The sequence below is a fragment of the Mycobacterium sp. P4_H6 genome (genome assembly GCF_056400845.1).
On the sequence record NZ_JBFUKN010000008.1, the window covers coordinates 55,471 to 110,663 of the forward strand.

At 66.9% G+C, this 55,193-nt stretch carries 56 protein-coding genes, 4 tRNA genes and 1 riboswitch (1 of these 61 running past the window's edge); of the genes, 29 read left to right on the plus strand and 31 right to left on the minus strand.

Features of this window, described 5'->3' with window-relative positions:
• On the plus strand, window positions 1–724 hold the 3' portion of the coding sequence (locus AC1DTF_RS05310; RefSeq protein ID WP_477473309.1) for an AEC family transporter. 200 nt of this gene lie to the left of the window's left edge; only the last 724 of its 924 coding nucleotides appear in the window; its start codon lies beyond the left edge, outside the window; the stop codon is at window positions 722–724.
• Here AC1DTF_RS05310 and AC1DTF_RS05315 read toward each other — a convergent pair.
• Window positions 706–1,266 (minus strand): DUF1697 domain-containing protein, encoded by a 561-nt coding sequence (locus AC1DTF_RS05315; RefSeq protein ID WP_477473310.1) that lies wholly within the window; start codon window positions 1,264–1,266, stop codon window positions 706–708. The two genes, AC1DTF_RS05310 and AC1DTF_RS05315, sit on opposite strands and share 19 nt — an antisense overlap.
• Entirely contained in the window at window positions 1,266–2,096 is an 831-nt protein-coding gene (locus tag AC1DTF_RS05320; protein WP_057168910.1) for a class I SAM-dependent methyltransferase, read from the minus strand. Before AC1DTF_RS05320 ends, AC1DTF_RS05315 begins: the two co-directional genes overlap by 1 nt.
• Window positions 2,097–2,123: 27 nt before the next feature.
• On the opposite strand from AC1DTF_RS05320, the gene AC1DTF_RS05325 reads away from it, so the two are divergent.
• Genes AC1DTF_RS05325 through AC1DTF_RS05340 form a run of 4 tightly spaced genes read left to right on the plus strand, consistent with a single transcriptional unit; the run spans window position 2,124 to window position 4,578 of the window.
• On the plus strand, window positions 2,124–2,555 hold the full coding sequence (locus AC1DTF_RS05325; protein WP_057168911.1) for a type II toxin-antitoxin system Rv0910 family toxin: 432 nt from the start codon (window positions 2,124–2,126) through the stop codon (window positions 2,553–2,555).
• Window positions 2,556–2,574: 19 nt separating this feature from the next.
• Entirely contained in the window at window positions 2,575–3,474 is a 900-nt protein-coding gene (locus AC1DTF_RS05330; RefSeq protein WP_057168912.1) for an extracellular catalytic domain type 1 short-chain-length polyhydroxyalkanoate depolymerase, read from the plus strand.
• Between the two features lie 57 nt (window positions 3,475–3,531).
• On the plus strand, window positions 3,532–3,831 hold the full coding sequence (locus tag AC1DTF_RS05335) for a hypothetical protein (RefSeq protein WP_442928741.1): 300 nt from the start codon (window positions 3,532–3,534) through the stop codon (window positions 3,829–3,831).
• 18 nt (window positions 3,832–3,849) lie between these two features.
• Window positions 3,850–4,578, plus strand: coding sequence for an Rv2253/PknI dimerization domain-containing protein (locus AC1DTF_RS05340; RefSeq protein ID WP_057168914.1), 729 nt, complete (start codon window positions 3,850–3,852; stop codon window positions 4,576–4,578).
• 221 nt (window positions 4,579–4,799) lie between these two features.
• On the opposite strand, the gene AC1DTF_RS05345 is transcribed toward AC1DTF_RS05340, so the two are convergent.
• The 5 genes from AC1DTF_RS05345 to AC1DTF_RS05365 form a co-directional block, all read right to left on the minus strand.
• Window positions 4,800–4,874: transfer RNA gene (locus tag AC1DTF_RS05345), tRNA-Val, on the minus strand.
• Between the two features lie 13 nt (window positions 4,875–4,887).
• Window positions 4,888–4,961 (minus strand) — tRNA-Cys (locus tag AC1DTF_RS05350).
• A 27-nt stretch (window positions 4,962–4,988) separates the two neighbouring features.
• Window positions 4,989–5,061: transfer RNA gene (locus AC1DTF_RS05355), tRNA-Gly, on the minus strand.
• Between the two features lie 95 nt (window positions 5,062–5,156).
• A complete protein-coding gene (locus tag AC1DTF_RS05360) occupies window positions 5,157–5,567 on the minus strand; it encodes a DUF6636 domain-containing protein (RefSeq protein ID WP_057168915.1) in 411 nt (136 codons plus the stop codon).
• Window positions 5,568–5,611: 44 nt separating this feature from the next.
• Window positions 5,612–6,625, minus strand: a complete 1,014-nt coding sequence (locus AC1DTF_RS05365; protein ID WP_057168916.1) for an alcohol dehydrogenase catalytic domain-containing protein — start codon at window positions 6,623–6,625, stop codon at window positions 5,612–5,614.
• A 146-nt stretch (window positions 6,626–6,771) separates the two neighbouring features.
• Here AC1DTF_RS05365 and AC1DTF_RS05370 point away from each other — a divergent pair.
• Window positions 6,772–6,843: transfer RNA gene (locus AC1DTF_RS05370), tRNA-Val, on the plus strand.
• Between the two features lie 61 nt (window positions 6,844–6,904).
• A complete protein-coding gene (locus tag AC1DTF_RS05375) occupies window positions 6,905–7,528 on the plus strand; it encodes a flavin reductase family protein (RefSeq protein ID WP_477473311.1) in 624 nt (207 codons plus the stop codon).
• On the opposite strand, the gene AC1DTF_RS05380 is transcribed toward AC1DTF_RS05375, so the two are convergent.
• Window positions 7,509–8,750, minus strand: coding sequence for a cytochrome P450 (locus tag AC1DTF_RS05380; RefSeq protein ID WP_477473312.1), 1,242 nt, complete (start codon window positions 8,748–8,750; stop codon window positions 7,509–7,511). The genes AC1DTF_RS05375 and AC1DTF_RS05380 overlap by 20 nt on opposite strands.
• Window positions 8,751–8,872: 122 nt before the next feature.
• Here AC1DTF_RS05380 and AC1DTF_RS05385 point away from each other — a divergent pair, with 122 nt between their 5' ends.
• Window positions 8,873–9,472: a TetR/AcrR family transcriptional regulator gene (locus tag AC1DTF_RS05385; RefSeq protein ID WP_477473313.1), complete on the plus strand. Its 600-nt coding sequence runs from the start codon at window positions 8,873–8,875 to the stop codon at window positions 9,470–9,472.
• A gap of 24 nt (window positions 9,473–9,496) precedes the next feature.
• On the opposite strand, the gene AC1DTF_RS05390 is transcribed toward AC1DTF_RS05385, so the two are convergent.
• Window positions 9,497–9,865, minus strand: a complete 369-nt coding sequence (locus AC1DTF_RS05390; RefSeq protein WP_477473314.1) for a SpoIIAA family protein — start codon at window positions 9,863–9,865, stop codon at window positions 9,497–9,499.
• A 52-nt stretch (window positions 9,866–9,917) separates the two neighbouring features.
• On the opposite strand from AC1DTF_RS05390, the gene AC1DTF_RS05395 reads away from it, so the two are divergent.
• The 5 genes from AC1DTF_RS05395 (at window position 9,918) to AC1DTF_RS05415 (ending at window position 14,777) form a co-directional block, all read left to right on the plus strand.
• Window positions 9,918–10,868 carry an LLM class flavin-dependent oxidoreductase gene (locus AC1DTF_RS05395; protein ID WP_477473315.1) on the plus strand — a complete coding sequence of 317 codons (951 nt, stop codon included), beginning with the start codon at window positions 9,918–9,920 and terminating at the stop codon, window positions 10,866–10,868.
• Between the two features lie 13 nt (window positions 10,869–10,881).
• Window positions 10,882–11,559 carry a GAP family protein gene (locus AC1DTF_RS05400; RefSeq protein WP_477473316.1) on the plus strand — a complete coding sequence of 226 codons (678 nt, stop codon included), beginning with the start codon at window positions 10,882–10,884 and terminating at the stop codon, window positions 11,557–11,559.
• 55 nt (window positions 11,560–11,614) lie between these two features.
• A complete protein-coding gene (locus tag AC1DTF_RS05405) occupies window positions 11,615–12,232 on the plus strand; it encodes a GntR family transcriptional regulator (RefSeq protein ID WP_477473317.1) in 618 nt (205 codons plus the stop codon).
• 136 nt (window positions 12,233–12,368) lie between these two features.
• Window positions 12,369–13,823, plus strand: coding sequence for an MFS transporter (locus AC1DTF_RS05410; protein ID WP_200962217.1), 1,455 nt, complete (start codon window positions 12,369–12,371; stop codon window positions 13,821–13,823).
• A gap of 33 nt (window positions 13,824–13,856) precedes the next feature.
• The gene (locus AC1DTF_RS05415; protein WP_057168925.1) at window positions 13,857–14,777 is read left to right on the plus strand and encodes an ABC transporter substrate-binding protein; all 921 of its coding nucleotides are present in this window, start codon (window positions 13,857–13,859) and stop codon (window positions 14,775–14,777) included.
• On the opposite strand, the gene AC1DTF_RS05420 is transcribed toward AC1DTF_RS05415, so the two are convergent.
• Window positions 14,749–15,435: a GntR family transcriptional regulator gene (locus tag AC1DTF_RS05420; RefSeq protein WP_477473318.1), complete on the minus strand. Its 687-nt coding sequence runs from the start codon at window positions 15,433–15,435 to the stop codon at window positions 14,749–14,751. The two genes, AC1DTF_RS05415 and AC1DTF_RS05420, sit on opposite strands and share 29 nt — an antisense overlap.
• Before the next feature lie 22 nt (window positions 15,436–15,457).
• Between AC1DTF_RS05420 and AC1DTF_RS05425 the strand changes: the two genes are divergently transcribed.
• Window positions 15,458–15,889: a VOC family protein gene (locus tag AC1DTF_RS05425; RefSeq protein ID WP_057168926.1), complete on the plus strand. Its 432-nt coding sequence runs from the start codon at window positions 15,458–15,460 to the stop codon at window positions 15,887–15,889.
• On the opposite strand, the gene fdxA is transcribed toward AC1DTF_RS05425, so the two are convergent.
• Both fdxA and AC1DTF_RS05435 read right to left on the minus strand, forming a co-directional pair.
• A complete protein-coding gene (gene fdxA, locus AC1DTF_RS05430; RefSeq protein WP_057168927.1) occupies window positions 15,871–16,236 on the minus strand; it encodes a ferredoxin in 366 nt (121 codons plus the stop codon). The two genes, AC1DTF_RS05425 and fdxA, sit on opposite strands and share 19 nt — an antisense overlap.
• A gap of 76 nt (window positions 16,237–16,312) precedes the next feature.
• Window positions 16,313–17,557, minus strand: coding sequence for a sulfotransferase family protein (locus AC1DTF_RS05435; protein WP_057168928.1), 1,245 nt, complete (start codon window positions 17,555–17,557; stop codon window positions 16,313–16,315).
• Window positions 17,558–17,585: 28 nt separating this feature from the next.
• On the opposite strand from AC1DTF_RS05435, the gene AC1DTF_RS05440 reads away from it, so the two are divergent.
• Together AC1DTF_RS05440 and AC1DTF_RS05445 are read left to right on the plus strand one after the other, a co-directional pair.
• On the plus strand, window positions 17,586–18,161 hold the full coding sequence (locus AC1DTF_RS05440) for a TetR/AcrR family transcriptional regulator (RefSeq protein ID WP_477473319.1): 576 nt from the start codon (window positions 17,586–17,588) through the stop codon (window positions 18,159–18,161).
• Window positions 18,158–19,261, plus strand: a complete 1,104-nt coding sequence (locus AC1DTF_RS05445; RefSeq protein ID WP_477473320.1) for a DUF1214 domain-containing protein — start codon at window positions 18,158–18,160, stop codon at window positions 19,259–19,261. Before AC1DTF_RS05440 ends, AC1DTF_RS05445 begins: the two co-directional genes overlap by 4 nt.
• On the opposite strand, the gene AC1DTF_RS05450 is transcribed toward AC1DTF_RS05445, so the two are convergent.
• The 3 genes from AC1DTF_RS05450 to AC1DTF_RS05460 all read right to left on the minus strand — a co-directional run bounded on the left by AC1DTF_RS05450 (window position 19,233) and on the right by AC1DTF_RS05460 (window position 22,239).
• On the minus strand, window positions 19,233–20,609 hold the full coding sequence (locus AC1DTF_RS05450) for an NtaA/DmoA family FMN-dependent monooxygenase (RefSeq protein WP_477473321.1): 1,377 nt from the start codon (window positions 20,607–20,609) through the stop codon (window positions 19,233–19,235). The genes AC1DTF_RS05445 and AC1DTF_RS05450 overlap by 29 nt on opposite strands.
• A gap of 9 nt (window positions 20,610–20,618) precedes the next feature.
• A complete protein-coding gene (locus tag AC1DTF_RS05455) occupies window positions 20,619–21,752 on the minus strand; it encodes an LLM class flavin-dependent oxidoreductase (RefSeq protein WP_477473322.1) in 1,134 nt (377 codons plus the stop codon).
• 106 nt (window positions 21,753–21,858) lie between these two features.
• Window positions 21,859–22,239: a MerR family transcriptional regulator gene (locus AC1DTF_RS05460; RefSeq protein ID WP_477473323.1), complete on the minus strand. Its 381-nt coding sequence runs from the start codon at window positions 22,237–22,239 to the stop codon at window positions 21,859–21,861.
• A gap of 59 nt (window positions 22,240–22,298) precedes the next feature.
• Here AC1DTF_RS05460 and AC1DTF_RS05465 point away from each other — a divergent pair, with 59 nt between their 5' ends.
• A complete protein-coding gene (locus AC1DTF_RS05465) occupies window positions 22,299–23,165 on the plus strand; it encodes a polysaccharide deacetylase family protein (RefSeq protein ID WP_477473324.1) in 867 nt (288 codons plus the stop codon).
• Window positions 23,159–23,238: riboswitch (ZMP/ZTP riboswitch) on the plus strand. It overlaps the preceding gene by 7 nt.
• A gap of 20 nt (window positions 23,239–23,258) precedes the next feature.
• A complete protein-coding gene (locus AC1DTF_RS05470; RefSeq protein ID WP_477473325.1) occupies window positions 23,259–24,113 on the plus strand; it encodes a bifunctional 5,10-methylenetetrahydrofolate dehydrogenase/5,10-methenyltetrahydrofolate cyclohydrolase in 855 nt (284 codons plus the stop codon).
• Here the strand turns inward: AC1DTF_RS05470 and AC1DTF_RS05475 are convergent.
• The 5 genes from AC1DTF_RS05475 to AC1DTF_RS05495 form a co-directional block, all read right to left on the minus strand.
• A complete protein-coding gene (locus AC1DTF_RS05475) occupies window positions 24,085–25,476 on the minus strand; it encodes an NtaA/DmoA family FMN-dependent monooxygenase (RefSeq protein ID WP_477473326.1) in 1,392 nt (463 codons plus the stop codon). The two genes, AC1DTF_RS05470 and AC1DTF_RS05475, sit on opposite strands and share 29 nt — an antisense overlap.
• The gene (locus AC1DTF_RS05480; protein ID WP_477473327.1) at window positions 25,476–26,225 is read right to left on the minus strand and encodes an SDR family NAD(P)-dependent oxidoreductase; all 750 of its coding nucleotides are present in this window, start codon (window positions 26,223–26,225) and stop codon (window positions 25,476–25,478) included. Before AC1DTF_RS05480 ends, AC1DTF_RS05475 begins: the two co-directional genes overlap by 1 nt.
• Window positions 26,210–27,304 carry an LLM class flavin-dependent oxidoreductase gene (locus AC1DTF_RS05485; RefSeq protein ID WP_477473328.1) on the minus strand — a complete coding sequence of 365 codons (1,095 nt, stop codon included), beginning with the start codon at window positions 27,302–27,304 and terminating at the stop codon, window positions 26,210–26,212. Before AC1DTF_RS05485 ends, AC1DTF_RS05480 begins: the two co-directional genes overlap by 16 nt.
• Window positions 27,301–28,638: an LLM class flavin-dependent oxidoreductase gene (locus AC1DTF_RS05490; RefSeq protein WP_477473329.1), complete on the minus strand. Its 1,338-nt coding sequence runs from the start codon at window positions 28,636–28,638 to the stop codon at window positions 27,301–27,303. The genes AC1DTF_RS05485 and AC1DTF_RS05490 overlap by 4 nt, the downstream gene beginning before the upstream one ends.
• A gap of 118 nt (window positions 28,639–28,756) precedes the next feature.
• On the minus strand, window positions 28,757–29,680 hold the full coding sequence (locus tag AC1DTF_RS05495; protein ID WP_477473330.1) for a LysR family transcriptional regulator: 924 nt from the start codon (window positions 29,678–29,680) through the stop codon (window positions 28,757–28,759).
• A 277-nt stretch (window positions 29,681–29,957) separates the two neighbouring features.
• On the opposite strand from AC1DTF_RS05495, the gene AC1DTF_RS05500 reads away from it, so the two are divergent.
• Genes AC1DTF_RS05500 through AC1DTF_RS05510 form a run of 3 tightly spaced genes read left to right on the plus strand, consistent with a single transcriptional unit; the run spans window position 29,958 to window position 32,732 of the window.
• Window positions 29,958–30,899: a TauD/TfdA dioxygenase family protein gene (locus AC1DTF_RS05500; RefSeq protein WP_477473331.1), complete on the plus strand. Its 942-nt coding sequence runs from the start codon at window positions 29,958–29,960 to the stop codon at window positions 30,897–30,899.
• A 25-nt stretch (window positions 30,900–30,924) separates the two neighbouring features.
• Window positions 30,925–31,938: an aldo/keto reductase gene (locus tag AC1DTF_RS05505; protein WP_477473332.1), complete on the plus strand. Its 1,014-nt coding sequence runs from the start codon at window positions 30,925–30,927 to the stop codon at window positions 31,936–31,938.
• Window positions 31,935–32,732 (plus strand): NADPH-dependent oxidoreductase, encoded by a 798-nt coding sequence (locus tag AC1DTF_RS05510; RefSeq protein ID WP_477473333.1) that lies wholly within the window; start codon window positions 31,935–31,937, stop codon window positions 32,730–32,732. Before AC1DTF_RS05505 ends, AC1DTF_RS05510 begins: the two co-directional genes overlap by 4 nt.
• 4 nt (window positions 32,733–32,736) lie before the next feature.
• Here the strand turns inward: AC1DTF_RS05510 and AC1DTF_RS05515 are convergent, their stop codons facing one another.
• From AC1DTF_RS05515 to AC1DTF_RS05535, 5 genes are read right to left on the minus strand one after another with little or no spacing between them, the layout of a single operon-like run.
• Window positions 32,737–33,951, minus strand: a complete 1,215-nt coding sequence (locus tag AC1DTF_RS05515; protein ID WP_477473334.1) for an acyl-CoA dehydrogenase family protein — start codon at window positions 33,949–33,951, stop codon at window positions 32,737–32,739.
• 4 nt (window positions 33,952–33,955) lie between these two features.
• On the minus strand, window positions 33,956–35,587 hold the full coding sequence (locus AC1DTF_RS05520; RefSeq protein WP_477473335.1) for an ABC transporter substrate-binding protein: 1,632 nt from the start codon (window positions 35,585–35,587) through the stop codon (window positions 33,956–33,958).
• Window positions 35,584–37,188: a dipeptide ABC transporter ATP-binding protein gene (locus AC1DTF_RS05525; RefSeq protein WP_477473336.1), complete on the minus strand. Its 1,605-nt coding sequence runs from the start codon at window positions 37,186–37,188 to the stop codon at window positions 35,584–35,586. Before AC1DTF_RS05525 ends, AC1DTF_RS05520 begins: the two co-directional genes overlap by 4 nt.
• Before the next feature lies 1 nt (window position 37,189).
• Entirely contained in the window at window positions 37,190–38,038 is an 849-nt protein-coding gene (locus AC1DTF_RS05530) for an ABC transporter permease (RefSeq protein WP_057168945.1), read from the minus strand.
• Complete coding sequence (locus AC1DTF_RS05535) at window positions 38,035–38,988, minus strand: ABC transporter permease (protein WP_235571371.1); 954 nt, start codon at window positions 38,986–38,988, stop codon at window positions 38,035–38,037. Before AC1DTF_RS05535 ends, AC1DTF_RS05530 begins: the two co-directional genes overlap by 4 nt.
• 177 nt (window positions 38,989–39,165) lie before the next feature.
• Here AC1DTF_RS05535 and AC1DTF_RS05540 point away from each other — a divergent pair, with 177 nt between their 5' ends.
• Both AC1DTF_RS05540 and AC1DTF_RS05545 read left to right on the plus strand, forming a co-directional pair.
• Entirely contained in the window at window positions 39,166–40,137 is a 972-nt protein-coding gene (locus AC1DTF_RS05540; protein ID WP_477473337.1) for an LLM class oxidoreductase, read from the plus strand.
• Window positions 40,137–41,462: an NtaA/DmoA family FMN-dependent monooxygenase gene (locus tag AC1DTF_RS05545; protein WP_477473338.1), complete on the plus strand. Its 1,326-nt coding sequence runs from the start codon at window positions 40,137–40,139 to the stop codon at window positions 41,460–41,462. Before AC1DTF_RS05540 ends, AC1DTF_RS05545 begins: the two co-directional genes overlap by 1 nt.
• A gap of 6 nt (window positions 41,463–41,468) precedes the next feature.
• Here the strand turns inward: AC1DTF_RS05545 and AC1DTF_RS05550 are convergent, their stop codons facing one another.
• From AC1DTF_RS05550 to AC1DTF_RS05570, 5 genes are all read right to left on the minus strand, one after another.
• Window positions 41,469–42,704 carry a DUF445 domain-containing protein gene (locus AC1DTF_RS05550; protein WP_057168947.1) on the minus strand — a complete coding sequence of 412 codons (1,236 nt, stop codon included), beginning with the start codon at window positions 42,702–42,704 and terminating at the stop codon, window positions 41,469–41,471.
• Window positions 42,701–43,363: an Abi-alpha family protein gene (locus AC1DTF_RS05555; protein WP_477473339.1), complete on the minus strand. Its 663-nt coding sequence runs from the start codon at window positions 43,361–43,363 to the stop codon at window positions 42,701–42,703. The genes AC1DTF_RS05550 and AC1DTF_RS05555 overlap by 4 nt, the downstream gene beginning before the upstream one ends.
• 141 nt (window positions 43,364–43,504) lie before the next feature.
• A complete protein-coding gene (locus AC1DTF_RS05560) occupies window positions 43,505–43,822 on the minus strand; it encodes a hypothetical protein (RefSeq protein WP_477473340.1) in 318 nt (105 codons plus the stop codon).
• Window positions 43,823–43,853: 31 nt separating this feature from the next.
• A complete protein-coding gene (locus AC1DTF_RS05565) occupies window positions 43,854–46,232 on the minus strand; it encodes a phosphoketolase family protein (protein ID WP_477473341.1) in 2,379 nt (792 codons plus the stop codon).
• 10 nt (window positions 46,233–46,242) lie between these two features.
• Window positions 46,243–48,741, minus strand: coding sequence for a glycogen/starch/alpha-glucan phosphorylase (locus tag AC1DTF_RS05570; RefSeq protein WP_477473342.1), 2,499 nt, complete (start codon window positions 48,739–48,741; stop codon window positions 46,243–46,245).
• Window positions 48,742–48,823: 82 nt separating this feature from the next.
• Here AC1DTF_RS05570 and AC1DTF_RS05575 point away from each other — a divergent pair, with 82 nt between their 5' ends.
• The 6 genes from AC1DTF_RS05575 (at window position 48,824) to AC1DTF_RS05600 (ending at window position 54,821) form a co-directional block, all read left to right on the plus strand.
• Window positions 48,824–49,876 carry a phosphotransferase family protein gene (locus AC1DTF_RS05575; RefSeq protein WP_477473343.1) on the plus strand — a complete coding sequence of 351 codons (1,053 nt, stop codon included), beginning with the start codon at window positions 48,824–48,826 and terminating at the stop codon, window positions 49,874–49,876.
• Between the two features lie 71 nt (window positions 49,877–49,947).
• Window positions 49,948–50,835, plus strand: coding sequence for an acyl-CoA dehydrogenase family protein (locus AC1DTF_RS05580; protein WP_477473344.1), 888 nt, complete (start codon window positions 49,948–49,950; stop codon window positions 50,833–50,835).
• On the plus strand, window positions 50,822–51,910 hold the full coding sequence (locus AC1DTF_RS05585) for an acyl-CoA dehydrogenase family protein (RefSeq protein WP_477473345.1): 1,089 nt from the start codon (window positions 50,822–50,824) through the stop codon (window positions 51,908–51,910). The genes AC1DTF_RS05580 and AC1DTF_RS05585 overlap by 14 nt, the downstream gene beginning before the upstream one ends.
• A gap of 1 nt (window position 51,911) precedes the next feature.
• The gene (locus AC1DTF_RS05590) at window positions 51,912–52,679 is read left to right on the plus strand and encodes an enoyl-CoA hydratase/isomerase family protein (protein ID WP_057168955.1); all 768 of its coding nucleotides are present in this window, start codon (window positions 51,912–51,914) and stop codon (window positions 52,677–52,679) included.
• A 185-nt stretch (window positions 52,680–52,864) separates the two neighbouring features.
• Complete coding sequence (locus tag AC1DTF_RS05595; protein WP_477473346.1) at window positions 52,865–53,311, plus strand: hypothetical protein; 447 nt, start codon at window positions 52,865–52,867, stop codon at window positions 53,309–53,311.
• Window positions 53,304–54,821, plus strand: a complete 1,518-nt coding sequence (locus tag AC1DTF_RS05600) for a sensor domain-containing protein (RefSeq protein ID WP_477473347.1) — start codon at window positions 53,304–53,306, stop codon at window positions 54,819–54,821. Before AC1DTF_RS05595 ends, AC1DTF_RS05600 begins: the two co-directional genes overlap by 8 nt.
• Before the next feature lie 21 nt (window positions 54,822–54,842).
• Here AC1DTF_RS05600 and AC1DTF_RS05605 read toward each other — a convergent pair.
• Window positions 54,843–55,193, minus strand: a 351-nt coding sequence (locus AC1DTF_RS05605; RefSeq protein WP_477473348.1) for a DUF1990 domain-containing protein, incomplete at its 5' end; no start/stop codon positions are given.

Below are 55,193 nucleotides of genomic sequence, written 5' to 3' on the forward strand. Positions count from 1 at the left end.
CTCGGCGCTCACCACGATGATCATGTTCGGTATCTACTTCGCGATCGCGGTGATGGTGCGGCGCAGCGACCGCGCCGATGCCACCATCGGCGCGTGGGCCGCATCGTGGGTCAACTCCGGCAATCTCGGTATTCCGCTGAGCGCCTACGTCCTGGGCAGCACCACAGAGGTGTCCGCACTGATCGTGTTCCAGACGGTCTTCCTGGTGCCGTTCGGTGTGGCGATCATCAATTCCGCGGGCCGCAACGCGGGTTCGGTGAAGTCTCAGATCAAGGACCTGGTGACGAATCCCATCATCGTCGCCAGCGCCATCGGCACGGTACTCGCGTTCACCGGGATAGAACTGCCGCGGGCCATCCACCAACCGCTGGAACTGCTGGCCGATCTCGCGATCCCGACCGTGTTGCTGGCCTTCGGTATCGCCCTGGTCACCCAGACCGGGGGCAAGGGCAAGGAGGGCCGGGTCGATCTCTGGCTGGCCATCGTGTTCAAGGTCCTGCTGATGCCGGCGCTGGCCTATGTGCTGGCCCGCTGGGCGTTCGGGCTCTCGCCGGAACAGACCGCCATTGCCACCGTGTTGGCCGCCCTGCCCGCCGCACAAAACCTCAACACCTACGCCTCGGTCTTCGAACGCGGCGAGAAGCTGGCGCGCGACGCCACGCTGATCACCACGATCGCGTCCGTGCCGGTGATCGCCTGCATTGCTTACCTGCTGGGGCTCTGAGCGTCCAGCAGCCCGAGCAGTTTCACGGTCGTGGTCCAGCTGCGGATCGTCATCTGCTTGTATTCCGGTGTGYCGACGATCTTGCTCATCTTGCTCTTGGTGCGCTGCGCCCCGAGCCGCGCGAAATAGACCACGCCGGTGCCCGGCCAGGCCTGGTCGACGCCGTCGCGCAGCGCCACGATGCCCATCACCTGCTTGGCGGTCAGCGGAGCCTTGAGGAACACGGCATCGGAGTAGTAAGTGTCCGGGTCGGTGCCGAACCCGTTGGGTGCCTTGTCGATCACGCTCTTGAGTTGGCGATGTGACCGCAGCACCACCACCAGCGGGACCTTGAACGCCTTCTCCAGCGCGGCCTCGATCTCGCTCTCCAGCGTCTTGGCGGGGCGGTCGGTCTCGAACAGCACATTGCCGGACTGGATGTAGGTGCTGACGTTCTCCAGGCCGTGCGCCTCCAGTGCCGCCCGCAGGTCCGTCATCGCGATGATGTTCTTGCCACCGACATTGATGCCGCGCAGCAGGGCGACGTAGCGGGTACGGGCCATCAGCCGAACTCCAGCAGGGTGTAGGCGCCCCGGTACTGCTTGCTCCAATTCCACTGCCAGTAGGCGGGAAACAGCTTGCCGAACAGGAATCCGCGGCCCTTGGGGATGGGCAGATCGTGTACGGCACGGATACCGGGAACCGTGTTGACCAGGTCGGCCAGCTCGGCGGGGGAGAGGCTGAACGGCATCGGCGGCACCCGGTACCGGCGCGAGGAGCGCATACCGTTTTTGCGGGTCAGTTTCTTCACGATCACCGGTGGCAGGTCGAAGATCATCTGGCCACCGGGAAAGCGTTTGGCGCACTCGGCGATCAGGGCCATCGCCTCCTCGGGCTGCAGGTACATCAGCAGTCCCTCGGCGGTGATGAACACACCCTTGTCAGTGTCCACCTGATCCATCCAGCTGTAATCCAGGGCCGACTGTGCCAGGTTGGTGATCCGCTCCGATGCCGGGAGCAGCCGCTGACGCAGCTCGACGATGGGTGCGAAATCAACGGTGATCCAACGGAAGTCGGCCTCGGGCAGGGCGGCGCTCAGACGCCAGAAACTGGTCTGCAGGCCCTCGGCGAGCGCGACGACGGTGGCCGAAGGGTGCGTCGACAGATACGCGGTGGCCGCCCGGTCGATGCCGACGGCGCGCAACGCCATCTCCTGGCCCTTGCGGCCGAACTTGTCGAAGTCGAACTCGATCGCATCAACCAGCTGGATCGCCATCGGATCCTCGATGACGGGCTTGGGGTGGCGGGCCTGGTGCGCGCGGGCGTTGAGCGTCAGCAGAGCGGTCTCGGACACTCCGGTGAGATTGCTGGCGTCGGCTTTGCTGCTGTCCACGACACCGAAGCTACTAGCATTCGGCGCATGGCAAAGCTCGAACTATCCCGCGAACTGTCGCTCGATCCACAGACGGCGTGGGATCACGCGTCGAATCTGAACGAGCTGGGGGACTGGCTGGTGATGCACGAAGGCTGGCGTAGCGAGATTCCCGACGAGCTCACCGTCGGCACCACCCTGATCGGCGTGGCCGGGGCGAAGGGCATGCGTAACCGCGTCACCTGGACGGTGCGCAAGCTGGATGCACCGCACCTGCTGGAGGTCGTGGGCAAGGGCGTCGGCGGCACCAAGTACGGGCTGAAGCTGAGTGTGAAGCCCACTTCGTCGGGAAGTAAGTTCGCGGTGACCCTCGAACTCGGCGGTCCGCCGCTGTTCGGCCCGATCGGATCCGTCGCCGCCCGCACGGTCAAGGGCGATATCGAGCGTTCCATCGAGAAGTTCGAGACGCTCTACACCTGACGCCTCTAAGCTCGCGTGGGTGAGGGGGAAATTCACAGCGACGTTGCTGGTGGTGCTGCTGTGCGTGCTGGGGCCGGTATCGGCGGCGCAGGCGGAACCACCGAACGCTCAGATCGACATCGGGGGCTTGCAGCGCACGTTCTACCTGCATCTGCCGCCGGGGCCACCGAAGGGCCTGGTGGTGAACATGCATGCCGCCGGTCAGAACGGCGGGCAGCACGCGGCGCTGACCCATTACGACTCCGTGGCCGACGCGCACGGCTACGCGGTGGTGTACCCGGACGGTATCGATTTCAGCTGGGCCGACGGACGAGGCGCATCGGTGCCGGACCGCACCGGGGTCGATGACGTGGGATTCATTGTCGCCCTTGTGGATCGGTTGACGGCCGAGTACGGGATCCCGGCCGGCCGGGTGTTCGCCACCGGGCTGTCGGCGGGCGGATTCATGGCCAATCGGCTGGCGTGTCAGCGGGCGGACATGTTCGCCGCGGTCGCTCCCATCGGCGCGACCCTCGGCGATCACGTCGCATGCAACCCGTCGCAGCCGGTGTCGGTGCTGACCTCGCAGGGCACCGTCGATCCGATCGTGCCGTTCAACGGTGGGCCGATGATCGGGCGTGGTGGGCCGAGCACCATCCTGGCGGCCTACGCCGTGGTGGATCGCTGGCGTGAACTCAACGGCTGCGCGCCGGACCCGGTGATCGCGCCGGTGCCCGGATCCGGTGACGGGACGAGCGCCGAACGCGTCAGCTACGAATGCGATGCCGGCACCGAGGTCGTGTTCCTGCGCGTCGACGGCGGTGGGCACACCTGGCCGGGTGCCCCGGAGATCCTGCCGGCGAACCAGGTGGGCCCTGCGACCCGCGCGTTCGATGCCTCGGAGGTTTCGGCGCAGTTCTTCGACGCACACGGCAGGTAGTTCGTCCCCGGTATTTCCGGCAGCCCCTTTCGAACATATGATCGAACAGTGGGTGAGATGCAGAGCATCGGGCACGGCGGCCAGCCTGCGCGGGACGTCTTCCGCCGGGTGGACCCGCCGCGTCCCGTGCTGGTCGATCTGGGCGCCCTTTTCCCACGGCAACCGCACTGCCAGTGGGGGCGCTATCACCCRCTCGGGTTGCAGATGCACAAGGTGGTCGAGGGGCAGTTGACCTGCTGGGGGCTGTGTGAACAGGGGGCCTGGTGGGGTTTGGTGACGTATTCGATCACCTTCGGCGCTTCGGAAAGGCCGGTGACGCATTGGGTTCCGGCCTGGATGCTGACGGTCAAGTCGTAGTTCGTTAGTGTCCGGGCTATGACGCAGCCGCCGGAGAGCGAGGAACCGACCGGCTATATGGCCGAGGCCGGTGCACCCACCGAGCTCTCCGGTGTCGCGGACGCGAACACCCAGGCGGCGCACGCGTGGGCGTTCGACGAGGACCCGGAGCCCGAGCCGCCACGCTTCACACCCGGGCGGATCACCGCATTCGCCGTCGCCGCGGCGGTCGTGGTGATCGCGGCCGCCTCGGGTGTCGTGGTGTGGTTCCTGAGTGATGACCCGGTCGCCGAGCCGGCCCCGCGACCCGATCTCCTCAACGGGATGTACCGCGTCGAATACCACTGGGATGAGGCCACTTACCGCGATGTCGGTGGTAACACCAACTGGGGTGAGGGCGCCGCTGCCGGGCCGGCCCAGGACTGGCTGTCGCTGACGTCGGCCTGCACGGACACCGACTGCATCGCCACCGGCGAGGTGCTGGGCCAGGACCGGGCGCGCATGCCCGGTGCCCGCACGCTGACGTTCAAACTGACCAATGGCACATGGGAGGACATCGCACCCGCGCGGGTGAAGTCCACCTGTACCTACGACGACGGCTCGGTCGCGGGGGAGTCCTGGACGACGGTGACGCTGGGCTTCACCCCGCGCCCGGACGGCTCGTTCACCGGTGCGCTCACCACCGTCGTCGATACCAACGAGTGCGGGGATCAGGGCAACACGGTGGTGACGCCGCTGACGGCCGGGCGGGTGGGGGAGGCGGTGTAAGCGATGTTGGGGCCATGGTGGTGTCTACTGCGGGGACACAAACTAGAGACCACGAAGACGCGCAGGGAACAGCAGTCGGCGCGTAAGTCAGCTACCTGTCTCGACTGTGGGCGTCAGTGGGACACCACGCCAGGGGAGGGTGGCCCCTCGGCAGGGCCGTGATCTGTGGCCCAAGCATGAAAAAGGCCCGGTCGAAACCGGGCCCTCATCTGTACGAACTGTGGTGCGCGATACTGGGATTGAACCAGTGACCTCTTCCGTGTCAGGGAAGCGCTCTCCCGCTGAGCTAATCGCGCCGGGTCGAAACTTTGGAGGTGGAGACGGGAATCGAACCCGTGTGCACGGCTTTGCAGGCCGTTGCCTCACCACTCGGCCACTCCACCATTGGGGTTGATGCCACTGCACCTTCGAGCGGACGACGGGATTCGAACCCGCGACCCCAACCTTGGCAAGGTTGTGCGCTACCAACTGCGCCACGTCCGCGTGCCTCGGATGAGATCGTCACCCGGTGCGGAAAGGAACATTAGTCCAACCATGCGAGTAACTACAAATCACTTGAAACGACACGGCAATCGGATCTAAAACAGCTGGTAAACCTGGCGTGCGATCGCGAATCCGTGACCAGTGTTGCGGTCGAGACAGGTGATACCGCTCTCCGCGCTGTCACATTTCAGGTCCCCGCGGACGATCGACTGGCCGTAGGCGAGCGGGGTGGAACCGCCCAGCGTGGTGTCCCCGGCGCAGACGAAGGTCGCTGGCTCGTTCGGACCCATCGCGATGCCCTGGCCGTAATCAAACTCACAGTCCGCGGGCCGCGGCGGGGGAGCCCAGTCCCGTTCGGCGATATCGCAGCGGACGTAGTCGACGTCGAGCACGCAGCCGACGTTGCCGCTCGGTGAGACAAAGTCGACGAAACCGTCTTCGGCGGCAGCCGGTGCCGCACACAGCGTCGCGACGGCACCGGCGACGACGAGCACCCGAAGGATCATGGTGCGACCCTAGCGGCGAAACGAGACCTGGTCAGGGCGAATTCTCAGACCGTCAGCACCATCCGGTAGCGGGCCTTGCCGGTGTCCATCGCCGCATACGCCTCGGCGGCCTGAGCCAGCGGCAGCTCCTGGATGCGGGCCCGCACCCCGGACTGCACGGCGAACTTCAAGGTGTCCTCGACGTCGCGCGCGGTGCCCGAGGGGTGACCGGTGATGCTCACGCCGGGCGTGATCAGCTGCAGCGGACTGATGGGCAGCGGATCCGGCGTCACACCGACCACGATCAACTCCCCGCGCGGCAACAACCCGCCCACGGTGTCCGCCATGGCCTGAGAGTTGGCTGCCGTCGCCAGCACCACCGACACCCCGCCGAGCGCCTGCAGCGCCTCACTCACATCGCCGGCCTTGGAGTCGACGTAGTGGTGCGCACCGAGGTCGAGGGCGTCCTGCTTCTTGTCCGCACCGCGGGCGATCGCGATGGTCTCGAAGCCCATCGCGCGGGCGAACTGCACACCGAGGTGTCCGAGACCGCCCACGCCGAGTACCGCGACCCGGTCGCCGGGCTTGGCCCTGGTCTCCCGCAGCCCGTGAAAGACCGTGACACCGGCGCATGCCATCGGGGCGGCCTCGGCGAAGGACAGCTCGTCGGGGATTCGGGCCAGCGCATTGGCCGGGACGGTCACCGACTCGGCGTAGCCGCCGGGGTAGTGCCAGCTCGGGATCTGACCGTTGGCGCAGTGGATGAAGTCACCCTGGTGACACGGCACGCAACGCCCGCAGTGTCCGCCGAACCAGCCGACGGCCACCCGGTCACCGATCGCGTAATCCTGAACACCGTCACCGATCTCGGCGATGGTGCCGGCGATCTCGTGCCCGGGCGTCAGCGGCCAGGTGAGCCCGGGGAAGGCGCCGTTGACGAACGCGTGGTCGGTGCCGCACACACCGCAGGCCTGTACCGCGATGCGGACGTGATCGCGGCCGGGCGAGGTGGTGTCCACCTCGGCGAGTTCCAGCGCTGCGCCGGCTGATGCGACATGAACCGCTTGATGACGTGCCATCTCAATCCTCACTGTCGGGTCGTGTGATTTATGTCTACCCGCGCATGGGTCTTTGGGCAGCCCGGTTTGGGTGAAAACTGGCGCCACCCTGACCAGCCAATTCCAGCTACCCGGTAGGCGCGTGCTAGTCTTCGTCCTCGTTCCCCGGTCTCGTAGCTCAGGGGGAGAGCGTCCGCCTCACACGCGGAAGGTCACTGGTTCGATCCCAGTCGGGACCACAAGCAAGAGCCGCCCTCGGGCGGTTCTTTTGCTTTTTCCAGGCGGACCGGAAGAGGTGTCATGGCAGGCGACGGAGCCCATTTCTATCGGCCGGCTGAGGGCACCGGGCTGCCGCATGATCCGTTCAACGCCATTGTCGGACCGCGGCCGATCGGCTGGATCTCCACCCGCGACGCCGACGGTGTGCGCAACCTGGCGCCCTACAGCTTCTTCAACGGCTTCAACTACCGTCCGCCGATCATCGGCTTCGCCTCGGTCGGCTGGAAGGACAGCGTGGCCAACATCGAGGCCACCGGAGAGTTCGTCTGGAACCTCGCGACCCGGGAACTCGCCACCGCCATGAACGAGACCTCCGCGCCGCTCCCGCCCGGTGAGGACGAATTCGACCGCAGCGGGCTGACCGCCGTCGACTCGACCACCGTCGCCGCGCCGCGCGTGCTGGAGAGCCCGGTCAACTTCGAATGCCAACTCACCCAACTCATTCAGCTCACCGATGTCGAAGGCAAGCCCGTCGACACCTGGATGGTGCTCGGTCAGGTGATGGCCGTGCACATCGATCAGCAGTGGTTGGTCGACGGCGTCTATGACACCGCCGGCCCACGGCCGATCCTGCGGGCCGGTGGGCCTGCCGGCTACTCGGAGATCGGGCCCGAGGCCACGTTCTTCATGAAACGGCCGAGTTGACCGCTGTGCTCACGCGTACTCCGGGAGCAAAGATCACCGGCACCGTGCGGTAACCGCGCGTCACAGAGTTGCCGTGGAACTTCGCCGCGGTGTCGAGGTCCAGCCTGTAGTCGGGCATGCGCTGCAGCACCTGTTCGAGGCCGATCCGGAATTCGAGACGGGCCAGATTCGAGCCGAGGCAGCGGTGCACGCCCGCACCGAATCCGAGATGACGGTTCTGCTTTCGGTCCAGGATGCACCGGTCAGGGTCGGGGAACTCGGCTTCGTCGCGGTTCGCCGAGGCGTAGTTGACCTGAACGGACTCGCCGGGACAGAAGGTCTGCCCTTCCAGTTCGACCTCGCGCGCAACGGTTCTCGGAATGCCGTGAATGGACCCCGTGAAGCGGATGAACTCCTCGACGGCGTAGGGCATGATCTCGGGCTCGCCGATCAACCGTTCACGCTCGTGCGGATGCTGCGCGAGAAAGTGGAATGCAGACGACATCGCGTTGGCCGTCGTCTCGAGGCCCGCTTGCACCAGCAACATCGCATTGCCGACAACGTCCTGAAATGCCAGCTTCTCGCCGTCGATCTCCGCATTGATGAGGACATCGATCATGTCATCGCTGTCGGGCCTTTCGCCGTGTGCGACGACTGCGTCCGAAATATGTTGGTACAGGCCACCCCAAGCGACGCCACGGATCTCCTCGGTGGCACCGTTGAGGGCGGTGTCGGTCAGTTCGATGCACAGTGGCACATCCTCGATGGGCATTCCCAGCACGTACTTGAAGAACACGACACCCGGTTGCCGCCAGGCCACCTCGGCAAGGTCTCCGGATCCCGTCTCGATGAATTCGTCTATCAGCCGGTCTGTCTCGGTACGTATCTCGGGCTGCAGACGTTGCATGCGCCCGGGAGAGAAGTACGGATTCAGTACCTTGCGAAGCTTCTGCTGCCGTGGCGGGTCCAGGGTGATCACGATGTCACCCGGAAGTTGTTCGGCGCCCTCCGGTGTCGGGTTGCTGGAGAAATGCTCCCAGTCCTTGAGGATCGCCGAGCACGACTCATAGCTCAACGCGACCCACGATCCTTCGCCGCTCGCGGTCAGGAACGGCGTGTCGGTATGGGCAAATGGAGATTTCGCGCGCATCACGCCGTAGACCTCGTACAGGAAGTCGGGATCGTTGAAGTCCTCGTGTCGCAGATCCCACTGCTCGGCGTGCTCTTCGGGTGACTTGGGCATTCGAGGCTTCCGTTCGCGGTGGTGAGACGAGTTTATCCGAACTCGTATATTTTATTCGTAGCCGTAGGTCGACACGGTGTCAAGGTCGCGATCGGCGTCGGGCATCTGAGACGATCTGACGCATGGTGGAGAAATGGACCCGCGAACGGCGACTCGAGCACACCCGCAATCTGCTGCTCGACGCGGCCGAACAGGCCTTTGCCGAGCAGGGGTTCGCCGGCGCGGCGCTCGACGATATCGCCGCCTCCGCCGGATACACGCGCGGCGCCATCACCTCGCACTTCGGCGCCAAGGAAGACCTTTTCCAGGCGGTCGCCGAGCGGCACCTACAACGGTTGGCAAGGGGCTTCGACGAGATCATCGGCTCGTTCGAAGCATTGGATGACGCGCTGGTGGACGAACTGGTCGAGCGTTGGCGCGGCGTCACGACCGCCGGCCTCAACGGTGCAGCACTGAACTACGAGTTCTCGCTGTATCTCTTCCGCAACCCGGAGGCCCGTGACCGGCTCGCACCGCAACGCGAACGAATGATCGCGTGGATCGCGAAGTATGTCGCCAACCATGTGGAGCGGCTCGGGGGAGAGCTTCGAATGCCCGCGGATACCGTGGCGCGAGTCCTTGTCGCGAGCACCGAAGGCATTCTGATGGGAAGCCACATCGACGGTGTGGATCTGTACGGACCGTATCTGCACTTCGTGATGGCGAACCTGGTGTCCCGCTGAGTACTCCTCAGAACGTGACTGCGATCAGCCGGCCACCCACTCCTTGGCCTTGTCCAGCTCATCCAGGCCGAACACCGCGAGCTCACCGGGCACCATCCAGCCCAGCGCGTGCATGGTGTGGCGAATCCAGTCCTTGTCGGACACCACCGCGATCCGCTTAAACGCCGAATGATGTTGCAGCAGTGTGCCGAACCCCATCTTCAGATCCTCGGCCAGGCCACCTGGCCCGAAGCCCTCGTAGTCCGGCGCGATCACCTCGACGATGCGGATCTCTTTCGCCGCGCCCAGTGCCTCCATGGTGGGCGCGAACGCGCGGAAATCCTCACCAGTGATCCGCCCCGACGCCCGGATGCCGGTCACCCCGTCGGGCATGTCCGTGAGCACCTCGATCATCAGTGTCCCCTTTCGACAAGGTCCAGGGTCCTCCTCCTGCTATGACATAGGGGTGGAAATGGTGGCCACCGCACCCGCGACCCTCGGCCCGGCCGAGATCGGCGCGTTCGCGGCACGCGCCGAACGCCTCGGCTTCGACACCATCCACGTCTCCGAGACCGTCCACGACCCGTTCATGGTGGCCGCCTTCGCGGTGCAGGCCACCACTGCCATCACCGTGCGCACCAGCATGGTGCTGGCGTTCCCGCGCAGCCCGATGATCACCGCCTACGCGGCCTGGGACCTGGCGCGCGTGTCCGGTGGCAGATTTCAGCTGGGCATCGCCTCCCAGGTGCGCGGCAATATCGTCGGCCGCTTCTCCACCACGTGGTCCGAACCGGTATCGCGCATGGCCGACTACATCCGCGCACTGCGGGCGATCTTCCATGCCTTCCACACCGGTGATCGCCTCAATTACGTTGGCACGCAGTACACATTCGACACGCTGCAGCCCTACTTCAACCCCGGGCCGATCGGTCATCCCGCGCCGCAGATCTGGACCGGTGGCGTCAACAAGCGCATGGTCGCCATGGCCGGCGAGATGGCCGACGGGTACGTCTGTCACCCCACCAACTCCCACCCGACGATCCTGCGCACCCAGACGCTGCCGGCGTTGGCCGGCGGGTCACCGCGGGTGATCGCCAATCCGCAACCGCTGATGGCCGCGACGCACGAGGAGATCCAGGCGCTGCAGGACGCCCGGCGTAGTGAGCTGGCGTTCCTGTACAGCACCCCCGCCTACCGCCGTCAGCTGGAGCGCATCGGCGTCACCGATCTCGGTGCACTCGAACAATTGGTCCCGCACGGCACCTACGAGGAGATTCCCGAGCTGCTCGGACAGTGGTACGCCGGACTCTGCGACGGGCTGACAATCGCGGTGCCGGCCGGGGATGACGCCGCACTGGCCGACCTGGTGCGGCAATGTCGGGTGATTCCAACCCTGTCCGGTTCGGGCAGTTCGTAGCACGATTGCCCGCGTGTCCGTGTCCCTGTTCGCCCAACTGGTGGCGCCCGCGCTCATCGTGGCGTGGTCGCCGTTCAAGGTCGTCCCGGCGCTGGCGTTGGTGTTCAACGCGCCGCGCCCACGGGCGACCGGGCTGGCCTTCCTGGCCGGCTCGGTGCTCGGGCAGATCGGCGTGACGGCGCTGTTCGTCCGGGCGCCGCGCCTGGTCGACCGCATCGAGACGACCCCCTCGGCGACGATCGGCTGGATCCAGATCGGGTTGGGACTGCTGACACTGCTGGCGGCGGCATATTCGTGGACCCGCCGGGACAAGGTGATCCGCGCCCCGCAATGGCTTATCGGGCTGACCCGGGTCACCCCGCTGGCGGCGGCAATCCTCGGCGCGGTGCTGGTGGTGACCAACCTGAAGGTGATGGCGGCGAACGCCGCCGCGGGCTTCCTCATCGGTTCGGCGGCACTGAGTATCGCTGCTCTCGCTGTGGTGCTGGTGCTCTACACCGCGGTGGCCACCTCGACGATCGCCATCCCGGTCGCGGGCTACCTGGTGGCGCCCGCACTCGTCGACCGCTGGCTGGCGACCGCGAAGCGCCACATCTCCAGGCACCAGTCGACGGCAACGACGTTGGCGCTCATCCTGATTGGCGCCGCACTGCTGATCGTGGGCATCGGCACCGTCATCGCGTATCGGTGACGCGCCCGGCGACGTCACGCACGACTGAATCGGCACACGCCATACTGGACCTCTTATGACAGAGCCGGTGTCCCGAGTGGAGTCGACGGGTGACTCGATCGCGCATGCGCTGCGTGAGGACATCTTGGCGGGGCGCTTGGCCGGGGGAGGGCGTCTGGTCGAGGAGGCGATCGCGAAGCAGTTCGGGGTATCGCGGGTGCCGGTGCGCGAGGCGCTGACCCGGCTGCAGTCCGAGGGATTCGTGACGATCGTCCGTTACCGAGGTGCGACGGTCTCGGAGACGCTCGTTCAAGACAGCCGGGAGCTCCTGCAGATCCGCCGAGGTCTGGAGATTCTGGCCGCCCAATTGGCGGCCGCCAACCGTGGCGGCGCGGTCGCCGAGGAACTGACCGCTGTCGCAGAAGAAAACCATCATGACGGCCAGCCACACGGGCGGTCGTTTCACGAACTGGTCGCGGCGGCTTCGGGCAACCGGCAGCTCGAAGAGATGCTCGCCAACGTGAACCGGCGTGTTCAGTGGGGTTTGGGACACAATCCCGACGCGTCGGTAGGCGACCACCGAGTGCTGGCCCTGGCGATCGTGAATGGCTCATCCGTGCAGGCGGGCTACCTGATGGACGAGCACCTGCAGCGCGACGAGCGGTACTTCGCGGAGAAGTTCGGCGACGCCTAACCTCCTGGATTGTATTTCAATCCAAGCCATGTTTTCATGGACGTAACAGAAAACCCCTGTTGGGAAATGGTTATGTAACAGCTTTCGTATACAACTGACTCCATCGTGTTTCTTCCTCTCACACCTGGAGTCCCCAATGTCCTTCCGTCGCACCGCCACCGTCCCCCCTGAGATCACGCACCCCAGCACTGATCCCGCAGTCTCCACCGGTCTCACCGCCGTCCTGGACCGCATCGGCTTCGGTCGAGTCCAGGCCGCACTGATCCTCTTGCTGATGGCCGGATTGTTCTTCGATTCGCTGGAGCAGAACTCCACCGGTGCGATGGGGCCCCTACTCAAGGAGTCGTTCGGCATCGGCAACGCAGAGCTGACCATGATCAACACCGCCACCGTGCTGGGCGGCCTTGCGGGCCGCATCATCGGCGGCTACATCGCCGACCGCTGGGGCCGGCGGATGGCGCTCAGCCTGAACCTTTTGGTCTACACCCTCGGTGGACTGATCAGCGCCGCCGCAGTCAATTACGAGATGCTGTTGGCCAGCCGCTTCATCGTCGGCATCGGTCTGGGCGGCGAATTCACCGTCGGCCTGGCGATTCTCGCCGAGATCGTCGCCACCCGGCACCGCGGCACGCTGCTGGCGACACTGAACATTTCCTCCGGCGGCATCGGCAACATCGCCTCCTTCGGCTTCTTCTGGCTGGTGCTCGGACCCCTCAACGGCGCCCTTGGCGGCAACGACAGCGCGTGGCGCTGGACCTACGTCATCCTGGCCGTCCCCGCCGTGCTGGTCGTGTTCTTCCGTCGCTACCTGCCCGAGTCGCCGCGGTTCCTGCTGAGCAAGGGCCGCGTCGAAGACGCCAACAAGAGCCTGACGCGGTTGGCCTCCGGCAGCATCAGGGGCCTGCGCAAGCCCGGCCCGACCCAGCAGTTCGTCACCATCTCCGACATCCCCGTCAAGGTGAAGTCGAGCTATGCCGAGGTGTTCAAGGGCGAAAACCTCAAGCGCACCATCGCCATCGGCTCGGCCTCCTGGATGTCCTTCGGAGCACAGGTCACCCTGCTGTTCCTGATGCCGATCCTGCTGGTCTCCCGCGGCTACTCGCTGTCGGACTCGCTGGCCTTCACCATGATCATGAACATCGGATCGCTGTTCGGCGCCTGCGCCGCGTCCTATCTGGCGGGTAAGGCGCCCCGGCGGCTGACGGTCAGTATCGCCGCCGTCCTGGGCTGCATCTCCGCGATCTGCTTCGCCTCCTTCGCCGACACCACCGCGCTGATCCTGGTGCTGGGCATGATCTTCCAGTTCTTCACCATGATGCTCAACACCATGCTCTCGGTGTGGTCACCGGAACTGTTCCCCACCTCGGTGCGCGCCATGGGCACCTCCGTGGTGAACGGCATCGGCAATGTGGCCGGAGCAGTCATGCCGTTCGCCGCACTGTTCTTCTTCGACCGCTGGGGCGTCGCCGGAGTGTTCGCCATGATCGCCATCATGTACGCCCTGCTGGTGGTCGCCGCCCGCTTCGGCCCGGAGACGTTCGGCAAATCCCTCGAGACCGTTACCGAGAAGCCGGTTCTGGTCAACGCCTGAACCCCCCTCAACCAACCAGTAAGGAATCCGAATATGTTGCAGCTCAATATCTCCGCTACCGCTCACGCTCCCAACTACCTGCCTCAGTACTACGCCGACACCCTCGGGTTGTTCAGCGAACGCGGTCTGCAGGTGAACGCGACGGCCAAGGACCCGTGGACCGGGGTGCTCGACGACCTGGACAGTGGAGCGGCCGACGTCGCCCTCGGTGGGCTGTGGGTGCCGGCGATGTACTGGAACACGCCGCGCGAGCTGACGGTGTTCGCTCAGGTGAACCACCAGTTCCCGAAGGCTCTGGTGACCCGCAGCCCGCGAACGGATTTCGGGTGGTCCGAACTGGTTGGCGCGACCGTCTTGGCACCCGGTATCGGCGGTAGCGCACCGTACGCCTTCACCGCCGGGCTGATCAGGGAGGCCGGCGTGGATCCGGCATCCATCACCTTCCTGCGTGATCTGTCCACCCCGATGTTCATCGAACTCTTCGAAGCGGGCCTTGGTGAGGCGATCGTGCTGGACCTCGTCAACGCCGAGGTGTTGCAGGAGCGGGGGACCGGATACATCGCCGAGGAGTACACCCAGACGGGCGGGCTGGGTCCCAACAGCGTGTACTACTGCCGGACCGACCGGTTCGCCGAACTGACCGATCGGTTGGTGGCGTTCACCGCGGCACTGGAGGAGTCGATGCAACTGATGACATCGGTCGACCTCGCAGACTTGCACCCGCTACTGGAGCAGCACTGGCCGACGACCCCAGCGGTGCCCCTGCGGAAGGCGTGCGCGCGGATGCTGGGTTCGCACACCTGGGACACCACCCGCATCGACCCCGCCGCCACCGAGCGGTGGATGCGGATCCTCCTCGACGAGAACATGATCCGTCAGGCGCCTTCGTTCGACGCACTGGTGGAAACCACGATCGTCGACCGGATCAGCTCCGCGGCAAAGGCGCTCCGCTGACGATGTCGAATGCGTGCCTGCGGTGTGCGGCGAACAGTGCGAGCGCGGAATCAGCGTCGCGGGCGCGCAACGCGCTGACAAGATCGCGGTGTTCGTCGCGCACGTGCTGAACGTAGCCCCGATTGTCGACACCGATGCGGCTGAGCAGAAAGAGCTGCACCTGGGAGCGAATGGCGAACCAAGCGTCCTGAAGGCGCCGGTGCCGGGCTGCCGCGTAGACGGCATCGTGAAAGGCGATATCGCAGCTGACCATGTCATGGTCGTCGCTGACCCGTTGCATCTTCTCGGCAGCGCGCTCGATCGCGGTGATGTCCTCATCCGAAGCGCGGGTGATCAGACTCTGCACGGCGAGCTCCTCGAGTGCCCCACGCAGGCTGTCGATCTCGGCGATATCGTCCGGGGACAGCGAGGTGACCGTGGCACCGCGGTGCCATCCTGTGCGCACCAGACCTTCTCGTTCCAGCCGGATCAGGGCTTCGCGGACAGGTCCTCGACTCACGTCGAGAGCCAACGACAGCTCGACTYCGCGGAGCTGAGTGCCTGGTGCATAACTGCCACTGAAAATTGCCTCACGCACCCGATCGGCGACCTCGTCGGCCAGACCCCGCCTGCGGGCGGGGGCCACCATGCTGCGTTCGGGCATCGCGGCGGCATCCATGTCGCAATGTTAACATTCAGACATGGATGGCAACGGAGACACCCGGGCACGCTTTCACCTCGCCATGCCGGTCGACGATCTGGCCGCGGCTCGCCGGTTCTACGGCGAGGTTCTCGGCCTACCGCAGGGCCGAAGCTCCGACACGTGGGTGGATTGGAACTTTCACGGCCACCAGGTGGTGACACATCTGGCCGCCAGCCGAGCGCAGGACGTCCACAACCCGGTCGATGGCCACGACGTCCCGGTGCCGCACTTCGGCCTGATCCTCAGCATCCCGGAGTTTCACACGTTGGCCGACCGCCTGCGCAGCGCGGGCGTCGCGTTCGTCATCGAGCCGTATGTCCGATTTGCCGGAGAGGTCGGCGAGCAGTGGACGATGTTCCTGCTCGATCCTGCGGGAAATGCTCTGGAATTCAAAGCATTTGCCGACGACTCTCAGATCTTCGCGGCGTGACCCGCGACGTTCCGCGCCGGTATCGCCGCCACCAGCGGAGTGTCGGCGCCGACCCGCCCCAGCGCGTGCGCACCGCCCGGTGACCCCAGCGGCGCATCACGTCCCGGCAAGACGGTCAGGAAGAAGTCCGCATTGTCGGCCAGGTGCGCCAGCTCGTCCTCGGGCAGATCGGTCTCGTACTCGATCGCATCGAGCCGGCACGCGATCCGGCACGCGCCGCAGTCGACGCACTCATTCGGATTGATGTACAGCGAACGCGCGCCCTCGTAAATGCAGTCCGCGGGGCATTCCGCCACACACGACTTGTCCATCACGTCAACGCATGCCGAGCCGATCACGTAGGTCATGAGTCGACAGTAGAAAACCGGACTCCAGCCGCACCGGAGTCCAATGGCACCGCCCCAGAGGACTTTGGTCCTTTTTCTAGCTCAGGAACCGCTTCGAGTACCCGGCGAACCGCGCCCGCAGGTCGTCCTCGTCCAGACCGAACATCTGCGCCGACGTCGCGACCCGGCCCAACCTGCCGCGGCGGTGACCATCGAGGTAGCCGGTGATCGAGCTGCGCACCGGCTCGTCGAACGGCTCGCCGGCCAGCGCGAACAACCTTTCGGCGGTGCCGAGTTCGTCGGCCATGAAATCGTCGAACCGGATGTCGACGGAGCGTTCGACCGGGATGGTGTCGCGTTGGCGCACACACTCGGCGAGCAGCTTCTCCAGCCGGTTCACCCAGCCCGCCGCGGTGCGCGCGACGTCCACCCGGTCGCGGTGCATCCGCTCGCTGTAGGTGATCATCGCGATCATCGACAGCGCCACCGGTACCGGATCGCGGTGGGTGAACGCGACGATCACCCCGGGGAAGACGGCGTCGAGCACCGCGAGCTGGCCGAGGTGCTGAGGCGATTTCAGCACCCAGCGCCGGCCGCCGCGCAGGAACTGCAACGCCTGCAGTTGGGTGCGCAGGTACTCATACGAACTCGTCTGATCCCGCGACCAGTAGTACTGGCTCCACCGCGGCACGTCGGCGAGCGTCTCCATGAGCATCGTGGAGAAATCGTTGGCCAACAGCTGAATCTCTTCGTGCACATGCTCGGTGGTCATCTCGTGCATCAGCGCGAAGTGCGGCATCAGGGTGTCCATCACCTGTACCGCCATGTCCATCCGTGTGACGCGCGGGTCGGGTGACAGGCCCGCTTCGCCCGGTGAGGGAAACGGCTCGACGCCCTCCCAATACGGCAGGCTGCGAAAGGTCGGGGGAGCCGCCAGCAGGTTGTGCAGGTGGGTGGTGCCGGTGCGGGGCAGTCCGGCGATGACGACCGGCGGCAACACCTCGACGTCGCGGATCTCGGGGTGGCGCGCCAGTAGGTCGGTCAGCAACAGCCGGTTCTTGAGCCACTGCACCAGTTGTGCGTGAAAGTTCACCACCCCGGGGGCATGCATGTCGATCTCGCGCAGTTCGGCCACATACCGGTCCAGGCGCTCGCGGTAGTCATCGGGACCGAAGTCGGTGAGGCCGGTGTCGGCTTGGGCGCGGGCGTGCAGCACCGCGGAATCCAGCGGGAAGTCCGGCGCGATGGCGGCCATCATGTCCCGGATCTGTTGAGCCTCAACGCTGTACCGCGGCTCGGCCAGGTCGTCGAGGTGGACGATTCCTGCTGTGGTGTCGGTCACAGCGACTTATGTTACTCTGAGTTTCGTAATGACGACAGAGATCGGGCGCCCCCGAAATCCGCAGATCGACGACGCCGTGCTGCGCGCCACGGTGGAGTTGATCGGTGAGACCCCCTATGCCGAACTCACCGTCGGCGCCATCGCGGCGCGCGCCGGCACCAGTAAGCCGGCGATCTACCGTCGCTGGCCCAGCAAGGCCGCGCTCGTCCACGAGGCGGTGTTCCCGCTCGATGCCGGCACCGAACTACCCGACACCGGAACGCTGTTGGGAGACATCCGGGAAATGGTGCGCCGCACGCTGGCGGTGTTCAGCACCCCCGCCGCCCGCGCAGCGCTGCCCGGACTGGTCGGGGAGATGGCCGCCGACCCCGCCCTGCACACCACCCTGCTGGAACGCTTCGGTGACATCATCGTGCGCGGTCTCGGTGAGTACCTGGCGGCCGCCGTGGCCCGCGGCGAGATGCGCGCCGATGTCACCGCCACCGACCTCGCCGAATCCATTGCCGGCATCACCTTTGTGGCACTGCTCGCCCACGGTGCCGTCCCCGACGATGCGTGGATCGAACGCACCGCCACCCTGATCGTGAGAGGAATCAGTACATGACACACGAATCGACAACGGCCTGGCGGGAATTGCTCGACACCCTGCGCGACCTGGACCGCTCCTTCCTGGAGGGGGACAAGGCCGTGACCGACGACCGCCACATCGGGGATGGATACCGGATGCTGGCCACCACCCTGGGCGTCGCGCTGGACACCTACCTGTTCGCCGACCCGAGCCGCCCGCAGTGGTTGGAGGTCAACTCGCCGTGGCGCCCGGACCGGCGCTGGGGTGGGGACAACACCGACGCCATCTACTTCATGTGCCCGGTCGACCCGCAACGGCGCTACCGGATCAGCGGCAATCGTGGTGACAGCGTGTACTTCTCGGTGACCGCCTACAACGAACCCGCTCCCGGCGCGTGGTCGGACCGGATTGTCGCGCTGTTCCGTGATGACGACCTGGACTTCGACGCCGACGGGAACTTCTCCTTCGAGTTCGGCCCACAACCCGAGGCCGCCGTGTTGATGACCCGCGACTACCAGGCCGACCCGCACGCCGGCACCGCCGTCGCCTGGAACATCGAGGCCCTCGATGCACCCGACGCCTTCCGGCACGGCGACGCCGAGACGGCCTCGGCGCTACGCGCGAGCGCGGCCTGGATGCGCACCATGTTCGCGATCCTGCCACTGGCCGTCGGCGCGAAGGTCGCCGACAACCACGAACTGGGCCATGAGACAGCCATGGCGGCCAACGATTTCGCAGCGCCCTACCAGGTGCCGGACGCCAACTTCGGGTGGTCGGCGCGCGATGCCTGCTACGGCTACGGCAGCTTCGATCTCGCCGAGGACGAGGCGCTGGTGATCACCCATCGGCCACCGGCCTGCCGGTTCTGGAACCTGGTGGTGTGGAACCAGTTCATGGCGACGCCGGGCGTGCGCGATGCCCGCAGTTCGCTCAACGGCCACACCGCGGTGCCCAATGGCGACGGTTCGGTGACCGTGGTGGTGTCCCGGGGCCTGACCGAGCACCCGAATTCGCTGACGACACTGGACTACCCGCGGGGCAACCTGGCCTTCCGCTGGTTCCTGGCGGACAAGGTGCCCGACCGGCCGCAGGTGCGGCTGGTCAAGGTCACCGACGCGCCGACGGTTGTGGAGTGAGATGCGCGGCCGGCGCCAGACCGAGGTGCTCGCGCAGCGTGGTGCCCGCATAGTCGCTACGGAACACCCCGCGCTCCTGTAGCAACGGCACCACCGAATCGACGAACGGATCGAGTCCGGCCGGGGTGACATGCGGGACCAGGATGAATCCATCACTGGCATCGGCCTGCACCAGCTTGTTGATCTCCTCGGCCACCGTCGCCGGTGACCCGATGAAGTTCTGCCGTCCCGTCACCTCGATGATGAGTTCACGAGTGCTGAGGTTTTCGGCCTCGGCTTTGGCGCGCCACTCGTTGGCGACGGCGATCGGATCGCGGTGCATCCGGACGCTGGCCCGGCCCCGGGCGATGGTGTTCTCACCGACCACCGGGTCGACGGACGGCAACGGGCCGTCCGGGTCGTGGTCGGACAAATCCCGGTTCCACAGCTGCTCCAGGAACTTGATTGCGGTCGCCGGGGACACCTGCGCCAACCGCACCTCGTGGGCGATATCGGCGGCCTCGGCATCGGTGTCGCCGAGTACGAACGTCGCCGCGGGCAGGATCAATAGCTGATCGTGACTGCGGCCGTACGCGGCCAGCCGTCCCTTCACATCGGCGTAGAACGCCTGACCCTCGGCAAGGGTGCCGTGCCGGGAGAAGATCGCATCGGCTGAACGTGCGGCGAACTCGCGGCCGTGATCGGAGTCGCCGGCCTGGAAGATGACCGGGCGGCCCTGCGGGCTGCGCGGCACATTGAACCGGCCGGAGATGTCGAAATGATCGTCCCGATAAGAGAATCCGCCGGCGTCGGGGTCTGACAGAAATGTGCCGGTGTCCTTGTCGGCGACGATCTCGTCACCGCGCCACGAGTCGAACAGGGTGTGCGCGGCGGCCAGGAAGCTCTCGGCACGGGCGTAGCGCTGGTCCTCGGCAAGATACCCACCGCGCCGGAAGTTCTCACCGGTGAAGGCATCCCACGAGGTGACGACGTTCCAGGCGGCCCGCCCCCCGGACAGGTGATCCAGCGACGCGAACTGCCGGGCCACTTCATAAGGTTCGTTGAACGTCGAGTTGATGGTGCCGGTCAGCCCGAGCCGTTCGGTGACGGCGGCCAGCGCCGCGAGCACGGTGAACGTGTCCGGGCGCCCCACCACGTCGAGGTCATAGATCTGCCCGCCCTGTTCGCGCAGGCGCAGGCCCTCGGCCAGGAACAGGAAATCGAACTTGCCACGCTCGGCGGTCTGCGCGAAATGGGTGAACGAACCGAAGTCGATGTGGCTGCCCGAGTTCGGATCGCTCCAGACGGTGGTGTTGTTGACACCGGGGAAGTGCGCGGCGAGATGAATCTGCTTGAGCGGCTTGGTCATCTGAATGTCCTAGGAGTGTGCGTACCGGTTGGCGGGGCGGGACAGGCCGAACAGGTCGCGCAGCGTGGATCCCTGGTAGCCACTGCGGAAGACACCTCGGCGCTGCAGTTCGGGGACCAGCGCGCCCGTGATCTGGTGCAGATCGTGCGGGATGCTGGCCGGCCGCAACCGGAATCCGTCCGCACCGGCGGTCTGCCAGTGCTGTAGCAGGTCGGCCAGCTGCGCCGGGGTGCCGACGAAAACCTCGGCATCGCTGATGTATTCGCGACCCAGCAGTTCGTCGAGTTGGGCTCGGTGCGCCGCGGCGGCGGTCGGGGTATCGGCCAGGAACACCACCAGGTCCGGCAAGATCCGCAACGGCGGGGCACCGTCTGTGCGCAGCGCGGCGATGGTCTCGATGATGGTGCCGACCTCGTCGGCGCCGTGCGGGGTGATGAACCCGATATCGGCACTGGAGGCGATCAGCTGATAGGCCGGGTCGCCGTGACCGAGCGCGGCCACCAGCGGCTGGCCCTGCGGCGGTCGCTGCGTGATCGACGGGCCCTTGACCGAGAACCAGCGTCCCTCGAAGTCGATGTAGTGCAGCTTGTCCCGATCGATGAACCGGCCGGTGGCGGCATCGCGGATCTCGGCGTCGTCCTCCCAGCTGTCCCACAGCCGGCGCAGCACCTCGACATAGTCGGCGGCCTCGGCCAGCGCGTCGTCGGCCACCTCGCGCCCGAAGTGGCCCGCGGACTCGGGGTTGGCGGAGATCTGCACCCGCACGCCGGCCCGCCCGGTGCTGACGTAGTCGAGCGTGGCGACGGCCTTGGACAGGTGGAACGGTTCGGTGTGGGTGGTGATGGCGGTGGGGATCAGCCCGATGTGGCGGGTCGTCGGCGCCACCCGTGCTGCGATCTGCACGGCGTCGATGCGGCCGCGGACACGGTCGGTGCGCTGATCGGGCCGCCACGGATGATCAGACTGCAGCGCCARCCCGTCCTCGATGGTGACGAAGTCCAGCATTCCGCGCTCGGCCYCGACCACCAGCTCGGCCCAGTAGGGCGCGGTCAGCAGGTCAGCGGGTTGGGCGTCGGACTGCCGCCACGACGCCGGGTGCCAGCCGGTGCCGTCCAGGGCGACGCCGAGGTGAAGGTGTGCCACAGATCTTCTCGCTTTCGTGCGCGGTCTCAGGCGACAACGGTCTCCGGCGACGGGTCATTCCACGCTCGCGTCGGGGCCAACACCAGTCTGCGCCGCTGGGCTGCGGTTACAAGGGATCCGCGCACCCTGATTCCGGCTGCACGGCGGCGATCACGCCGTCGAGCACCGCCCGGGACCCGGTTAGTTCGCGGATGGCGCGGTCGAGCCGTTCGCGTTCGGAGGTCAGCTCGTCGACCAGCCGGCCGGTGGCGTGCGGGGCGGGCCCGCCGTCGTGATCGCGCATACACGGCAGCAGCCCGACGATGGTCCGGCTGGGCAGCCCGGCCGCGAACAGTTCCTGGATGTGGATCACGCGGTCGACCGCCTGCTCGGCGTAATCACGCTGCCCGCCGGGAGTGCGTGATGACGCCAGCAGACCCTGCTGCTCGTAGTACCGCAGTGAGCGTTCGCTCACTCCGGTGCGCTGTGCCAGTTCACCGATGCGCATCAGCCCGTTATACCGCAGGAGCTTGACCCTGACATCGGTGTCAGCTCCTACCGTGCGGCATGACCTCGCAACCCAACCCCCCGTTCCACTACAGCCCGATCACCGAACGGCCCCCGCTGAGCTGGCCCGGCGGCGCCCGGGTCGCCGTGTACATCGGCCTCAACGTCGAACACTTCCTGCCGGACCGGCCCTCGACCAGCATCTGGCCCGGCACCGCCGACCTGCAGCCCGACGCGCTGAATTACGGGTGGCGTGACTACGGAGCCCGGGTCGGTATCTGGCGGACCATCGAGAGCCTCGACCGGCACGGTGTGCGGCCCAGCGTGCTGCTCAATTCCGCAGTCATCGAACACCATCCGCAGATCATCGCCGCCGGACGGGAACGCGACTGGGTGTGGTTGGCGCATGGTCGGACCAACTCGATCCTGCACAACGGGTTCGGTGTCGACGAAGAACGCCGGCTGCTCACCGAGATCACCGCCGCCATCGCCGAGGCCACCGGCCGCAGACCTCTGGGCTGGATGGGCCCTGGCCTCACCGAGACCCATCACACCCCGGAGTTGTTGGCCGACCTCGGCTATCGGTACGTGCTCGACTGGACCAATGACGACCAGCCCTACCCGCTGACCGTGCCCGGGATGCTCAGCGTCCCGTATTCGGTGGAGCTCAACGACCTGCTGCTGTTCGGAAAGGGCTTCACCGGTCCGGAATTCGTGCAGATCGTCATCGACCAGTACGAACAGCTGTCCGCGGATGCCGCGAACGGGTCGGGGCGGGTACTGGCCTTGGCGCTGCATCCGTTCGTCATCGGGCAGGCCTTCCGGCACAAGTATTTCGATCAGGTGCTTGCCTATCTGGCATCGCGGCCCGATGTCTGGCTGACAACCAGCGATGACATCGCTGCCGCGTTCTTGGGTACTGTGTGAATCGCGACTGGCGAAGGTGGGACACCACCAGGAAGCACACGTCTCGGAAGCATCGACCGCCTGGGTGCTCCTCATCTGCGAGGAGCACGCACCTTGACTGCGAACATCATCGACGGCGTACGCGTCGCCAACGACATCCTGGCCGACACCCGCCGAAAGGCCGTGGAGTTCGAACACGCCGCAGGCCGAAAGGCCTGTCTGGCAACGGTGCTGGTCGGCGATGACCCGGCGTCGCACACCTACGTGCGGATGAAGATCAACCGCTGCCGCACCACCGGCCTGTATTCCCGCAGTCACCATGTCGACGCCACGGCGAGCACCGCCGACGTCGTCGCGTTGGTCGAACACCTTTCGGCGGACGACACCGTCGATGGCATCCTCGTCCAGCACCCGATGCCCGCCCAGATCGATGAACGCGCGGTGTTCGAGGCGATCGCACCCGGCAAGGACGTCGACGGGGTCACCACGGCGTCCTTCGCGGCCATGGCCCTGGGCGGACACGGATTCCGGTCGTGCACCCCGGCCGGCATCATGCACCTCCTCGACGCGTACGGTGTCGATCCGACCGGGCAGCACGCCGTTGTCGTGGGCCGCAGCCCCATCCTGGGCAAGCCCGTCGGAATGCTGTTGCTGGCCCACAACGCCACCGTCACCTACTGCCATTCGCGCACTGTGGACCTGCCCGGTGTCATCGCCCGCGCCGACATCGTGATCGCGGCGGTCGGGAAGCCCGAGCTCATCAGGGGTGACTGGATCGCACCCGGGGCGGTGGTCATCGACGCCGGGTACAACCCGGGCAATGTCGGTGACGTCGAGTACGCGGCGGCCGCCGAGCGCGCCGGGCTGATCACACCGGTGCCCGGCGGCGTCGGCCCGACCACCATCGCCGTCCTCCTGGAGCAGACCGTCGCGGCTGCGCTCAGCTCGCCGCGGCCGGCGACGGGGTGAACCTGCCTCGCCAGTACCGGGCCGGGTGTCGGTCCGGCAGCGCAGCGCCCGCCCCGAAGATCTTGTCGCGCAGCGTTCCCGGCGCGTACTCGGTCTGGGCCAGTCCGCGGCGCCGCAGTTCGGGCAGCACGTGATCGATGAACTCCTCGAAGCTGCCCGGAGTGGTGATGTAGCGGATGTTGACCCCGTCGACCCCGGCGTCCTGCCACCGCTCGAGCGCATCGGCGATCTGTTCTGGCGTGCCGACGATGCGGGTGGACTCCTGTTGCTGGCGGATCAGATCGGCGATCGTCGGGTTGGTGCCCGGGGGAGCGGCGGCGATGAGCGCCTCGATGGTGCTGCGGGTGCCCTGCACCCCGGCGGCCAGATCGCCGATGGGGGTGTGGTGATCCAGCCCGCCCAGGTCGATCCCGATACCGCCGCTGCGATGCGCGATCAGGCCGTCCACACTCAGGTACTCGTCGAGTTCGGCGGCGCGCGCCCTGGCTTCGGCTTCGGTGGACCCGACGACGAAGGACAGGCCCTGCAGGAACTTGATGTCCTCGCGGCGGCGGCCGGCGGCCACCGCCCGGTCGCGGGTGTCGTCGATCACCACCTTGGCGCCCTTGGGCGACGCCGAGTTGAGGAACACGCCCTCGGCGTGCCGTGCAGCGAATGCCCGCCCGGCCGTTGACGTTCCGGCCTGGAAGATCACCGGGGTGCGCTGCGGCGACGGGAAGCTCAGATGCGGGCCCTCCACGTTGTAGCGGGGACCGGCATGGTGGATCTTGTGCACCTTGTCGGGGTCGGCGTGGATACCGCGTTCCCGGTCCCGCAACAGGGCGCCGTCATCCCAGGAACCCTCCCACAGCTTGTACACCACCTCGGTGTACTCCTCGGCCCATTCGTAGCGCTTGTCGTGTTCCTCGCGCTCGGCGAGCCCGAAGTTGCGGGCCGAGTTCTTCAGCGCGCTCGTGACCACATTCCAGCCGATCCGCCCGCGGGAGGCGTGATCGAGAGTGGAGATCTTGCGCGCGAACGAGAACGGATGATCCTGCAGCACCGAACTGGTGATCACCAGGCCCAGATGCTCGGTGGACAGCGCCAGCGCCGATACGATCGCCGACGGATCATGGTTGGGAATCTGCAGGCCTTCCCGCAGATACGTCTCCCAGCCGCCGCGGTAATCGTCGTAGACGCCCACCACATCGGCGAAGAACACCGAGTCGAACTTGCCGCGCTCGAGCAACTTCACCAGATCCACCCACACCTGCAGCTGATCGAACTCCCCACTGCGGGTGTCGGGGCTGCGCCACAACCCGTAGGACACATGGGTGGCGGTGTTCATGGTGAACGCGTTGAGGATCAGGCGGGGACGGGCCATCAGTAGTTCACCGTCCCCAGCAGGCCGCCACCGGCCGCGACGGCGTCCCCGGTGATGGCGACGCTGCGCGGGGAGGCCAGGAAGGCGATGACATCGGCGACCTCGGCGGCATCGACCACCCGGCCGATGGCGTTGTTCGCGCTCTCCTTCGTCGGATTCTTCGTCTCGGTGCGGGTCTGGCCGGGATGCACGACGGTGACGTTCACCCCGTGCGGTCCCAGTTCGTCCGCGAGATTCTTGGTGAGCGCGGCCACGCTGACATTGCGGATACTACGCACGATGGAATGCGTCTGCCGGTAACCCAGGCCGCTGACGTTGATGATCCGTCCCCAACCTTGCTGCACCAGATGCGGTGCCACCGCGCGAGCGGCGCGCAGATAACCCACCACCTTGACGTTCACATCGGCCCAGAAGTCCTCGTCACTGGTGCCCGCCAGGTCGGGAAAGCCGGCTCCGACAGCCTGATTCGACGCATTGTTGACCAAGATGTCGACACCACCGAGCTCCTCGACGGCCCGCGCGACGAGCGCCTTGACCGACTCGTCGTCACCGGTGTCGGTCACGACGGGGATGGCGCGGCGACCGCTGCGCTCGGAGACCTGCGCGGCCGCCTTCTCCAAGGTGTCCTTGGTGCGCGCGGCCAGCACCACGTCCACGCCCTCGGCCGCCAGCGCGTGCGCCACGGCCAGCCCGATTCCCTTGCTGCCGCCCGTGATGATGGCGCGCTTGCCGGTCAGTTGTAGGTCCATCGGATCTCCTTGTCAACAGATTCTCGTAACAGCGGGAGCAACTGGTCTCCCACCCGGCCGACCTCGCTCTTGTACGGGGTGTCGGACAGCACGAAATGGCTGACACCCAGATCGGCGTAACGCTGCAGGGCGTCGGCCACCTCCTGCGCCGACCCGACCAGCCAGGTGGTGCCCGCGCCGCCACCGCCGTAACGGCCGGGCGTGGTGTAGAGACAGGAGTCCAGCACCTCACCGCGCTCGGCGAGATCGAGCAGCCGTTGTTGTCCCACCGCGGGGCCCTGGTTGCGGCCGTGCAGATCGGGTTTGCCGGCGATATCGGCGATTTTCGCCTCGGCGTCGTGCCACGCCTGCGCTGAGGTGTCCCGCACCAGGGTGGTGACGCGCAGACCGTACTCCAGCGGCGGGTGCTCGCGACCCAGTCTGTCGGACAACGACGTGAGGCGGTCGATGCGTTCGGCAACCCCGTCGAGCGGTTCGCCCCAGAACAGCTGGACATCGGCCTCGCCGGCCGCGACCTGTTCGGCGGCCGCCGAGGCACCACCGAAGTACAGGCGCGGGTGGCGTCCCAGTTCGGCTCCGAACGTTCGCGGCGCGACGGTCGAATGCTCGACACGGAAGAACTCGCCGGTGACGCTGACATCCTCCTCGTGCCACAGGCGGCGCACGATCTGCAGGAACTCCCGGGTGCGGTCATACCGGCGGGACTTGTCGAACTCGCCGTCACCGTAGGCCGCCAGATCATCGGTGCCGCTGACGATGTTGATGAAGAGCCGGCCTCCGCTGAGCTGGTCCAAGGTCGCGGCCGCACTCGCGAAATGAGCCGGATGCCAATAGCCGGGCCGCACCGCGACCAGCGGGGTGAACGTCGTGGTGCGGGCCGCCACCGCGGTGGCCAGGGTGAAGGTGTCCGGCCGGCCCCACCCGGTACCGATCAGCGCGCCGCCCCACCCGTGCTGCTCGGCGCGCAACGCCAGATCGACCGTGTAGTCCAGGGTGCCCCAGCCGGCGACGGTGTCATCACCGCGATGCCCGGGTTCCACGGTGTTCGGGATGTACCAGAGGAACTCGCTGCCACTCACCGGTGCGCCGCGGCCAAGAGGTTGGAGTTGGCCGGCCGCTGCAGTCCGTAGTGGCCGCGCAACGTCGACGCCGTGTACTCGGTGCGGAACAGGCCCCGCGACCGCAGGATCGGCACCACGTGATCGACGAACGCCGCGAGGCCGGAGGGCAGCAGCGGAGGCATGATGTTGAATCCGTCGGCGACCCCGCCGCGGAACCATTCCTCGATGGTGTCGGCCACCTGTTCGGGGGTGCCGGTGAAGGTGCGGTGGCCACGGCCGCCACCGAGCCGCCCGATCAGCTCCCGCACCGTGAGGTGTTCGCGCCGGGCCAGTTCCACGACCAACGTGTACCGGCTCTTGGCGCCCTCGATGGCGTCCTCGGGCAGTAGTTCGGTGGGCAGCGGCTCGTCGAGCGGAAGCTGCTCCAGCGGTATCCGCAACGTGGTGGCCAGCTGCTGGTGCGCATAGGTGGGCACGATCGCCTCATCGAGCTCGCGGTCCTTGGCGGCGGCCTCGGCCTCGGTGCTGCCGATCACCGGGACAATGCCGGGCAGGATCTTGACGGTGTCCGGGTCGCGGCCGTGTGCGGCGGCGCGCGCCTTGAGGTCGGTGTAGAAGGCACGTGCCTCCTGAGGCGTCTGCTGCGCGGTGAACACCGCCTCGGCATGCCTGGCGGCCAACGTCTTTCCGTCCTCCGACGACCCGGCCTGCACCAGCAGGGGATAACCTTGCGGCGAGCGGGGGATGTTCAGCGCCCCCTGCACCGAGAAGAACTCGCCCCGATGCCCGGCGGGATGGATCTTCGACTGATCGCCCCACTGCCCGGTGGCCTTGTCGGCGACTACGGTGTCGTCCTCCCAGCTGTCCCAGAGCTTGCGCGCGACATGGACGAACTCCTCGGCGCGGGCATAGCGGGACGCGTGGTCGGGCAACTCGTCGAGCCCGAAGTTGCGCGCCGCGTCCACCGTCGCAGTGGTGACGATGTTCCAGCCGGCACGCCCGCCACTGACATGATCGAGCGAGGCGAACCGGCGGGCCAGATTGTAGGGGGAGTTGTAGGACGTCGAGGCGGTGGCGATGAGCCCGATCCGATCGGTGACCGCCACCAACGCGGTCAACAACGTCAACGGCTCCAGCACGCCGAGCGGACGGCGCCCCACATCCCCGTTCAGTTGCGGGCTGTCGGCCAGGAACAGCGAATCGAAGGTGCCGCGTTCGGCGATCCTGGCGAGTTCGGCGTAGTGCGCCACGTCGGTTGCTGCGAACGGGTTGCTCTCCGGCAGCCGCCAGGAGGCCTCGTGGTGCCCGGTACTCATCAGGAACGCGTTCAGATGGAGCTGACGTTCACCCACGAATATGACCTCCTGCCCGCTGTTTACGAATGACTCACAGCAACGTATCGACTCGCCGACCGAAGATCAGCGCACTTTGGCTACGGGAATGCTGAAGCGCGACTGTGCTTGTCGCGCATCAGGACGCGACATCGAGCTGTTCGGCCGGCAGCGCGTCACCGGCGACCGTGTGCAGGGTCTTGAGGATCAGCGCGACATTGGGGTCGCGCTGCCTGCCCTCGCGCACGATGGCGCTGATCGTGCGACCGCCGACCTGCGTCTCCGGAACGATCAACCCCTGCAATGCCGCGGGCACCGACAGTCGGGGCACGATCGCCGAGGCGATCTCCGTCGCCGCGAGATCACAGATGTTCTGGGCGCCGATCAGCCGGTGCTTGACCTGCGGTGTGAAACCAGCGCTCTCACCGGCACGCATCACCGCCACCCCGAGCCCGGAGTTCTGCGGCCCGGTCACCCAGGGCCCGTTGGCCAATGCCGAGAGCCCGTGCTTGCGGATCCGCAGATGCGAGGACTTCGGTGCCAGCAGCACAAGAGGTTCGTACAACAGTGGTTCGGCCGCCAGCCCTCCGAGTGACTCCTCGCCGACGAAGTCGTACCGGCAGGTCAACGCGATATCAACCTCGCCCTGGCGCAGTAGTCGCAGTGCCGCGGTACTGGTCTCCTGCTGAACCTGGATCCGCAGATCGGGTTCGGCGATGCTGAGTTGGCGCATCATCGGTGCGGCGAGCATCGGCAGGCCCATGTTGAATGTCGCGATGGCGACCTGACCGGAGACCCGGTCGCGCGTCTCGGCCACCGCGCTCATGGCCTCGTCGACGGCCACCAGTACCCGGCGCACGTGTTCGGCGAGCACCTGTCCGCTTCGGGTGAGTCCCAGTGTCCTGCCCTCACGGCGGAACAGCACCGCGCCGGCCTCCTCTTCGAGGACGCGAAGCTGTTGCGAGACAGCCGAGCTGGTGATGCTGCGACGCTCGGCGACCGCGGTCACCGAGCCGAGGTCGGCCAGATCGGACAACAACATCATTCGGCGAAGATCGAGCATCAGAACCCCCTGCGGCGGCTGCCGGGACAATATTTCTCGGGCTGGGAGAGATGTCAGGGACAACAGTTCACGGTGTCCATGATCGCAGCCGAATCGCCCGGTCAGCGCCCGTCGGGGCGGTGCCGGCCGGACGCAGACCTGTGAACTGGGGTTACGCCGCAACCGTTCCTGGAATCAGTGCAAATGTAATTCTGGGCATCCGGCCTTAAGCCGAGCTGAATGGTTCCGGTAGCCAAACACGCTTGTTCGACACGCGGCCGAACCCGAAAGTTGAGCCATGACAGACCTCGCCGACAATCGCCTCCTCACCGACACCGGACTGGATATCGAACCACTGGCCGGCTACATCGGCGCCGAGATCCGCGGCGTCGACCTGCGGCACCCGCTGGAACCCGCCGTCGTCGACGAGATCCGCAACGCGCTGCACACCTACAAGGTGATCTTCTTCCGCGACCAGGAGATCGGGCACGCCGAGCAGATCGCCTTCGCGCGCAACTTCGGCAAGGTGACGCCGGCCCATCCGCACGAGGAGGATCCGCCGGAGGGGTTCCCGGAGATCCTGCCGATCGACAGCCGCCGCTACGAGCGCACGCTGGGCCGCAAGCGGACGTCGTATGACAACAGCTGGCACACCGATGTCACCGCGCTGATCAACCCGCCGGCCGCCTCGATCCTGCGAGCACACATCCTGCCGCCCTACGGCGGGGACACCGCATGGACGAACCTCGTTGCGGCGTACGAGAATCTGCCCAAGGATCTGCGCGAGTTCGCAGACAAGCTGGACATCAAGCATCAGTTCAACAGCCGCGCGGCGGCGGGCAGCCAACGCGAGCGCAAGGTGCGCGAGGCCAATCTGGTGTCCTACCATCCGGCGGTCCGGGTGCACCCGGTGACCGGTGAGCGGGCGCTGTTCGTCAGCCCCGGCTTCACCAGGGGCGCACGCAAGATCCGCGGCTACTCGCCGACGCAGAGCGAATCGATCCTGAAACTGCTGTGGGAGGAAGCAACCCGCACCGAGTACACCGTTCGTTTCCGCTGGGCTCCGGGAAGCATCGCGTTCTGGGACAATCGGGCCACCGCCCACCTGGCCATCTCGGATGCCGGCCATCTCGACTACGACCGGGTGCTCTACCGGGTGACCCTCGAGGGTGACGTACCCCGAGGCGTCGACGGCCGCGAATCCGAGCCGGTGTCCGGCGAGCCGTTCCACGGGTCCTGACCCGATCCACGACAAGGAGAATCGAATGACAACGCTGCCCACCCGCAAGCTCGGCACCGACGGACTGGAAGTCTCCGCGATCGGCTTGGGATTCATGAGCTTTCGCACCTCGGCCGGACCCGCCGACGAAAAGCAGGCCACCGAACTCGTCGACGCGGCCATCGATCTCGGGGTGACGTTGTTCGACACCGCCGATGTCTACGGTCCGGAGTTCAGCGAGCAGCTGCTCGGCCGGGCCATCCGCGGACGCCGGGACTCGCTGGTTATCGCAACCAAGTTCGGCAACGCCCTGGATCGCGACACCAACCCGGACGCGCGGGCGCTCGACGGCAGGCCCGAGTACGTCCGCAGCGCCATCGAGGGGTCGTTGCGGCGGTTGGGGATCGACCACGTCGACCTGTACTACCAGCACCGGGTCGATCCGCAGGTTCCCATCGAGGAGACGGTCGGAGCGCTGGCGGAACTCGTCACCGCGGGCAAGATCCGGCACATCGGCCTGTCCGAGCCCGGCCCGCAGACCCTGCGCCGTGCGCATGCCGTGCATCCCATCGCCGCGGTGCAGAACGAATGGTCGATCTTCACACGGGACATCGAGGACGACACCGTTCCGGTGGCCCGTGAACTCGGCATCGGCATCGTGCCGTATTCGCCGCTGGGGCGGGGCTGGCTGACCGGGCGGGTGCGCTCTCGCGAGGACGTCGGCGGTATCCAGCTCAAGCACCCGCGTTTCGGTGCCGACGCCTTCGACCATAACCGCGAACTTGCCGATACCGTGGCGGCCATCGCCGCCGAGATCGGCGTGCAGCCCGGACAGGTCGCGCTGGCCTGGGTGCTGTCCCGCGGTCAGGACGTGGTGCCGATACCGGGTACCCGTCACGTCGAGTACCTGCGCGAGAACGTGGGCGCGGTGTCGGTGGCGCTCGACGAGGCGCAGGTGCGCCGCCTCGATGCGATCGCGGCACAGGTTGCGGGCCACCGGTCCATCCGGCCCGAACATCTGGGCACGGAGGCTCCGTTGGTGGGTGCCACCTCTGCATGACGCTGATCTCGCGGTACGGCGACGCGGACGCTGCACTGCCGGTGCACAACCAGACACTGGCAGTGCAGCTGGCGCATCGCTCAGTGCGCAAGTTCGGGCCGCACCCGGTTACCGATGATCAGCTCTCGGCGTTGGTCGCCGCCGCGCAGTCGGCGGCCACCTCGTCGAATCTGCAGCCGTGGAGTGTGATCGCGGTACGGGACCCGGCGCGCAAGGCGCGGTTGGCCGAGCTGGCCGCCGGTCAGCAGTTCATCGCCGAGGCGCCGCTGTTCCTGGTCTGGGTCGTCGACCTGGGCCGCGCCCGCCGCATCGCACAGCGCGCCGGGGCGGCACTGGACGGCGCGGACTACCTGGAGAGCACGGTCATCGGCTTCGTCGACACCGCCCTGGCCGCCCAGAACGCGGTGACGGCGGCGGAATCCCTGGGCCTGGGCACCGTTTTCGTCGGTGCGGTACGTAACCATCCCGAGCAGGTGGCCGCCGAACTGGCACTACCGCCGCATGCGGTGGCCGCCTTCGGGCTGGCCGTCGGCACTCCGGACCCCACCGAGAACGCCGGTATCAAACCACGGCTGCCGCAGGCGGCGGTGCTGCACCGGGAACGTTACGACGCCGGGGCCGCCGACGCCCACATCGCCACCTATGACCAGCGGTTGGCGGCCTACAACCGGCGTTTCGGGCTTCCCGGTGAGTGGACGACCAGGGTGATCGGCCGGTTGGCCGGCCCCGACTCGTTGTCGGGGCGGCACCGGCTGCGGGAATGCCTGGAACGGCTCGGCCTGCCTTCCCGGTAGCGGCTCAGAAGAACCCGGTGTTGGGCAGATCGGCGCCGTTCACCGCGATATCCCCGAGTACCCGAGCTTTGTACACGGTCGGGTTGTGCGAGAACAGCGTTCGCAGATTGCGCCAGTGCCGGTCCAGATGCGTCGACGATCGCACCGAGGAGGCGCCACCGACATCGAAAAGGCGCGAGGCCGCCCGCAGGGCGGGCTCCTCGATGGCCACCTTCACCCGGGCGGCCGCCACCGAGGCTTTGGTCTCCAGCTTCGCGTCGATACCGGTTACCCGGCCCGCAGCCAGCGCCGGCGCGAGTTCGGCTGCCGCACTGAGTACCAGGGCCTCCGCGGCGTAACCTACCGCGTCGATCTCGCCGACGATCTCCAGCAGCTGAGGATCCTGGGACGGCGTGTCCGCAGTGGCGAAGGTGTAGGTGCGGTGCCGATCGCGCACCACGCCGGCGGCGTCAGTGGTGACCGCACGCAGAATGCCTGCGGCGATGGCGTGCAGATACAACTGGACCAGCGCGCCGCGTGACCGGTCGACCCCGATGTCGGTACCCAGGTGCACCACCTCGTCGTCCTCGACCACGACATCTTCGAACAGTGTGGTGCCGCTACCGGTGTGGCGCTGCCCGATACCGTCCCAGTCATCGGCGTGCACGACTCCGGCGCGGTCCACCGGGATCACGACACCGATGGGCGTACCGTCCTCGTTCTCGGCGCTGACACGCAGACGATCCGAGAACTGGGCGCCGGTGCTGTAGAACTTGCGGCCGGTCAACCGCAATCCGTCGGCGGTGCGCACCAGTTTGGTGTCATAGCTCTGCCCGCCCACCCGGGCGCTGCTCAGCTCGGAGTTGGTGCCCCCGATCAGGTTTCCGTCGGCGATGAACGCCAGCCAGCGGTCCGAGGTACCCCGGTGGGTCACCCGTTGCAGCTCCTCGGTCTGGGCGTAGTGCACCCGCAGGATATGGGCCAGATCGGGGTCGGCCTCGGCCAGCGAGATGACGAAGGAGAAGAACTCGGGCACCGTGAAACCGGCCCCGCCGTACTCGGCGCCCAGGCGCACGGCACCCAGCCGGTGCTCCCGGACCAGCTGCAGCCCGAAGTTCGGCGGCTGGTCGCCACCGTCGGCGAGCCTGCTGCGATAGTCGGCCGCGATCGCGTCGAGCACAACCTGTAGCTCGTTCGTGTGCGGCGCGGCGGACCCGTTCAGTACGGATTCGGTGGTCATCGGATCAGTCCTTTCCCGTGGTGAGCGTGTGCGAATCATCGATCCAGGTGTCGTAGAACCACGGCACCGAGTTGGCGGCGTTCGCGAATCCCTGAACGCGCGGCGCCACCGCGAAGATCTGGGTGTCTTCGAGCAACGGCACCGAGTAGGCGTTGTCGATGACGTAGTTGTTGTACTCCTGCAACAGCTTCAGCCGTTGCTGCGGATCGGTCGCCGAGATCTGGGCATCCAGCAGCCGGTCGATGGTGGGATCGGCACCGTCGAGCGCGTACAGGTCACCGCCCTTGCTGCCGTAGTTCTGCCACAGCCTGACGGGGTCGGCCGTCGGCCAGCCGTTGCGCCGCAGCCCCACCGAGTCCTCGATACTGGCCGTGGGGTAGTTGGCGAAATCGGTCTGGCGGATCACCAGCCGGATCCCGATGCGCTTGAGCTGGCGCTGGATCAACTCGTACATCGGTTTGGCGGTGTGGTCGTAGACGTCGACATAGATCAGTGCCGACAGCTGCTCACCGTTCTTGACGCGGTAGCCCTCGCCGTCGGTCTGGGTCCAGCCCGACGCCTCCAGCCGCCGGACCGCTTCTTCGGGGTCATAACGGACGGCATCGCTGCGGTCGGTGTAGCCCGGGAAATTCTTGGTCACGATGTTCTGGGCCGGCTGCCAGTGCTCGGTGTACAGCGTGCGCAGGATCTCGTTGCGGTCGATGCCGAACCCGATGGCCTTGCGGACGTTGACATCGGCCATGAACGGCGCGCTCTGCCGGATGTCGAGGGTGTTGGCCAGGCCCGGGGTGCGCAGCCCGCGCACGTCGAATCCTTCGCGGTCCAGCAGCCGTTCGTCGGGCGGTTGGGCGTAGCGGATGGCGTCGGCCTGCCCGGCCCGCAGCGCCCCGACCCGGACGCTGTCCTCGGTCACCGGGATGACGGTGATGCTGTCCAGATAGGCCTCACCCTGATGTGGCGCGGTGGCCGGGGCCCAGTCGTAGCCCCGCCGCTTGGCGAGCACGATCTGCTTGTCCGGGATCTGGGACTCCGCGTAGAACGGTCCGGAACCGATGAGATTCGTGACGACAGACTGGGTTTCCTTACTGGCATCAATGGTGGCGTCGGCGACCAGGCCCGCGGTGTTCAGCGAGAGCACCGCGATGAACGGCGCATACGGTTCGGGGAGCGTCACCCGCACGGTGCGGCGTTCGTTGTCCGCGGTAACCGAGGCGATCTTGGGGAAGTAGCTGTTGCGGGTGATGCCCTTCTCCTTGTCGCCGTTGGCCTGCCATTGCAGGTTGCGGCGCACCGATTCGGCGTCCAGGGGTTGGCCGTTGCTGTAGGTCACTCCGTCGCGGATGGTGAACTCGTACACCAGATGGGCATTGTCGACCGTCCACTTCTCGGCGATCCACGGCACGTAGTCGAAGGTCTTGGGGTCCTGGTAGACCAGCCGGTCCAGCATCTGGTCCTTCAGCAGGCTGTTCTGCCAGTAACTGACMTGGATCTGCAGCGCGGCCGGCGCTTCGGCGTCCAGATACGTCAGGTGGCCGCCGCGTGCACCGTCACCGGCCTGCGGTGCGGACTCCCCGGAACTGCACGAGGTGAGCAGGGCGGCAAGCAGAACGACGGCCGTGCGCCGCAGGCCGGTCATGCGGCCCGGGCCGGTGCGCCCGGCACCGCGTCGAGCAGGCGCTGCGTGTACGGCGCCGACGGTGCGGCGAACACCCGCGAGACCGGTCCGGTCTCCACCAGGCGTCCGTGCTCGAGCACGCTGACCTGATCGGCGATCTGACGGACCAGGCTCAGGTCATGCGAGATGAACAGGTAGCTCAGAGCGAGCTCGCGTTGCAGCTCGATGAGCAGATCCACCACCTGTGCCTGCACGGTGACATCGAGCGCGGAGGTGGGTTCGTCGAGTACCAGGATGGGCGGGCTGAGCACCAACGCCCGGGCCAGCACGACCCGCTGGCGTTGCCCGCCGGAGATCTCGCCCGGCTTTCGCTCGGCGAGTCCCGCAGGCAGGCCGACCCGATCGAGCGCCTGGGTGACCTCGCGGCGGCGATCCCGCCGGGAGCCGATGCGGTTGATCCGCAACGGTTCTGCGATGGCCTCCTCGATGGTGAACCGAGGGTCCAACGAGGCCAGCGGATTCTGATGCACCATCTGCAGGACGCGGGCCTGTGCGCGCTGCCGGTCCCGGTCCAGCGCGCGATGCGGTTCCCGGACGACGCCGTCGACGCGCACCTGGCCGGCGTCGAAGGCGGTCAGACCGGCGAGCACCCGGGCCGCGGTGGTCTTTCCCGAACCCGATTCACCGACGAGTGCGTGGATGGTGGCGCGCTGGACCTCCAGGGAGACCCCGTCCAGCACCGGGGTGTCGCCGTAGCGTTTCACCAGATCGGTCACCTGCAGTATCGGTTTGCCATCGGGCGCCTCGGTGGCCCGCGCGTACTTGTCGGGGGACAGTGCGGGCGCGTCGGCGATGAGCTGGCGGGTGTACTCGGCCTGCGGGTTGATCAGCACCGTCGTCGTCGGTCCGGCCTCACGGACGTGACCCTCGTGCAGCACGACCACGCTGTCGCTGTGGTGTTCGGCCAGCGCGAGATCGTGGGTGATGAACACGACGCCGAGGCCGCGGTCCCGGCGCAGGTCATCCAGGAGATCGAGGATCCGTTGCTGGACAGTGACATCGAGGGCAGAGGTCGGTTCATCGGCGATCAGCAGCGCCGGGTCACCCGCTATCGCGATGGCGATGAGGACGCGTTGCAGCTGGCCGCCCGAAAGCTGATGGGGGTAGTCCTCGGCGCGGCGCGCGGGTTCCTTGATGCCCACGGTGTCGAGCAGCTCGACCGCCCGCCGGCGGGCCGCCTGCCTGCCGGCAAGGCGGTGCACGATCAGCACCTCGGCCACCTGATCGCCGACCTTCTTCAGTGGGTCGAGGGAACCGAGCGGATCCTGCGGCACGAAACCGATGGAGGTGCCGCGCAGTTCGCGCCATTCGCCCGGGGACAGTCCGGTGACCTCGGCACCGGCGATCGAGATGTGGCCCGCGGTGACGCGTCCGTTCTCGGGCAGCAGACCCTGGACGGCGCGGGCGATGGTGGACTTGCCCGACCCGGACTGACCGACCACGGCGACCACCCGGCCCTGCTCGACCTCCAGGGATACGTCCCGGACCACCGGGCGTACACCGGACCGGGTGGTGTACTCGATGTCGAGCCCGGAAACCGACAGCAATACAGGCGAACTCATGTCAACCGACCTTCTTTCGGATGAGTTGGGCGAGCCGGGACAGACTCATCACCGTCAGCACGATGGCCACCGCCGGGAAGTAGACCAGGCCGGGTGCAGAGTTGATGTAGTTGCGGCCCTCGGAGATCAGCAGTCCCCATTCGGGATCCGGCGGCTGCGCGCCGTAACCGAGGAAGCTCAGCGACGCGATGGCCAGGATGGCGGTCCCGAACTGCAGGGCCGCCAGCGACAGCACCGCGGAGTAGGAGTTGGGCAACACGTGACGGAACAGCAACGTCAGGTGGCTGGCGCCGAGGTGTTCGCTGGCCTCGACGAAGGGCAGGTTGCGGGTGGCGAGTACCTCGGAGCGGGCCAGCCGGGCGAACACCGCGATGGAGGAAACCCCTACGGCGATGGCGGCATTCACGGTGCCGAACCCCAGCGCGACGATGATGGTGATGGACAGCAGCAGGGTGGGGATGGACAGCAGCACGTCGATGATCCGGCTGATGATGCTGTCGGTGGCCCGGCCGAAGTACGCCGCGAGCAGGCCGAGGATCGTTCCGGCCAGCAACCCGATGATGACCGCGATGAACGAGCCGGCGATGGTGGCGGCGGTTCCCGCGATGACTCTGCTGAGCAGGTCGCGGCCGATGTAGTCGGTGCCGAACGGGTGCGCCAGGGTGGGCCCGGCCAGCGGCAGCGCCGGGTTCTCCTGCAGCGGGTCGTAGGGCGCGATGGTGCCCGGCGCGATGATCATCGCGGCGACCAGCAGCAGGAACAGGATCGGCGGGACATCCCACACACTCAGGCGCAGCCGCTGCGGAATGCGGGAGGTCTGCGGTGCGGGCAGCGCTTCGACGACGGTCATGCCGGTACCACCTGGCTCTTGGTTGCCGTGCCGATGCGCGGGTCGATCAGCGGATAGAGCACATCGACGATGAGGTTGATCAGGACGAACGTCACCGACACGGTGATGACGACCGCCTGGATGATGGGAGTGTCCTGATTGCGGACCGCGGTCTCGGTGAGGTAGCCGATCCCGGTGCGGTTGAAGATCGTCTCGGTGATGACCGAGCCCGCGAGCAGTTCCCCGACCGTGATCGCCACGATGGTGAGGGTGGGAATCGATCCGTTCTTCAGCAGATGGCCGAAGACGATCCGGTTCTCGCTCAGCCCTTTTGCCCGCAGCACCTCGACGTAGGGTTGTCCTGCGGCATTGCTCAACCCCTGTATCAGGACCTGGGCTATCGGTGCGGCCACCGGCAGGGCCAGCGGTATCGCGGCCAGCAGTGTCGAACTGAACCCCTCGTCGCGGACCGCCGACACCCAGCCGAGACTGAACGAGAAAAGCTGTAGGGCAATGAGGCCGGTGACGAACACCGGGATCGACAAGAACGCCGGCGGAATCGAGCGGGCCACTTCGCGTGCTGCGGGCCACGGTGCGAAGACCGCTGCCAGCGCGATGGCCAGACCGAGCGCGGCGGCGAGCACGAACGCCACCCCGGCCAGCGCGGCCGTGGAGGGCAGGGCGTGGGCCAGCAGCTCGGACACCGGCTGGCCGCTGTTGAGCGAATAGCCGAGATCGCCTGTGAACAAACGCTGTACCGACACACCGAACTGGACGATCGCCGGTTCACTGAGACGGTAGTAGTCCCGCAGGACCTGCGCGTCCTCTTCGGAGATGGGGTTCTCCGGATTGGATATCTGTTGCTCGATCGGGTCGCCTGGAAGCACGTTCAGCACGAAAAACACTGCCGTGTAGGCCAGCACGATCACCACGATCGACTGTGCGATGCGGTGCAGCGTTGTGTTCAACACCCTGAGGAAGTTATGCCGCCCGCAGCCCGGTGACCACCATTCGGCCCGTAAGGAACATTAAGCCGACACTTCACCTGTACTTAACTGTTGTCCGAGCACGCATTGACCCGTCATGCATTTGGAGTTGCCGTGAGCGCAACCGTTGTCTGAACCACGTCGCGACGTAGCGTCGAAGGCATGGCTGTCGCACTATCGGTCGGGGTGGAGGTGGTCGGCGACGGGGTCGCCGACCGCAGGGTGGGAGCCGAAGCGCCGGCCCACGGAATTGCCGGGCTGGCCCGGCGACTGGAGTCCGCGGGGGTGGGCTACTGGGTGATCGGTGCCGAACGGGGTGAGTCGACCCACGCCGGCACGGTGACTCTGGATCCGTCGCTCGTCGCGACGATCGCGGCCCGGCACAGCACCCGGCTGGGCCTGGTGGTGTCGGCGGCGGGACACCGCGACCATCCCTACAACCTGGCCCGCCGGCTGATATCGGTGGACCACGCCGCCCAGGGCCGGGTCGGCTGGCTGGCACTCGATTTCGATCACAGCATCGCCCTCAACGCCGCCAGCGACACCTGGACGGGCGCCGCCCTCGATGCCACGCACACCGACGACGCGGTACAGGCCGTCCGGACGCTCTGGCGGACATGGCCTTTGGAATCCGTGCTCGGCGACACGGCAGCGGGCGTGTTCGCCGACGTGACGCAGATCCGGCGCGCCGACGTGCGCGGTGGATACGCGATCACCGGACCACTGAACGTTCCGGGTTCGGTCCAGGGCGATCTGCCGATCTGGCGTCAGGCCACCCGGGGCGGCGCTGTCGCACCGTCGGGGGCGGACCTCGTGGTGGTCGAGGACCGCGAACCGGTACCGGACGGCACCCCGGTCGTGATCAGGGTGCGGGCACTGCACTCGGTCGCGGCGACGCTCGACCGGATCGCCGGTATCCCGGCGGCACAGGGTGTGCTGCTGCGGGTGGCTCCGCATGTGTTCGACCATGTGCTGGACCGGCTGTTACCCGCGGCGCGGCGCCGCGGTGTGATCGGTGGCCCGGGGGAGGGCACGCTGCGTCAGCGGCTGCGTCTCCCGGTCCCGGACAGTCCGGATCTGTCCGGGCACGCAGCTGTTTTCGATGCCGTTCCGAACCCGGGCGGCCGATTGTGATGGGGCGCAGACTGATGGGCTTGACCGACAACCTGATCCTCAACGTCAATGTGCTCAATGTCGGGATCCACACCGGTTCCTGGCAACTCAGCAGCGAAGCGCCCACCGCGTTCGCCGATCCGGGCTACTACGTCCGGATGGCCAAGATCGCCGAACGCGGGCTGCTCGACGCACTGTTCCTGGCCGACGGTCCCGCGTTGCGCGAGCATCCCGCGCTGCGGCCGTCGCAGGCGTTGGAACCGAGTGTCATCCTGGCGTCGGTGGCGGCCGAGACCGAGCACCTCGGGCTGATCGGCACGTTGTCGTCGACCTTCAACGATCCGGTGGAACTCGCGCACCGCCTGCTCGGGCTGGATCAGCTGTCGCAGGGCCGGTGCGCCTGGAACGTGGTCACCACCTACTCGCTGCCCGCCGGGGGCAACTTCGGGCTGGCCGACTACCCGGACCGGCCGACCAGGTACCGGCGCGCCGCCGAGTTCGTGGATGTGGTGCGGGCACTGTGGCAGGACGCCGCCGACGCCGGTGCCCGCGGAATCGACCATCAGGGTGAGTTCTTCACCGTGGTCGGTTCGCTGCCGCAAGGGCAGTCGCCGCAGGGATATCCGTTGCTGGTGCAGGCCGGTGGCTCACCGCAGGGTCGCGAACTGGCCGGCCGTGCCGCCGACGCGGTGTTCAGTGCGGAGCTCGACCTGGGGGCGGGCGTGGAACACTACCGCCACGTCAAGGATGTCGCGGTGGCCACCGGTCGCCGGCGCAGCGATGTCAAGATCCTGCCGGGATTGATCACCACGATCGGCAGCACCACGGCCGAGGCACAGCGGCGCTACGAGCGGCAGAGCGCACTGTTGCCGGCGGGCCACGACATCGAGCGGTTGTCGCAGGTGCTCGGTGAGGATCTGTCCGGCTACGCCCTGGACGGGCCGGTGCCCGGGCACCTGCTCGGTGAGGTGCGGGATCCGGCGAAGTTCGGTGCCTCGCTGGGGTTCCGGGAGTCGGTGGTCCGGCTGGTCGAGAGCCGGGGTCTGACGCTGCGGGAGGCCATCCGTGAGTTCAGCGGTGCCGGGCACCGCGTCGTGGTCGGCACGCCCGTCGATGTCGCCGACACCATCGAGCAGTGGTTCCTGGCCGGTGCTGCCGACGGATTCAACCTGATGCCCGACGTGTTCCCGGACGGGCTGGAGATCCTCGTCGACGAGGTGGTGCCGATCCTGCAGGAGCGCGGCCTGTTCCGCACCGAGTACACCGAATCGACCCTGCGGGAACGTTTCACCGGATATCCGCTCCCGACCGGGGCGCCGGCGTCGGCGCGGGCCCGGCCGGCGTGACCGGTCTCAGCCGGCCAGCAGCAGGATGAGCTGGGACTGCAGCTCACCGCACAGGAAGCCGAGGGCGGCGCCCAGTACCACGATGATCCACTCGTCATCCTTGAAGGCCGGCCGCAGCAGGTTCTCGTAGGACAACGAGTCCAATCCGTCCATCTTCTCGACCATGACGTTCTCCAGGTCGAGCCGGCTGGCCGCGTATTCCTCGATGTAGGAGGAGGTTTCCGGGAGCTTCTCGATGATCGAGTTGGCGATCTGGACCTTCATCTCCTGGTACTGCCGGCCGCCGAGCACGTTGACCACCCGGCCAGCGAAGCCCATCTGGCTGTCGATGGTGCGGCCGATCTCGGCCTGGATGATGTCGAAGAATTTGTCCGACATCGGGCCGGTCAGCAGGCTCTCCATGATCGCTTTCGGGGTGAAGATCTCCCGGGCCATCAGTGCGGCGTAGCCGCGGATCACTTCCTTGCGGCGGGCCTGGAACACGCCCTGCCATTTGATGCCGAGGAAGATGTTCTTGCGTTCCAGCGGCCGGAAGATCATCTGCAGCGCAACCCAGTCGGTGAGGCCACCGGTGAGCAGACCGAACAGCGGCAGCGCGAGGTGCCAGCCGGTGACACCGAAGACGAGCATTTGCACCACGCCGATGATGAACCCGAAGTAGAGCCCGGATTTGATCAGGAAGGAGAATGCCGGGCGCCCGATGTCCTCGAAAACCGCGTTGAGGGTGGCCTTGTCGCGCACCAGGTTGGTCACGACCATGTGCTTGATGTCGAAGATCTGGTCGACCTGACCGCGGAACTCCTCGAACATGCCGCGTGCCGCCGCGGGGATGCGGCCCTCGACATTGCTGACGATGAGGTCCTTGACCTGATCGGGGGTGGCTCGCCAGACCTGCGGCTGGAACGACATCATCATGGCGTTGACGAGTTCCTCGGCGGCCTCGCGCAGGGGCTCGCCGAGCTCGTTGACGAGCTCGTCCGGATCGATCTTGTCGAACAGTTCTTCGGGTTTCAGGATCCCCGAGGTCAGCGAATCCACCGCGACCGCAGCCATTTTCGGGGCCCGCTTGGGTATCTGGCCCTGCCAGCCGAGATAGGGCTTGATGCCCTTGAATTCGACCGGATAGAACATCATCTTCAGCGCGAGGATCTTGGTGATCCACCCGACGAAGGCCGCACCGAGCGGAATGGTGATGTACACCCACAGGGGATAGGAAAACGCGTTCTCCCAGAGGTCGCTCATTTCGCTGCCTCCCACAACTCTTGACCGAGATCGCTGATGCGAACGGTGCGCCGGACCACCCGTGGGGACCGGACACCGCGTCGCGCGGTGGCCAGAGCGACGTTCACCACCGAGTCGGTCAGCAACATTTCGTATTCGTCGTACATGGACGTGGCCTCCGGACCCAGCCGGACCAGGCCGAGGTCGAGCATCCGGGTCAGGTACAGCGGGGTGTACCGCGGCAGGGACACCCCGGCCGAACGCCCCACGGTCGAGGCGTTCTTCAGCGCGTAGGCGGCGCTGCCACCGCTACCGGGTTCGGCGACGTGGATGACGGGGTAGGCCGAGCCGTCGGAGAGGGCGGCCAGGATGCGCGCCTCATCGGGCACCAGTGCCTCCAGCAGATCCAGGTAAAGCGCGTCGCGGCTCTTGTCCGGGCTGGTGTACATCGAGCGGTCCAGCAGGGTGCGGAGCAACTGATTGGGAGTGACGCTCTGCTCGGTGTCCCCGGCAGTCACCGCGGCGGGCGGATCGAGATCGGTGAGGTGCCTGCGCATCACCCGCACCACCGCGCGTTCGGCGTCGGCGAGCAGCGGCAGCACGTCGCCGGCGAGCGGAGCCCGCTTGGCGACGCCGCCGAGGAGGTTCAGCCCCCCGCCGATCAGGCCCTCCAGGTCCACGAAACCCCTCAGTGTCAGAAGCGGTGACAGGCGGCCGGCTCGTTCGCACGGAGCCAGCAACTATGTCTAGCACCATAGTTACCCGTACCTGTGGCCTTGCACCAATCCCGCGAACACCGCTGTGTGTGCGGTATGCGCACGTTAATCGCGGATGGGGTCATCCGTTTGGCGGACACCGGTGCGGTGGGGGAAAGCCGAGCCTGTCGCCGTCGGCAAACGCGTGATCAGTTGCCTGCGGGCGGCTTGTGAGCGGAATGCGAAGTGCAGGACGACCGCAGCGAGTGTTATCAGCGTCCACGCGACGACGGGCACGAGCACCCCGCCGCGCCGGCGTGCGGTGAAGAAGGACGCCGCGACGGTGAGCACGGCGACGACGGGGACGCCGAACTCGGTGAGTGTGAAAGTGGTCTCACCCAGACGTGGGACACACGGACCGAAGCCGCAGCCCGCGGTACCCATGATGTGCGGGCGGACCCATGGATCGAAGCCTCTAGTCGAGGCGCTCCCAGGTCCAGCCGGTGATGGCGGGATCGTCCTCGCCGTGTTCCCTGGTGTAGCGCCGGGCGGCCAGCCGGGCGTCGACCATCTCCTGGCGCAGGCCCGCGGCGTTGCTGCCCAGCCCGTCCACGCGGTCGATGACGTCGATCACGAGATGGAACCGATCCAGGTCGTTGAGCATCACCATGTCGAACGGCGTGGTGGTGGTGCCGCGCTCCTTGAAGCCGCGGACGTGCAGCTGGCTGTGGTTGGCGTGCCGGTAGGCCAGCCGGTGGATGAGCCACGGATAGCCGTGATAGGCGAAGATGATCGGTTTGTCGGTGGTGAACAGCGCGTCGAATTCGTGGTCGGCCATCCCGTGCGGGTGCTCGGTCTGCGGCTGCAACCGCATGATGTCCACCACGTTGACGACGCGCACCGACAAGCCGGGCAGTCGGCGCCGCAGGATATCGGCTGCGGCAACGGTTTCCAGTGTCGGGATATCGCCGGCGCAGGCCAACACCACATCCGGGGCACCGGTGTCGTGTTCTGAGCCCGCCCACTCCCAGATGCCGGCTCCGCGCGTGCAGTGCGCAATGGCCTCATCCATGCTCAGGTAATTCAGGGCGGRCTGCTTACCGGCGACGATGACATTGATGTACTGGCGGCTGCGCAGGCAGTGATCGGCCACCGACAGCAGGCTGTTGGCATCCGGTGGCAGATATACCCGCACCACCTCGGGGCGCTTGTTGGCGATGTGGTCGATGAAGCCGGGATCCTGGTGCGAGGCGCCGTTGTGGTCCTGGCGCCAGACATGGGACGTCAGAAGATAATTCAGGGACGCGATGGGCCGTCGCCAGTCGAGGGTGTTGGTGGTCGCCAGCCATTTCGCGTGTTGGTTGGCCATGGAATCGACGATGTGTACGAACGCCTCGTAACAGCTGAAGAACCCGTGCCTGCCGGTGAGCAGGTACCCCTCCAGCCAGCCCTGGCACAGATGCTCGGAGAGCACCTCCATCACCCGGCCGTCCGGGGCCAGGTGCTCGTCATCCGCGGATTGCTCGGCCTGCCAAGCCTTGTCGGTGGCCTCGAAGACCGCCGAGAGCCGATTGGAGGCCGTCTCGTCGGGACCCATCAGCCGGAAGTTGTCGATGTTGCGGGCGATCACATCGCGCAGGAAGGTGCCGAGCACCTTGGTGGCCTCGTCGACCGAGGCCGCCGGATTTTCCACCTCGACGGCGTAGTCGGTGATCGGGGGCAGATCCAGCTCGCGCAGCAGCACCCCGCCGTTGGCGTGCGGGTTGGCGCTCATTCGCCGGGTGCCGACGGGCGCCAGCGCGCGCAGATCGGCGCGAAGCGCTCCGGTCTCGTCGAACAGCTCCTGGGGCCGGTAGCTTTCCAGCCAGGTGCCGAGTGCATCCAGATGTGCTGCATTGGTGCGGGTCTCGGAGAGTGGTACCTGATGGGATCGCCAGGTGCCCTCCACCTTCTTGCCGTCCACCTCGCGCGGACCGGTCCATCCCTTGGGGGTGCGCAGGATGATCATCGGCCACAGTGGCCGGCCGGTCTGCCCGTCCTCGCGGGCGGCACGCTGGATGGCGGCGATCTGGTCGAACGCGTCATCGAGCGCGGCCGCCAGTTGCCGGTGCACATCGGCGGGTTCGTCGCCGGCGACGGTGATCGGCACGTAGCCGTAGCCACGCATCAGCGATTCCAGCTCGTCCTGCGGGATACGGGCCAGCACGGTCGGGTTGGCGATCTTGTAGCCGTTGAGGTGCAGCACCGGCAGCACCGCGCCGTCGCGCACCGGGTCGAGGAACTTGTTGGAATGCCAGCTCGCGGCCAGCGGGCCGGTCTCGGCTTCCCCGTCACCGACGACGGCGGCGACCACCAGGTCCGGGTTGTCGAACGCGGCGCCGTAGGCGTGCACCAGTGCATAGCCGAGTTCACCGCCCTCATGGATGGAGCCCGGGGTCTCCGGCGCCACATGGCTGGGGATGCCGCCGGGAAAGGAGAACTGGCGGAACAGCTTCTGCAGGCCGGCGGTGTTCTCGCCGATTCCGGTGTACACCTCGGAGTAGGTGCCCTCCAGGTAGGCATTGGCCACCAGGCCCGGGCCGCCGTGACCCGGCCCGGTGACGTAGATGACGTCGGCATCGCGCTGGGTGATCACCCGGTTCAGGTGTGCGTAGAGCAGATTGAGGCCCGGTGTGGTGCCCCAGTGCCCGAGCAGTCTGGGTTTGACGTGCTCGGCGATCAGCGGTTGCCGCAGCAGCGGGTTGTCCAGCAGATAGATCTGGCCGACCGACAGATAGTTGGCTGCCCGCCAGTACGCGTCGAGCAGGGTGACTTCATCGTCGGAGAGCGGTGGGGCTTCAGTCGATGCAGTCATGCCTACAGGTCTACCCGTTATTCGTGGTATGCACCGAAACAGGTCCAACACCCCAGATGTCATCGCAGTACTGCTCGATGGCGCGGTCGGAGGAGAACTTGCCGCTGCGCGCGGCGTTGAGGATGGACATCCGCGACCAGGCGTCGCGATCCTGCCAGGCCGCACTCACCCGGTCCTGGCATTCGATGTAGGACGCATAGTCGGCGAGCACCAGGAACGGGTCGTCGTAGATCAGGTTGTCGACCAGTGGGCGGAACACCTCGCCGTCACCGTGCGAGAAGTGGCCACTGGCGATCAGATCGAGTACCGCACGCAGTTCCGGGTTCGCGGCGACATACTCGGCCGGGCGGTAGCCGCCCCGCTTGAGCGCCTCGACTTCGTCGACGGTGAGTCCGAACAGGAAGAAGTTCTCTTCGCCCGCCTCCTCGCGGATCTCGACATTCGCGCCGTCCAGGGTGCCGATGGTGAGCGCACCGTTCATCATGAACTTCATGTTGCCCGTGCCGGAGGCTTCCTTGCCCGCGGTGGAGATCTGTTCGGACAGGTTGGCCGCGGGGTAGATCAGGTGCGCGTTCTGCACATTGAAGTTCGGCAGGAACACCACCTTCATGTACTGGTTGACCTCGGGGTCGAAGTTGATCATGTCGCCGACCGCGGTGATCAGCTTGATGATGCGTTTGGCCAGGAAATAGCCGGGGGCGGCCTTACCGCCGAAGATGAACGCCCGCGGCGCCATGTCGATACCCGGGTTGTTCTTGATGCGCAGGTACTGCGTCACGATGTTCAGCACGTTGAGATGCTGGCGTTTGTACTCGTGGATCCGTTTGACCTGGATGTCGAACAGCCAGGTCGGGTCGAGTTCCACACCGGTCTCGGCGAGGACGAACTCGGCCAGCCGGGCCTTGTTGGCCCGCTTCACATCTCGCCATTCCTGCCGGAACGCGTCATCCTCGATGAAGGCCTCCAGCCCGCGCAACCGGTCCAGGTGCGTCAGCCACCCGTCACCGATCCGGCGGTCCAGCAATTGGCGCAGACCGGGGTTCGACAGCGCGACGAACCGCCGGGGCGTGACCCCGTTGGTCTTGTTGGAGAAGCGCTCGGGCCACAGCTCGTAGAAGTCCTTGAGCACGCTTTCCTTGAGCAGCTCGGAGTGCAGGGCGGCCACCMCGTTGATGGCGTGGCTGCCGACGGTGGCCAGGTGTGCCATCCGGACGGTCTGGCCGCCCTCCTCACCGATGAGCGACATCCGGCGGACCCGCTCGACGTCACCGGGGAAGTGTGCCCGGACCTCATCGAGGAATCGGCTGTTGATCTCGTAGATGATTTCGAGGTGCCGCGGCAGCGACTCCCGGAACAGCGCCAGCGACCACTTCTCCAGGGCCTCCGGCAGCAGGGTGTGGTTGGTGTACCCGAAGGTGGCCACGGTGATGTCCCAGGCCTCGTTCCACTCCAGCCGCCGCTCGTCGACGAGCAGGCGCATCAGCTCGGCGACACCGATCGAGGGGTGAGTGTCGTTGAGCTGGATGGCGAATCGCTCGGGCAGCTCGTAGATGGACAGGTCGGCCAGGTCATCCACGATGTGCAGGATGTGCTGCAGCGAGCAGGACACGAAGAAGAATTGCTGCAGCAGGCGCAGCCGTTTGCCGGCCTCGGGTTCATCGTTGGGGTACAGCACCTTGGTGACGGTCTCGGCGCTGACCTCCTCCTCGACGGCCTTGTAGTAGTCGCCGGTGTTGAAGGCGTCCAGCGCGAACTCCTGGACCGCCCGCGCGCTCCACAGCGTCAACACATTGCAGGTCTTGACGCCGTAGCCCTGGATCGGGGTGTCATAGGCGACACCCTTGACGACCCGGCCGGGAACCCAGCGGATCCGGCCCACACCGGCGTCATCGAGGTAGTGCTCGGTGTGGCCCTCCCAGTTCACCAGGTAGCTCACATCTGGTTTGGCGATCTCCCAGGGATTTCCGGCGTCGAGCCAGTTGTCGGTCTTCTCGACCTGCCAGCCCTCGTGAATCTCCTGGTCGAAGATGCCAAACTCATAGCGGATGCCGTAGCCGATGGCCGGCCGCTCCAGGGTGGCCAGCGAGTCCAGGTAGCACGCCGCGAGCCGGCCGAGACCGCCGTTGCCCAGGCCGGGCTCCTCCTCGCAGGCCAGGATCTCCTCGATGTCCTGGCCGAGCTCGGCCAGGGCCGCGCGGGCGGCGTCCTCGATGCCGAGGTTGAGCAGGTTGGCACCCAGCTGCGGTCCCATCAGAAATTCTGCGGACAGATAGCAGGTGATCTTGCTGCCCAGGTCCAGCGAGGTCTGCGTGGAGGCAACCCGGTTGTCCTGCATGCGGTCCCGCACGGCCAGCGCCAGCGCGCGGTAGTAATGCTCGGGCCGCAGCGCGGCGGCGGGCCTGCCGATCGAATAGCGGATGTGGTCGATGATCGCGCGGCGCAGGGCGTCGGAGGACAACCCGGTGCGGGCGCGTTCGGCGGCGGGGGAGGGCGCGACGAGATCGGTCATGGACAGAAGTCTGTCAGGGGTTCGTGCACATCGCGCGCGCAATGAGCGTCGGCCGGGTTAACGGATGTGAGACGCTGCCGAGATGTCCGGTGTACCCGAACTCGTTGATGTCCTGCCCCAGCACCGCTTCGACGAGACGGCCCTGCTGCGATATCTGCGGGCGCACGGTATCGACGGGCCGCTGCAGATCCGGCAGTTCCAGGGTGGCCAGAGCAACCCGACCTTTCATCTGCACAGCCCTGCAGGGGAATTCGTGCTGCGCAAGAAGCCGCCGGGCACCCTGCTGCCGCGTGCACACGATGTCGGCAGGGAGTACCGGGTGATGTCGGCACTGGCCGACAGTGAGGTGCCGGTGCCCCGGATGCGGGCCATGTGCGAGGACGAGTCGGTGCTGGGCACGCCGTTCTTCGTGATGGACCACGTAGCGGGCAGGATCTTTCCCGACCGGGTACTGCGGGACGGCACCCCGGAGGATCGGGCCGCGGTCTACCGCGACCTGGCCCGGGTGCTGGCCCGCCTGCACACGGTGGACTGGCGGGCCGCCGGACTCACCGATTTCGGGCGGCCCGACGGCTACCTCGCCCGCCAGGTTGCGCTGTGGACCCGGCAGTGGGAAGCCGCCAAGGTCGAGGAATGCGCCGAGATGGACCGGCTGGCAGCATGGCTGCCCGCCCACCTGCCCGACGGGGACGAGGCGCGCATCGCGCACGGTGACTACCGGCTGGGCAATGTGCTGCTGCACCCCACCGAGCCGCGCATCGTCGCGGTACTGGACTGGGAGTTGGCGACCATCGGGCACCCGCTGGCCGACCTGGGTTATGCCACGATGACCTACCACCTGTCCGGTGACGCCGACCCATTGATGGGAGTGGCCGGTGAGGATCTGGCCGGCACCGGGATCCCCGGGGAGTCGGAATTCGTGGCCGAATACTGCCGGGAGGCCGGCCGGGACATGCCGGATGATCTGCCCATCTTTGTCGTGTTCTCGATGTTCCGGCTGGCGTCGATCGTGGCCGGGGTGTGGCGGCGCGGGCTGGACGGCAACGCCTCCGACGCACGGGCCGGCACCGATCTGTTCCGGGACCGCTACCGCGGCCTGGCCGAACGAGCGTGGGCGCTGGCCGGCGGGCTGTGACAATCGTCCATGTGATAGTAAAGTTCTGGCCTGATGAGAATCGGATTCTCCAGAAAGGATAGGCTCCTCTCATGGATGTTCGGCTGACCAGTGAGCAGCAACAATTGCGGGACGCGGCCGCAAAACTGGCCGATGATCTCGGTCCGGGAGCTGTCGGCGAATTGGACGACGGCGACCGTGTCGCCCGGCTGGAGAAGACGGTGGCGGCCACCGGCTGGCGCTCGCTGCGCTCCGACGGCGCCTCCGGTGTGGAGGTGGCGCTGGTCGCCGAGGAGTTCGGCCGCGGACTGGTCGATGTGCCGTTTCTCGGGCCGGTACTGGCCGACGACCTGGGGCAGGCCGGGGCCACGATCGTCGTCGGCGGGATCGCGCGCGATGCCCGAGGACTGACCGAGGGCGTGGTGCTCGACGGCGCTGCCGTCGGCACGGTCCCGCTCGGCGAGGCCGCCCCGGGCGTGGATCTGACCCGCTGGCAGGCGGCGGTGGCCGGTGACGTCGCCGCGGCCGGCGCACTTGACGACGAGAAGGTGCAGCGCGCGCAGGCGCTGGCGCAGGTGGTGACCGCGGCCGACATCCTGGGCGCGGCGCGCGGGGCGTTCGACCTGGCCTGCGACTACGCCAAGATGCGCGAGCAGTACGGCAAGGCCATCGGTTCCTACCAGGCCGTGGCACACCTGCTCGCCGAGAGCCTGGTGCTCATCGAGGGCTCGGTGAGCATCCTGCGGTACGCCGCGTGGGCGGTCGACGAGGAGGAGCCCGGCGTCGCGCTGGAAGCCGCCCGCGTCGCCAAGGTGTACTGCGCAAAATCCGCGCACACCATCTGTGAGACGTCGATCCAGGTGCACGGCGGTATCGGCAACACCTGGGAGTGCGCGGCCCATGTCTACCTGCGGCGGGTATTGGTGTCCACCGGGCTGTGGCCGGTGTCGTTGAAGGAGATCTCCGTTGGACTTTCGTGACTCCGAACAGGAACTGGCCTTCCGGGAACGGTTGCGTGCCTGGCTGACCGAGCAGGCACCCAACTTCCCGAAATCCACCGAGGAGTATTGGGCCCGACAGGGGGAGTGGCACCAATCCCTACACGCGGCAGGGTTTTTCGGTGCCACCTGGCCCAAGGAATTCGGCGGACTTGAACTGCCGCCGGTGTATGACGTCATCGTCGACGAGGAACTGGCCCGGGTCGGTGCCCCGCCGCGGCCCAGCCTGGGCTATCTGGTGACCGGACTGGGACGCCACGCCAGCAAGGAGGTGCAGCAGCGCTTCCTGCCCGGCATGATCGACGGCACCGAACGGTGGTGCCAGGGCTTCTCCGAACCCGGCGCCGGCTCCGATCTGGCCTCACTGACCACCACCGCCACCCTCGACGGCGACGAGTACGTGATCAACGGGCACAAGATCTGGACCAGCTACTCCGATGTCGCCGACTGGTGTCTGCTACTGGCCCGCACCGACAAGGATGTGAAGCGGCACAAGGGTATTTCGGCGTTCCTGGTCAACATGCACCAACCGGGGATCGAGCAGCGCCCGCTGAAGATGATCAACGGTGTGAGCAACGAATTCGGCCAGGTGCTGTTCGACGGAGCGCGGGTGCCCGCCAGTCAGATGGTCGGAAACCCGGGCGACGGCTGGGCGCTGGCGATGACGGTGGTCGGTCACGAACGCGAACCGTCCACGCTGGGATACGCGGCCCGCTACGAGAAGACCGTCAACCAGCTGGCCCGCAAGAGCGCTGCGGCCACCAGCGACGAACTCGCCTGGGCCACCGTGCAGGTACAGGTGTTGCGCCAGCATGTGCGGCGCCGGTTATCCGAGCAACTCGACGGCATCTCGCACGGGCCGGAGGGCTCCATCGACAAGCTGCTGATGACCTGGGTCGAACAGTCGGTGGGCCACGCCGTGCTCGCCCAGACCGGAACCACCGACGCCGACCTGTTCAACACCTACCTCTACAGCCGCTCGCAGAGTGTCATGGGCGGCACCTCGCAGATCCAGAAGAACATCATCGCGGGCCGAATCCTCAGAATGGCGGTTTGACATGTACGACATGCCCAAGGAGATCCAGGTCGAGGCCGACGGCCCGCTGCGCATCATCACGCTGAACCGGCCCGAGGAACTCAACGCCGTCAACGACGATCTGCATGTGGGCCTGGCCCGGCTGTGGAGCAGGCTGAGCCTGGACCGGACGGCACGCGCCGCGGTGATCACCGGTGCAGGCAAGGCGTTTTCGGCCGGCGGTGACTTCAACTACATCAAGCAGATCAGCGAGGACGCCGACCTGCGGGCCAAGACGATCGCCGATGGCCGCGAGATCGTGATCGGCATGGCACGCTGCCGGATTCCGGTGATCGCCGCCGTCAACGGACCCGCGGTCGGCCTGGGCTGCAGCGTGGTGGCGCTGAGCGACATCGTCTACATGGCGGAGAAGGCGTTCCTGGCCGACCCGCACGTGCAGGTCGGTCTGGTGGCCGCGGACGGCGGACCGCTGATCTGGCCCATGCAGATGAGCATCCTGCAGGCCAAGGAGTACGCACTGACCGGGGCGCGCATCCCGGCGGCGAAGGCCGTGGAGTTGGGTCTGGCCAACCATGTGGTCGCCGATCCACTGGCCGAGGCGATCGCGGCGGCGAAGAAGATCCTCGATCTGCCGCAGAAGGCCGTCGAGTCGACCAAGCGCATCCTCAACATTCAGCTCGAGCGCCAGGTGATGATGACCCTCGATTACGCCACCACCGCAGAGGAACTCACCTTCGGCACCGACGAGCTGAAGGCGAACGTGGCGCGGTTGCTGCAGAGCAGCAAGTAGACCCATTCGACGAGGGGACGCTACTCCGCATATTCGGCGGGCTGGTGCTGGACTTCTCGGCGGGCGCCGGGTGACGAACCGGTCGAATCGTCGGTCCCGCGCCACATTCGAGTAGCCGACTACTCAATCCCGGCGTGTACTCACAACGCACGCTGAAGCTCCGGATCGATGATCAGGAGCACGCCATGACACTGACGCCCCGCCCACATGGATGGGTGTCTGCGGGCCTGCCGATACTGGGTGGACTGGCCGTGGCAGTCGCGGCATTGGCGACCGCATGCACCGACGACGAGGTCGGCAGCCAAATAACCACGATCACGGTGTCGACGCTGACTGTCTCGACATCGTTCACGACGTCGGCCGACGCCACCGCGAGCGGTACGGCCGACGTCGACTACGTGACACCGTCGACCACGTCTGGTGCGGTCCCGACCACCACCACCGCCTTCGTGGCTCCGTCGTCGGTCCCGCCCACGCTGGACACCACCTACGTCGAGCCGTCCACCACGTCGGCGCCGATCCCCACGACGACATCGTTCATCGGCACCCCGACCACCACCACCCCGACCACGACCACGGTGAGCCCCGAACCGGACATCGGCACCGTGCCCACACCTCCTGCCGATGGCTGACAACGCGGATCCGCTTGCGCCGTCGGTACACAAGTGGATCGGCGTCATCGGCCTCGTGATCGCACCCACCACCCTGGTGACGGGCCTGTGCTACTACTTCGGCTACACCGCCACCCGAAAGATGTTCGGCTATCTGGGTATCGACACCGACGCAGTGGGTTTCACCACCAACGATTACGTGGCGAGAAGCACGGGAGTGCTCTTCGTTGCCGCCCTGGTGACGCTGCTGGCCGGCACCGCCGTGCTCGGGTTGTGCGTATACCTCGCGCGTATCGCCGAATCCGGGCAGCGCGCCTCGGCGCTGCGAACCGTGGCGCGGATTCTCGTGGTGGTGGCGGCCGGCACGCTGCTGCGAGGCGTGATCGGTGTACTCCGTCCGGCGTGGGCCCCGGATGGGCAGGTCTGGCTGACGCCGGTGACCCTCGCAGTCGGAGCGTGCCTGGTGATGATGTCCGGCTGGGTGTGGCGACTCGCGAAGCCGAAGCACGAGCGCGCCGCTGTCACGCTCGCGGACCGCGCGCTTGTCGCACTGTCGGTTGCGGTCCTGGTGCTCGCCTTGTTCTGGTCCACCAACCTCTTCGCCACCAAAGCCGGAGAGGTCGATGGGATCAACGCTGCGGGAAATCTCTGGTCCAGGGAGTCGACCGTCATCCTCGATACGTCCGACCGGCTGTTCCTGCCGAAGGAACTGGTGGTGGCGCACAAGCTCACGGATGCCGCCTCCCCGCAGGGAGAGACGTTCCGCTACGAGTGCCTGCGCCCGTTCGCGGTCCGCGGTGACTCCTGGGTGCTGATACCGGCCAACTGGCGGCCGCAGTTCGGCTACGCCATCATCGTCGACGCCGACGCCACACACCGAATCACGCTGCGCACCATCAAGGATGCACCCGAGCGGGTCGGCAACGGTGACAACGTCCGTCGGTACTGGCCCTGCCCGGAAGTCGTGCCGACGGCCTCAGGTGTCGCGGTGCAAGCCATGTTGCCCAGCGTTACCGAGACCGGGGAACGGCTCGGGGCGGCGTGGGATGCAGGCGAAGACTACAAGCAGGGGCCGGCGGCCCGCAGTCCCGATTCGTCCCGCTGCGCGGGGGCGGTCGATACGGCGGCCGTGCCGATCCCCGAATCCGAGGGATTCGAGAACCGCTTCGGCCGTCGGCTTGTCGCCCCGGACCAGAAGTCCACCGTCGACGAAAGCGTGCTCGAGTTCCGGTCGCCGAGTGCGGCATGGGACTACCTCGTCGCGACCCGAACGGCGTGGTCGGGATGTGTCGGTTCGGACCTGGTGCTCGGCGTGGGGGACGTCGCGCAGCGCTACCGGATCGATGAGGTCGTCGAGACCGACGGGGCGATCGTCGGCGCGAGCAGCTCGCCGCAGTCCGGACCTCCGTGCTGGCATGGCGTCGCCGCCAAGTCGAATGTCGTCGTCGATGTCCGGGCGTGTGGGACCGATTCGGCGGTGTGGGCGACCACGCTGGTCAACCACCTGCGCGATCGGTTTCCCCGCGCATAGCCGCTCGTCCCCGGATCGCGCCTAGACAGCCTTCAGATAGCGGCGGGTGATAACCCGCTGCGCCAGCCGGGTGACCGGCCCGCCGAGCTTGCTCCACCAGGTGGCATGGCGGGCGAACGCCGTCACCTCCGCGTGCACCGTGCCGTCGGTCGGGTCGTAGCGCACCGCGAACAGCTCCTCACCGGTCTCCGGATGCCCGGGCAGGGTGCCGTAGGCGAACCCGCGCCGATCGGTCTCGTCCAGCACGTAGACCACCCGGCAGGGCGCCCGCAGCGGCCAGAACCCGACGGTCACCTCGGCGCCGACGGTGGCGACGTCCGCGTCGGCGGTGACCAGCACGCCGGCGCCCCGCTGCATTCCCCAGTGCAGGAC

Bases quoted from the DNA above. Each gene is read 5' to 3' on its own strand.
- AC1DTF_RS05445 (WP_477473320.1), top strand. From the start codon at position 18,158: ATGACACACGAATCGACAACGGCCTGGCGGGAATTGCTCGACACCCTG.
- AC1DTF_RS05475 (WP_477473326.1), bottom strand. From the start codon at position 25,476: ATGGCCCGTCCCCGCCTGATCCTCAACGCGTTCACCATGAACACCGCC.
- AC1DTF_RS05540 (WP_477473337.1), top strand. From the start codon at position 39,166: ATGGCTGTCGCACTATCGGTCGGGGTGGAGGTGGTCGGCGACGGGGTC.
- AC1DTF_RS05450 (WP_477473321.1), bottom strand. From the start codon at position 20,609: ATGACCAAGCCGCTCAAGCAGATTCATCTCGCCGCGCACTTCCCCGGT.
- fdxA (WP_057168927.1), bottom strand. From the start codon at position 16,236: ATGACCTACGTGATCGGCTCGGCATGCGTTGACGTGATGGACAAGTCG.
- AC1DTF_RS05385 (WP_477473313.1), top strand. From the start codon at position 8,873: ATGGTGGAGAAATGGACCCGCGAACGGCGACTCGAGCACACCCGCAAT.
- AC1DTF_RS05465 (WP_477473324.1), top strand. From the start codon at position 22,299: ATGACCTCGCAACCCAACCCCCCGTTCCACTACAGCCCGATCACCGAA.
- AC1DTF_RS05550 (WP_057168947.1), bottom strand. From the start codon at position 42,704: ATGAGCGACCTCTGGGAGAACGCGTTTTCCTATCCCCTGTGGGTGTAC.
- AC1DTF_RS05575 (WP_477473343.1), top strand. From the start codon at position 48,824: ATGTCCGGTGTACCCGAACTCGTTGATGTCCTGCCCCAGCACCGCTTC.
- AC1DTF_RS05595 (WP_477473346.1), top strand. From the start codon at position 52,865: ATGACACTGACGCCCCGCCCACATGGATGGGTGTCTGCGGGCCTGCCG.
- AC1DTF_RS05560 (WP_477473340.1), bottom strand. From the start codon at position 43,822: ATGGGTACCGCGGGCTGCGGCTTCGGTCCGTGTGTCCCACGTCTGGGT.
- AC1DTF_RS05390 (WP_477473314.1), bottom strand. From the start codon at position 9,865: ATGATCGAGGTGCTCACGGACATGCCCGACGGGGTGACCGGCATCCGG.
- AC1DTF_RS05480 (WP_477473327.1), bottom strand. From the start codon at position 26,225: ATGGACCTACAACTGACCGGCAAGCGCGCCATCATCACGGGCGGCAGC.
- AC1DTF_RS05530 (WP_057168945.1), bottom strand. From the start codon at position 38,038: ATGACCGTCGTCGAAGCGCTGCCCGCACCGCAGACCTCCCGCATTCCG.
- AC1DTF_RS05495 (WP_477473330.1), bottom strand. From the start codon at position 29,680: ATGCTCGATCTTCGCCGAATGATGTTGTTGTCCGATCTGGCCGACCTC.
- AC1DTF_RS05510 (WP_477473333.1), top strand. From the start codon at position 31,935: ATGACGCTGATCTCGCGGTACGGCGACGCGGACGCTGCACTGCCGGTG.
- AC1DTF_RS05525 (WP_477473336.1), bottom strand. From the start codon at position 37,188: ATGAGTTCGCCTGTATTGCTGTCGGTTTCCGGGCTCGACATCGAGTAC.
- AC1DTF_RS05380 (WP_477473312.1), bottom strand. From the start codon at position 8,750: ATGCCCAAGTCACCCGAAGAGCACGCCGAGCAGTGGGATCTGCGACAC.
- AC1DTF_RS05460 (WP_477473323.1), bottom strand. From the start codon at position 22,239: ATGCGCATCGGTGAACTGGCACAGCGCACCGGAGTGAGCGAACGCTCA.
- AC1DTF_RS05545 (WP_477473338.1), top strand. From the start codon at position 40,137: ATGGGGCGCAGACTGATGGGCTTGACCGACAACCTGATCCTCAACGTC.
- AC1DTF_RS05590 (WP_057168955.1), top strand. From the start codon at position 51,912: ATGTACGACATGCCCAAGGAGATCCAGGTCGAGGCCGACGGCCCGCTG.
- AC1DTF_RS05515 (WP_477473334.1), bottom strand. From the start codon at position 33,951: ATGACCACCGAATCCGTACTGAACGGGTCCGCCGCGCCGCACACGAAC.
- AC1DTF_RS05410 (WP_200962217.1), top strand. From the start codon at position 12,369: ATGTCCTTCCGTCGCACCGCCACCGTCCCCCCTGAGATCACGCACCCC.
- AC1DTF_RS05505 (WP_477473332.1), top strand. From the start codon at position 30,925: ATGACAACGCTGCCCACCCGCAAGCTCGGCACCGACGGACTGGAAGTC.
- AC1DTF_RS05340 (WP_057168914.1), top strand. From the start codon at position 3,850: ATGACGCAGCCGCCGGAGAGCGAGGAACCGACCGGCTATATGGCCGAG.
- AC1DTF_RS05440 (WP_477473319.1), top strand. From the start codon at position 17,586: ATGACGACAGAGATCGGGCGCCCCCGAAATCCGCAGATCGACGACGCC.
- AC1DTF_RS05600 (WP_477473347.1), top strand. From the start codon at position 53,304: ATGGCTGACAACGCGGATCCGCTTGCGCCGTCGGTACACAAGTGGATC.
- AC1DTF_RS05500 (WP_477473331.1), top strand. From the start codon at position 29,958: ATGACAGACCTCGCCGACAATCGCCTCCTCACCGACACCGGACTGGAT.
- AC1DTF_RS05580 (WP_477473344.1), top strand. From the start codon at position 49,948: ATGGATGTTCGGCTGACCAGTGAGCAGCAACAATTGCGGGACGCGGCC.
- AC1DTF_RS05425 (WP_057168926.1), top strand. From the start codon at position 15,458: ATGGATGGCAACGGAGACACCCGGGCACGCTTTCACCTCGCCATGCCG.
- AC1DTF_RS05325 (WP_057168911.1), top strand. From the start codon at position 2,124: ATGGCAAAGCTCGAACTATCCCGCGAACTGTCGCTCGATCCACAGACG.
- AC1DTF_RS05375 (WP_477473311.1), top strand. From the start codon at position 6,905: ATGGCAGGCGACGGAGCCCATTTCTATCGGCCGGCTGAGGGCACCGGG.
- AC1DTF_RS05360 (WP_057168915.1), bottom strand. From the start codon at position 5,567: ATGATCCTTCGGGTGCTCGTCGTCGCCGGTGCCGTCGCGACGCTGTGT.
- AC1DTF_RS05365 (WP_057168916.1), bottom strand. From the start codon at position 6,625: ATGGCACGTCATCAAGCGGTTCATGTCGCATCAGCCGGCGCAGCGCTG.
- AC1DTF_RS05405 (WP_477473317.1), top strand. From the start codon at position 11,615: ATGACAGAGCCGGTGTCCCGAGTGGAGTCGACGGGTGACTCGATCGCG.
- AC1DTF_RS05415 (WP_057168925.1), top strand. From the start codon at position 13,857: ATGTTGCAGCTCAATATCTCCGCTACCGCTCACGCTCCCAACTACCTG.